The organism is Kocuria sp. CPCC 205231, from assembly GCF_040980965.1.
Lineage (GTDB): Bacteria > Actinomycetota > Actinomycetes > Actinomycetales > Micrococcaceae > Kocuria > Kocuria rosea.
Genome location: NZ_JAVKPP010000001.1, coordinates 223,533 through 280,074 on the forward strand (window position 1 = coordinate 223,533; position 56,542 = coordinate 280,074).

Here is a 56,542-nt window from a genome sequence, read left to right on the forward strand (position 1 = left end):
CGATGGCCGGACTCCTGTCGGGGGACAGGGGGGACTGGGGGAGATCGAGTGGGAAAGAGACTGCTGACCTGCGTGGTGGCGGCCGTGACGGCGGCGTCCGTCGCGCTGACCGTGCCGGCCGCGGCGGCCGTGACGCTGCGCCCGGACGGCACGGGCTCCGTCGGCCGGGAGGACGTCCTGCGGGCCGTGGGCTGGACCAACGACCGGCTGCAGACCTCCGCCGCGGAGCTGGACCTCGTCGCGGAGACGGTCACCGTGGCCACCGCGTCGTGGGAGTGCGTCCAGGAGCTCACCGGCGCCGTGGCCGTGCAGGAGCGGCGGACGACGACGACCGCCCGGGCGGACCTGGTCGCCACCGTGCAGCGGAGCTCGGTGACGGGTGCCGTCACGGGCTTCGAGCTGCAGGGCTTCGCCGAGGACGCCGTGTCCGTCTCCGTGGTCGAGGGCCCCGACCTCGACGCCTGCCCGGGGAACGGGGGCGGGGACCAGGACGGGGCGTGGTCCCGGGTGCCCCGGTCCACCGAACGGGCGCAGGCGCACGAGGGGCCTGCCCTGGAGGTCGTCCACGACGGGGTGGCGCACCCGGTGCCCACCGAGCGGGAGGAAGCGGCCTGAGGGGCGCGCTGCGCGGCACCGCATGTGTCGCCGCAGGTCGGACAGGGGGTCACAGATGGGTCACGCCGCTGGATCGGCCCCCCGTGCCTGCATTAGCGTTCGGAAAAACGATCCGGGAGCGCGTCCCCGGTGTCGGGGGACAGGGGATTGGGGAAGCACATGCACAAGGTCATCGTGGTACTGGCGGCTCTCGCGGCGGCGGGGGTGTCGATCGGGCTGGCGGCGCCGGCCTGGGCGGCCACGCAACTCCACGAGGACGGCACCGGCTTCGTGACCGCCGCCGACGCCCGGGCCGCGCTCGGCTGGGACGACGAGACGCTGCAGGCCAACGCGGCCTCGCTCGAGTTCGTGGCGGAGACCGAGTCGGTGACCGAGATCTCGTGGGAGTGCGTGAAGCCGGGGACCGCCGAGGTCCTGACGCGGCGGACGGACCTGGTGATCACCGAGACCCGGGGGATCGCGAGCACGCCGAGCACCCTGTGGTGGCGGACGGTCGTCGGCTTCCGGCTGGAGGGCTTCGACGGCCGGGGCGCCTCGAGCGCGGTTCCCGAGGGCCCCGCGCCCCACTCCTGCCCGGACCCCTCCTGGGTCCTGGTGTCGGAGAGCTCGCGGAGCGCAGAGCAGAAGGGCGAGCCGGTCCTGGCTGTCGTGCACGCCGGGGTGCAGCACCCGGTGCCGGTCGCGCTCCCGGTCCCGGTCGGCTGAGCGCGTTCAGCCGCGCGCCGCGACCAGCCGCTCGACGACGTCCCGGGCCGCCGCCACGATCCCGTCCACCTGTTCCGGGGTGACCTCGGCGGACAGCGTGAACCGGACCGCGGTGGTGGCGACCTCGGCGGGGAAGCCCATGGCGGTCAGCACGTGGGAGGGCTCGGTGTCCCCGGCCGCGCAGGCCGAGCCCGAGGAGACGAGCAGCCCGCGGGCCTCCAGATCCACCAGGACCGTCTCGCCGTTGACGCCGGGGAAGCAGAACGAGGCGTTGCCGGGCAGCCGCGCCGCCGGCCGCTCCCGGGGGTCCGGACCGGTCAGCACGGCCGACGGGACCGCGGACAGGATCCCGGTGATCAGCCGGTTCCGCAGCTCGGCCAGGCGCACCGACTTCGCCGCCCGCTCCTCGGCGGACAGCCGCAGGGCCGTGGCGAGGCCGACGGCGCCGGCCACGTTCGAGGTCCCGGAGCGCCGGCCGCGCTCGTGCCCGCCGCCGCTCAGCAGCGGGCGCAGGGGGGTCCCGCGGCGCAGGAACAGCACCCCCACGCCCTTGGGCCCCCCGATCTTGTGCCCGGCGAGGCTCAGCGCCGCCACGTCGAGCGCCTGTACGTCCAGTTCCAGCGACCCGGCCGTCTGGACCGCATCCGTATGGAACGGGACGTCCCGCGCCCGAGCCACCGCAGCCAGGTCGGCGATCGCCTGGACCGTACCCGTCTCGTTGTTCGCATGCATCACGGATACCACTGCGGTGCCCGGACGAACAGCCCTCTCCAGGGCGGCGGGGTCCACGAACCCCTCGGCGGACACGCCCAGCTCTGTGACGTCGAAGCCGTCCCAGCGGGCCAGGTCCCGGGCGGAGTCGAGCACGGCGTGGTGCTCGACGGCGCTCGTCACCACGTGCGTGCGCGCGGGGTCCCGGTCCCGGCGGCCCAGGGCGATGCCCTTGACGGCCAGGTTGTCGGCCTCCGTCCCGCCGGACGTGAACACGACCTCGGCGGGCCGGCAGTTCAGCACCTGCGCGACCGTCCCGCGGGCCCGGTCCAGCCCGGCCAGCGCCCGCCGGCCCGCCTCGTGGTGGCTCGAGGCGTTGCCGAACTCCTGCGTGAGATAGGGCCACATGGCCTCCAGGACCTCCCGCCGGACGGGGGTGGTGGCGGCCGAGTCGAGGTACAGCACCGTCATCCCGTCCCGGTGCCGTGGCCGCTGCCGAGCCCGATGTCGAGGCCCAGGTCCAGGTTGCGGGCGGAGTGGGTGAGTGCGCCCACCGAGATGACGTCCACCCCGGTGGCCGCGATGTCCCCGACGGTCTCCAGGCTCACGCCGCCGGAGGCCTCGACGGTCGCCCGGCCGTCGATGATCGCCACGCCGCTCACGAGGTCGTCCAGCGAGAAGTTGTCGAGCAGGATCGTGTCCGCGCCGCCGGCCAGGACCGCCTCGATCTGGTCGAGCCGGTCGACCTCCACCTCGAGGTGCACTGTGTGGGGGAGACGACGGCGCAGCTGCCGCAGGGCGCCGGTCAGGTCGGTGCCGTCGGCCGTGAGCAGGGCCAGGTGGTTGTCCTTGGCCATCACGGCGTCCGAGAGGGAGTGCCGGTGGTTGTGCCCGCCCCCGCTGAGCACGGCGTGCTTCTCGAGCGCCCGCAGCCCCGGGGTGGTCTTGCGGGTGTCGGCCACCCGGGTGCGGGTGATCGTGCCGGACGGGAGGTTCGCGGCCTGCTCCACGCGGGCGACCGTCTCCTCGACGGCGGCGACGTAGCGGGCGGTCAGGGTGGCGATCCCGCACATCCGCTGGGTCAGGTTCAGGGCCACGCGCTCGCCGGTCAGCACGGCCCGGGCGGGACCGGTCACCACGGCCAGGGTGTCCCCGGCCTCGAAGCGGTCGCCCTCGGCGGAGACCAGCTCGACGGCCACCGCGGGGTCCGCGGCGGCGAACGTCGCGGCGAAGACCTGCCCGCCGGAGAAGACACCGGCCTCGCGCGCCACGAGCTCGGCCCGGGCGGTGGTGCCGGCGGGGATGAGGTGCTCGGAGGTGATGTCGCCCCAGGGCGCGTCCTCGGCGAGCCCCCGCTCCACGACCTCGGTGATGGCGGCTCGGGTCAGCATGCGGGGATCCTCTCCGGTGGGTCGAACATGTCGATGGAAGTATGTGCACAGGTCAGCGCCGCTTCGACGACCCCATCCGGGGCCGGCTCCAGCCGCCAGAACGTGCGCCGCGCGCGGGCGGGATCGGGCGCCGGGAAGTCCTCCCGGAAGTGGGCGCCCCGGGACTCGGTGCGGTGCAGGGCCGCGGCGGTCACGGCACGGCCCACGGTCAGCAGGTTCCGGTCCTCGACCGCACGGCGGGAGAGACCGGCGGGTGGGCGGAAGCCGGCCAGCCGCCGGGCCAGCGCCTCGAGCCGCGAACGGTCGCGCAGGACGCCGGCGCCCGCCCACATGGCGTCCTGGAACTGCCCGCGGTCGAACGGCACGGTGTCCCCGTCGACCTGCGCAGCCTCTCCGTCGACCGGGTCGGTGTCCTTGTCGAACGGCACGGCGTCCCTGTCGAACGGCGCCGTGCTCCGGGACCGGGCGGCCGCGGTCCCGGACCGACCGGCCGCCGGCAGGATCTCGGTGCGGCCGGGCAGGACGAGGCGCACCGGGGCGTCGTCGGCCGCTCGGCAGGTCCCCGGCGCGTCCGTGCGCAGCGCGTCCGCCTGCAGTGCCTCGGCCACGCGAGCCCCGAAGACGGCGCCCTCCAGCAGCGAGTTGGAGGCCAGCCGGTTGGCGCCGTGCACGCCCGTGGCCGCGCACTCGCCCACGGCGTAGAGCCCCGGGACGGTGGTGCGGCCGAGGCCGTCGGTGGCCACGCCGCCCATCAGGTAGTGGGCCGCCGGGGTGACCGGGACCGGTTCGCGGGACCAGTCGAGGCCGTGGGCCCGCAGGGCGGCGTCGATCGTGGGGAAGCGCCGGGCGAGGAACTCGGCGGTCGTGCCGCCCCCGTGCGGGCCGGGGCCGGACGGGCTCAGCGCGGTGCAGTCGAGCAGGACCGGCAGGCCGTCCTGGGCCAGGGACCGGCGGACGTTCTCGCGGGCCACCACGTCGCGGGGGGCGAGCTCCGCGCGCGGGTGCACGTCCTCGAGGTAGCGCCGGCCCGTGCTGTCCCGCAGCACCGCGCCCTCGCCGCGGACGGCCTCGGAGACCAGGAAGCAGCCCGGGGCGGCGAGGGCGGTCGGGTGGAACTGCACGAACTCCAGGTCCGCCACGGCGGCGCCCGCCCGCAGGGCCGCGGCGATGCCGTCACCGGTGGCCACGGCCGGATTGGTGGTGTGGGGGTAGAGCTGTCCGGCCCCGCCGGTCGCGAGCACCACGGCGTCCGCGGCCAGTTCGTGGAGCCGGTCCCCGGGACCCGCCAGGACGAGGGCCCCGGCCGCGCGGCCGCCTGGGCCGAGCACGAGGTCGACCAGCATGGTGTGCCGCAGGACCGTCAGTCGCCCCGCGGCCTCGGCCGCCAGCGCGGCGGCGAGGAGGGCGCGCTGGATCTCGCGGCCGGTCGCGTCGCCGCCGGCGTGCAGGATCCGGGGCACGGAGTGGGCGCCCTCGAGACCCTCGAGCCAGGGGGAGTCCGGTCCGGCCGCGCGGTCGAGGGCCACACCGCGCGCCACGAGCTCGTCGATGGCGGCCGCCGAGTCGCGCACGAGCACGCGCACGGCGTCGTCGTCGCACGTCCCCGCCCCCGCGGCGAGGGTGTCCTGGACGTGCAGCTCCTCGGAGTCGCGGGGCTGGCCGGCCGGGAGCGCGGCCGTCATGGCCGCGATCCCGCCCTGCGCGCGGGCCGTGCCGGTCTCGTCCAGGGCGTCCTTGCTCAGCAGCGTCACGTCGAGACCGTGGCCCGCGGCGCGCAGGGCCGCGGTGAGGCCGGCGATGCCGCTGCCCACCACGAGCACGCGCGGTGCCGGGTGCGTGCTCACCGCGGCAGCGCCGCCAGCATCCGCTCGAGCGCCACCTCGGCGTCCCGGGCGGTCGCGGCGTCCACGGAGATCCGGTTGATCACGCGCCCGGCCACGAGCTCCTCGAGCACCCACGCGAGGTAGCCGGGGTGGATCCGGTACATCGTGGAGCACGGGCAGATCACCGGGTCCAGGCAGAAGATCGTGTGCTCGGGGTGCTGGTCGGCGAGCCGGTTGACCATGTTGATCTCGGTGCCGATCGCGAAGGTGCTGCCGGGCCCGGCGGCGTCGATTGCCTTGCGGATGTAGTCGGTGGAGCCGTTCTCGTCGGCGGCGTCGACCACGGGCATGGGGCACTCGGGGTGCACGATCACCCGCACGCCGGGGTGCTCGGCGCGGGCCTTGTCGATCTGGGCCACGGTGAAGCGGCGGTGCACGGAGCAGAAGCCGTGCCAGAGGATCACCTCGGCATCCTGCAGGTCCTGCGCGGTGTTCCCGCCGAGGTCCTTGTGGGGGTTCCACATCGGCATCCGCTCGAGCGGGATCCCCATGGCCTTGGCGGTGTTGCGGCCCAGGTGCTGGTCCGGGAAGAACAGCACCCGCCGACCGCGCTCGAAGGCCCACTCCAGGACGGTCGCGGCGTTGGAGGAGGTGCACACGATGCCGCCGTGCCGGCCGCAGAACGCCTTGAGCGCCGCGGAGGAGTTCATGTACGTCACGGGGACCACGGTCTGCCGGCCGTCGTCGTCGGTCTCCCCGAGGACGTCCATGAGCTGCTCCCAGGCCTCCTCGACGGAGTCCTCGTCGGCCATGTCCGCCATGGAGCAGCCGGCGGCGAGGTTGGGCAGGATCACGGACTGGTGCTCGCCGGAGAGGATGTCGGCGGTCTCGGCCATGAAGTGCACGCCGCAGAACACGATCGCCTCGGCCTCCGGCCTGCTCCTGGCGGCGCGGGCCAGCTGGAACGAGTCGCCGAGGAAGTCGGCGTGCTTGACGATCTCGTCCCGCTGGTAGAAGTGCCCGAGCACCACCACGCGCTCGCCGAGGGTCTGCTTGGCGGCGGTGATCCGCCGGTCGAGCTCCTCGGCGGAGGCGTGCTGGTACTCCTCGGGGATCACGGGCTGGGCGGGGGCGCCGGCGGGCACCACGTCGTCCTCGGAGGCCCCGGGGCCGTAGCCGGCGGAGACGGCGGGTGCGAAGTCCCAGGGGTTCGCGGAGAGGTCGGTGCTGCAGGTGCTCGGGGCCGGGGCGGTTCCCGGCAGGCCGGCCGGCTTCCCGGTCAGCAGGTCGATGCGGGTGGCGACGGAGGTCATGTCTGCTCCTGGGTGCTGCGGCCGGCCGGGGTGCGGTCGGCGAGGTCGAGGTCGTGGTTGTAGCGGTAGAGCCGGGGCGGGCGATGACGCGTGCCCTCCAGGCGGGTGCCGGTGTCGAGGACGGCGCCGGACGCGAGCACCTGGCGCCGGAAGTTGGCCGGGTCCAGGGGGGTGCCGAGGATCGCCTCGTGCACCTCACGCAGGGCGGCGAGGGTAAAGGTCTCGCCGAGGAAGGAGTGGGCCACGCGGCTGTAGGTGATCTTGTTGCGCAGCCGGTAGAGGGCGTAGTCCACGATGTCGCTGTGGTCGAACGCCAGCGGCGGCAGCTCGGTGGTGCGCATCCACGTGACGTTGAGGTCGGCGTGGAGGTCGGAGGTCTGGTCGGTGCGGATCGAGGCCCAGTAGACGATCGAGACGACGCGCTCCTCGGCGTTCGCCGAGCGGGTCAGGCCGCCGAAGGCGTAGAGCTGCTCGAGGTAGCCGGGCTGCAGACCGGTGGTGAGCTGCAGGGACCGGGCGGCGGAGGCCTCGAGGTCCTCGTGCGGCTGGAGCGGTCCGCCGGGCAGGGCCCACATCCCCCGGAAGGGGTCGCGGATGCGGCGGACGAGGGGCAGCCAGAGTTCCTTGCCGCCGTCGGGGCCGGTGTCGCGGGCGGCGAAGATGACGGTCGACACCGCCAGTTCCACGTTCTGCGCGGTCATCGTCACCTCCCTCACGTCCAGTGCCTTCTGGTTGCAGCGACTATAACACTGTTCGAGTCGGAGTGACATTAACGAAGCCGTGACCATGGTGCCGCTGACCAGGCCCCATGAAAACGCGGGTTTCGGCGTGTCCACAGGGGTTGCTCCCGCACAGTGGGGGGCGCTTACCATCTGACCCATCCAGCCGGCCCGTCCGGCCGTGGCAGAGCGAAGCGGGGAACTTCATGGTGCGATCCAGCCCAGTCGGCACGGTGGTCGGGGGCGTCGTCCTGGCGGCACTGCTCCTCACGGGATGCGGTCCCGACGACGACGGCGCCGCGGCGTCCCCCTCCAGCACCGCCTCATCGGCTGCGGCGAGCTCATCGGAGCCTGGTCCGGACGCCACTCCCGCCGACTACGTGCCGGCCTCGCTCGACGGGCCCGCGCAGAACGTGCCGAAGCCCGTCATACCGGACCTGGCGAAGGAGGAGTCCCGGGACGGGGCGCAGGCCTTCCTCGACTACTGGTCCGACGCGAAGTGGTACGCCTATCAAACGGGAGATACATCCTATGCACGCGACATCATCAATGATAATTGCGAAGTCTGCTTAGACGAATTGGATGAAATCGAAAAACTTTACGAGTCCAACGCTTGGGCGGTTGATGGGCGCGAAACCATCAAAATGCGCGAAGATGGATTCGTGCAAGCATCAGATGGAATTTATAAGCCGGTAGTTGCGTCAGTATATGACGGGATTAAAATAGTTGACTCCGGAGAAATCGTCCATGAAGAGCCTTCAAAAAATGACTCGGAAGACGTTTTCTTGATCTATATGGACTATGCAGAAGGAGCCTGGACTTATATTACTGCTGCGCCGTTGCCCGGTTCGGAGTCAAAGTGAAACTTTGGCCGATATTTACGATTTCGATAGTGGTGCATTCGCTAGTTCTAACCGTCTCAAGTCCAGTGTTGGCAGATTCCCAAGTCGATGACTTTGACCCATCAAAGCTGGGTGGAGGGCTCGAAATGGAGAGGAGGATGAGTGGTCGAGATGGCTCATCGGCATATGCGAAAGGAAATGAAATACGCTTGAGAGCTGAGCGTGAGGGTGTGGCCATTTCTGTGCCTGGGTCTTTAGATACGCAACCAGAGTTGAAAGCAACCGCCCCGGTTGACTACGACCCGGACGAGGACCCCGCTTTTCAGAAGGCCCTCCGCCAGTACCTGAGCGACCAGGGCGTCGACCGGCCGTTCAACCCGGACACGATCGCGCAGTCGAAGCAGCAGACGTTCGGTCTGCAGAACCCGTGCACCAACCGGAGGGGCGACATCCTCGACGAATGCCTGGCGGAGCGGGACTGCACCACGGCCGACGGTGGGGAGGGCGTCTACATGAACGTCGTCGTCCGGCAGGGGGAGGGACCGAGCACGCCGTGGGGGGAGCCGATGTGCGTGGCGGTCGCCGAGGCGGAGGGCGGCGAGGAGGTCGTGGAGCTGCCGACCTTCACCCTGCAGGACTTCAGGACGCTCGCCGTCGCGCCCGCGGCCAGTGCCGTCCAGCCCGCGCCCGACACGCTGCGGGGCATGCACACCAACGTCTGGGCGGAGGCCCGGCCCCAGCAGTTCAGCACCGAGCTGGGTGGTTTCCCGGTCGAGGTGCGCGCCATGCCGGTCCAGTACGCATGGGACTACGGCGACGGGACCGCGCTCGGGCCGACCGAGCTCAGCGGCGCCCCGCTCGCGGAGGGGGCGTGGGACGTGGAGACCGACACCAGTCACGTCTACACGGAGACGGGTGACTACGCCGTCTCGCTCACCACCTGGTTCTCCGGCGAGTACTCCGTGGCGGGTGGACCATGGCTGCCCGTGGCGGGGCTCAACGACGTCGCGAGCGCGCCGGTGCCGATCAGCGTCTGGCGCTCCACGGTGCGCAACTACGCGGACGACTGCCTCGAGAACCCGCAGGGCACCGGCTGCTGATTTCCGCGCCGGCCGGTACGCCGTCGGATCCTGGTGGGATGATCGCTGCACATGGTTCTCCGGCTCCCGGAGCACCCGGTCAGCGGTCCCGCCGGTGCTCGTGCGCCGGGCGAGGAAAGGGGCGGAACAGTGACGATCTCCGGTCCGTGGGTGCTCCACTTCAGCTGGGGCTGCACCGACGACTACGGCAGGGTGGGCCTCGTGTTCGACCCGGACGGCACCTTCTCGGGCGGGGGGTTCTCCGGCGCCTGGCGGCAGCAGGACGGCACCCTGCTGCTCCGCTTCGCCGACGGTCCCGCGCAGTACGGCGGCACGGTCACCGGCACCGCGGGAGCAGGAGCGATGTCCTCCTTCGACGGCTCGCCGGGCGGCTGCTGGTACCTGGCCAGGCAGGGATCCGCCGGCGGGCCGGGATCCGCGGACAGCAGCGCCGGGCAGCCGGCGGACGTCGCCGGGCGGAGGCTGGACTCCGCGGGGACGGCGCCCGGTGCGCCGGACGGCCCGGGGACGGCGCCCGGTGAGCTGGACGCCGCGGGCAACCGGATCTGATGCGGAGAGGTGGGGAAGCGATGACCACGGACCACGGACACGGGCACCGGCACGGAGCGTTCTGCGGGGTCATCCCGCCGTACGTGCACGAGCAGATGGCGGTGCACGGGGACGAGCAGACCCGCAGGAACGCCCTGGCCGCACTGGCCGTGGACACCACGGTCCGGGCGGAACGGCTGATCGCGGACCTCACTGCGCGGTCCGTCGCGGCGCAGGCGACCGCCCACAGGGAGCGGAAGATCCACTCGGCCGGCAACACCGCGGAGCTCCCGGGGACGCTCGTGCGCTCGGAGGGAGCCCCCGCCAGCGGGGACCCCGCCGTGGACGAGGCGTACGACGGGCTGGGCTCCACGTTCGACCTCCTGCAGGAGGTCTTCGGGCGCAACTCCCTCGACGACGCCGGCATGCCCCTGCTCGGCACGGTGCACTACCAGGAGAAGTACAACAACGCGGCGTGGGACGGCCGGCAGATGATCTTCGGGGACGGCGACGGCCAGTACTTCAACCGCTTCACCGCCGCCGTGGACGTCATCGGGCACGAGCTCGCGCACGGCATCACCACGCACGAGTCCGACCTGCTGTACATGTACCAGTCCGGGGCGCTCAACGAGCACTTCTCCGACGTCATCGGGGCCATGGTCAAGCAGTACGTGGCCGTTCCCCGCCAGACGGCGGCGGACGCCGACTGGATCATCGGTGCAGGCCTGTTCACGAGCGCCGTCAACGGGGTGGGCCTCCGCTCGATGAAGGCACCCGGCACCGCGTTCGACGACGACGTGCTCGGCAAGGACCCGCAGCCGGACCACATGTCCCGCTTCGTGCACACCCTGGACGACAACGGCGGGGTGCACATCAACTCCGGCATCCCGAACCGGGCGTTCTGCCTCGCGGCGACCGGACTGGGCGGCCACAGCTGGGACAGGGCCGGCCGGATCTGGTACGCCGCGATGCGTGATCCCGAGCTGCGGCGCCTGCGGTGGGTCGCGCAGTTCAAGGACTTCGCGGGCCTCACGATCGAGCACGCCGCCGCCCTGTTCGGACCCGCGGAGCAGGCCGTGGTGGCGGACGCCTGGCAGCAGGTGGGGGTTGCGCCCGAGGCGACCCGGTCCGTGGGCGCCCTCGCGGACGAGTGGGTGCTCCAGTACAGCTGGGGCTGCACGGACTCCTCCTCGCGGGTGCATCTGACCTTCCACGACAACGGCTCGTTCACCGGAGAGCTGTCCGGCCAGTGGCACCAGCAGGACGGCACCCTGCTCCTGTCCTTCGACGCCGGTGCGGCCCGGTACGCCGGCACCCTGGTGGGCGACGTCGCCACGGGCGCCATGACCACGTTCGACGGAGCGGACGGGTGCTGGCGCCTGACCCGGAAGGGCGCCGCGGGTATAGTCGGGAACTGATTCCTCACCGGCCCCGCCGGTCCCCGCGCGGGCCCGGTCTTGGCCATCCGCGTCCGACGGAGGGACGGTGCCGTCCATGGCGAGAGTCAGCTACCGCCTCGAGGGAGGCCTCGCGTACTTCCCCGGCCTGGCCGTGGAGCGGAGCTTCGAGACCGAGTCCCTGCCCCGGGCGCAGCAGGACGCGCTCCTCGACCTCTTCGAGACCGTCCTGGCGCACCGGCTGGGATCGACCGCCCCGACGACCCGTCAGGGAGCGGCCGACCAGCAGTCCTACGTGATCGAGGTCCAGGAGAGCTCCGGCGTCCGGCGCCTCGTGGTGAGCGAGTTCGACCAGGACCCGGCGGCGCAGGAGCTCGTGGCGCGGCTGCGCGACTTCGCCGACCGGTGCGAGCCCGGCGGGGGTCAGTGAGGCGGACCCGGAGCGGCACCCGCAGGACGGCACGGCACGGATCGCCGGACCGCCCGGAGGTCATCCGGGGACATTCCCGTCGCCGACATGCGCCTGGGGTGCGGCGTTAGCCCCCGCAAAGACATCGCCCCTTATCAGAGGGGTCTTGCGTGGCTACAATCGGCCGGACTTCACCGCCGCGCCCACCGCCAGGAGTCCCAGATGTCCCACCGATCGCGTGCTCGTTCCGTCACCCTGCTCACGGCGGCCGCTCTGGTCGTGTCGGGGGGCCCGGCCCTCGCGGTCGGGCCTCCGCGGGTGCTGCAGCAGCCCGGTGCTCCTCCCGTGGTGCCTGCCGCCGAGCAGGTGGCGGCCACGGCCGAGACCTACCCGGAGGCGGACACGAACGTCTACACCGTCTCGGTCACCCGCAACGGAGTTCCCGAGGAGCGCGACAGCTTCGCCCCGGACGTGCAGGAGGTGGTCGACGCCGCGCTGGACGACCTGAAGTCCCTGGGCTCCCCTCCCGAGGCTCCTCTGCTCGTCCTCAACCCCTTCGGCACCAACACCACCGGCGTGCACGCCCAGTTCGAGACCGAGGGCAGCGGCACCCTGACGTACACCGTCAGCTCTCCCGGCACCGAGGACTTCACGCGCGTCGCCAAGGACCACGACCCGAGCGCCGCGTCGTTCGAGGGGCAGCTCATCGGGGTGGTCCCGGGCGCCGAGAACACCGTGACCACCACCTGGCAGCCCGACGACGGCGGGCCCACGGAGTTCTCGTTCACCATGACCGCTCCGCCGAGCGCGTCGGGCGACCGCACGACCCTCGACCGGACCGTGGTGGGGAACGCCGAGGAGCTCACCGACGGGCTGTTCGCGGTCATGGGGCTGAGGCGCCACATCGACTACACCCTGCTCTACGACAACGCGGGGGTGCTGCGCGCCGAGTTCGACCTCGACGGCTACCGCACGGACCGGCTGGAGTTCTACGGCGACACCATGGTGACCACCGTCGGGACGGACAAGGTCGCCCGGATCGACGGCCTGGGCCGGGTCGTGGCCACGCACGTCCTGGCGGGCTTCGAGATGCACCACGACTTCGACGTCACCGACGACGGCAAGCTCGTGATCCTGGCGACGGAGACCGCCAAGGGCAGTGTGGAGGACGTCCTGGTGTCCCTGGACCTCGAGACCGGGACCTACGAGAAGACGGTCGACTTCACGGAGCTCCTCGCCGATTACAAGTCCCGCACCCAGCCCTACGGCCCGGGGTTCTACGGTCCGGGCGAGGTGGACGACTGGCTGCACCTGAACTCGGTCGACTGGTCCCCGGACGGCGACTCCGTGATCGTCAGCGCGCGCGAGAACTCCGCGATCCTGAAGGTCGACGACGTCCACGGGAACCCCACGGCCGACTACATCATCGGCCAGCGCGAGGTCTGGGCCGGCACCGGGGCCGAGGACCTGCTCCTCGAGAAGACGGGGGACTTCCCCGACACCGGTGGGCAGCACTCGGTGGTGCGCCACGACGACGCGGCGCTGGCGGACGGCCAGTACTACCTCACGATGTTCGACAACTCGTTCTGGAGCATGAGAAGCCGTCCGGACTACACGGCCCCTGTGCCCGTCGGGACTTCCCCGGTGCCCACGGCGGACCCCTCCCTCCGCTCGGAGTACCGGAAGTACCTCGTCGACGAGAACGCCGGGACCTACAGCGAGGTCGAGACCGTCCCCGTGCCCTACTCCGCGATCGTCAGCAACGTGCAGGACCTCGGCGGTCCGCTGGTGGTCAACAGCGGCCAGGCCCTGACGTTCGCCGAGTACGACGCTCAGCGCCAGGTCATCGCCCGCTTCGACTACGCCCTCGCGGGGACGACCGAGGACGACTTCGCCTACCGGGTGCTGAAGTACGGGTTCGACGACTTCTGGTTCGCCGCGCCCTGAGCCGGCGCGCTCGCGCCGGCGGGCACGGACGGCACCACCGGCACCACCGAGCCACCGCCCAGGAAGCCTGCTTCAGCTCGTGTTCAGCAGGAGGTGGTTGGCTGAGCAGCGCGAGGGGGCATCCCCGGGACACAGGGAGAAGCTGACGGTCCCGGTCGAGGGTTGGAGAGCCGCGACCGGGACCCGTCCCGGAGGCCGGACCCCGTGCGCGTCCGAGGAGTTCGCGCGCGGGGCCCGGACCCTCCGCGACGCCTCATTCCTGCCCCATGGACTCCGCCCACTCGGCGACCCGGGCACTGCTCTGCTCCTCGGAGAGGTCCTCGACCCGGGTCATGACCGACCAGCGGACGCCGAACGGGTCACGGATGCTGCCGTAGCGGTCGCCGGAGACGAACGTGCTGACGGGTTCGCGCACGGTGGCGCCGGCGGCGACGGCACGCGCCACCACGTCATCGACGTCCGGGACGTAGAGGCCCAGCGAATAGCAGTCGTCGTCGCCCGCGGGCGGGGCCACGAGGTGGAAGTCGGGGTTCACCTCGCCCAGCTGGAGCCGTCCGTCGCCGAGATCGATGGTCGCGTGCACGACGACGGGGGTCCCGTCCGGCCCGGGCATGTCGGTGCGGTCGACGAGGGCGGCCCCGAAGGTGCGGGTGTAGAAGTCGAGCGCCGCGGCCGCGTCGACCACCGCGATGAACGGGGTCAGGGACGTGAACCCCCGGGGCGTCCCGTCGGTGGTGTGTGCTCCGGTGACCCCACGGAGGTTCTGCTCTGTGCTCATGCTCCGAGCCTAGGCAGCCGGTGCCGGCCGGTCTTGAAGATTCCCGCCACCCTCGGGTGGTTACGCTCGTGCCATGAGCGAGCCGCCCACCACGCGGGGCCACCTCACCCCGGGACCGCACGCCACGGTCGTGCGCCTGCCCGCGCCCGACGACGTCGCCCACCTCGTCCGGCAGCTGTGGATCCCCGAGTGGGACCTGCCGGCGGGGGAGCGGGCCGAGCAGCTGGTGCTGGGCTATCCGGCGAGCAACGTGGTGGTCGAACCGGACGGGGTGGCGCTGCACGGGCCCACGAGCCGTGCGTCCACCCGGGGGCTCACCGGCCGGGGCTGGGCGGTCGGCGCGCTGCTGCGCCCGGCGGGGGTCCTGCTGTTCACGGAGCACCCGGCGGACCTGCTCGACGGGTCCGCGCCCGTCAGTGCGCCCGGGCTGCGCTCCGCCGTCGCGGAGGCCATGGCGGGGGTCGGCCCGGCCGGGCGGCGGGCGCGTCCGGCGGATCCGCTCGGCGGAACGGAGTCCGGCAGCGCGCCCGGGCTGCGCGCTGCCGCCGCAGGGGCTGTCGCTGGTGCCGATCCGGCCGGCCGGCATCTGCGGGCGGCGTCCCTGCTCGCGGACCACGTCCGGACGCTGGCGGCGGGGGTGCCCCCGGCCGTGGCGCGGGACGGCGCCCTGGCCAATCGCATGGTCGACCTCCTCGAGGCGGGGACCGTCGCGCGGAGCCCGGCCGACCTGGCCCGGCAGCTGCACGTGTCCGAGCGCTCGCTGCAGCGGCTCGCGGCCCGGTTCGTGGGGATGCCGCCCCAGCTGCTGCTCCGTCGTCGTCGGCTCCAGGAGGCGGCCGAGCGGATGCGCGCGGACCCGGCCGCGGACCTCGGGGCGCTCGCCGCGGAGCTGGGCTTCGCGGACCAGTCCCACCTCACCCGGGAGTTCCGGTCGGTGCTGGGTGCCACTCCGCGCGGCTACGGCCGCGCCCGGTCCGGCCGGGAGGGCGGATGAGGAGTCCGGGGACCCGGGGCGTGGGTCAGGCGACCGTGCCGGGGCGGCCGTTCTTCGCCACCACGCGCTCGCCGGCGCGCTGCCAGGCCGTCATGCCACCGCGGAGGCTGGCCGCCTGGTAGCCGGCCGTGGCCAGCCGGCGGGCGGCGTTCGCCGAGCGGGCGCCGGATCGGCAGACCGTCACGACCGGCCGGTCCTTGGACAGCTCGCGCTGCCGGGTGCCGAGGGCGTCCAGCGGGATGTGCCGGGCGGCCGGGGCGTGACCCGCGCGGTACTCCTGGGTGGTGCGGACGTCGACGAGCACGGCCCCGCCGTCCAGGAGCTCCCGGGCGCGTGCCACGTCCACGGTCTCGTAGGTGCTGCCGAAGAGTCGGCCGAGAAAACCCATGGCTCAGTTCTCCTTCGCGGTGGTCGAGAGGTTCGTGCCGCACCGGGCGGGACACGTAGGCCTATTATACCCCAGGGGGTATACCTCCCACCAGCTGTGAGGAACGAGACAGCCGGAGTGCAAATAACTCCGGGGGATCTCCTGTTGACACGGAAAGAACCAGTTCCCTGATGAAAGGCCTCCCCGTGCCGCACTCCACCCTGACCACCCCCGTCACCCTCGGCTCCCTCGAGCTGCCGAACCGCCTGGTCATGGCGCCGCTCACCCGGATGCGCTCCGGCCGGGACGGCGTCCCCGGCGAGCTCAACGTGGAGCACTACACCCAGCGCGCCTCGATGGGCCTCATCGTCACCGAGGGCACGTACCCCGACGTGGTGGGGCAGGGCTTCGCCTACCAGCCCGGCATCGAGACGCCCGAGCAGGTCGAGGGCTGGCGCCGGGTGGCCGAGAGCGTGCACGCCGCCGACGGCCGCCTGTTCATGCAGGTCATGCACGCCGGGCGCGTCACGCACCCGGACATCAACGGCGGCTCCCAGCCGGTGGCCCCGAGTGCTCTCGCGATCGAGGGGAAGACGCACACCTACCAGGGCAAGGCCGACTACCCCGTGCCGCACGCGCTGACCGCCGAGGAGCTGCCGGGCGTGGTGGAGTCCTTCGTCCGGGCCTCTCGCAACGCGATCGAGGCGGGCCTGGACGGTGTGGAGATCCACGGCGCGAACGGCTACCTGCTGCACGAGTTCCTCGCGCCGGGCGCCAACCAGCGCACCGACGAGTACGGCGGCTCCCCCGAGAACCGCGCCCGCTTCGTGGTCGAGCTGGTCCGGGCCGTGGCCGAGGCCGTCGGTGCGGAGAAGGTCGGTCTGCGGATCTCGCCCGAGCACAACATCCAGGACGCCTGGGAGACGGACCACGAGGACGTCCGGGCCACGTACGCCGCTCTCGTCGACGGCATCGGGGACCTCGGCCTCGCCTACCTCTCCGTGCTGCACAAGGAGCCGGCGGGGGAGTTCGTCCAGGGGCTGCGCACCCGCTTCGGCGGCGCCTTCCTGGCCAACAGCGGCTTCAGCGACGTCCCGACCACCCGGGAGGAGAGCGTGCAGCTGATCGAGGAGGGGGTGGCGGACGGCGTCGTCGTCGGGCGCCCGGCGATCGCGAACCCGGACCTGGCGCGGCGCTGGGCGGAGGGTCTGCCGGAGAACGTGCCGGACCCGCGGACCTTCTACACGCAGAGCGCCGAGGGCTACACGGACTACCCGTTCGCGCAGGCCTGAGCCACTCCCCGCGTCCCGCCCGGCCCTGCCGGGCGGGACGCGGGGACCCTCGACGGTGGTCCGGATCACGTCTTAGCGTGTCGGAACCGGTTGGGACCATGAACCATGGCCGCCACCGCCGTTCCGCCGCGAAGCCTGGAGGACGCCCTCCGGGAGGAGACGGACCTGGCCGAGATCGGCGAGGAGTTCTCCGCCGGCGTGCGGGCGCTGGTCGAGGAGTCCCGCGCGGAGGCCCGGGCCGCGGGGCGCCAGTACCGGCTGCTCCACCGGCTCTGGCAGCTGCAGGAGGAGGCCCGGGAGCAGCGCTGGATGGTGGAGGCGCTCTGGATGCGCCCCGAGGCGGACCGGCTGGGCCCGCACTCCCTCGAGCCCGCTGAGCAGACGGTGCGGGACGTGGCCGATGAGGTCGGTCCGGCCCTCCGGCTCCCCGCGGGCACCGCGCTGCGCCGTGTCGAGGACGCCGTGCTGCTCGCGGAGTCCCTGCCCGAGGTCCTCGAGGCGCTTGAGCAGGGCCAGGTGGGCTTCCGGCAGGCGGGAGTGCTCGTCGAGCTGTGGCGCGAGCTGGTGTGGGACGCCGCCGGTCTCCCGCCGGAGCGGCGGGCGCCGGTCCAGGCCGTCCAGCGGATCGTCGACGAGCTGCTCCTCCGGGCCCCCGGCAGCACCGTGGCCCAGCTGCGCGCCCTCGCCCGCCGACGCCGCGCAGGTCTGCTGCGGGAGACCGAGGAGCAGCGCCACCGGCTGGCGCTGCGGGACCGGCGCGTGTGGGTCGAACCCCGGGAGGACGGCATGGCACAGCTGTGCGCCCTCCTGGACGCGGCCACCGCGCACGCCATCCAGGACCGCCTCGACACGCTGGTCGACCGGGCGGTCACCGCGGTCCCGCCCGAGGTCCTCCCCTCGCAGGTCCTGGCCACGGCATCGCCCGCGTCGTCCGCCGCGGGCGCCCCGGACGGCGGACCGTCGGATCCCGCCGTCGGGGCTCCGGAGCGCCGCACGGTGCTCCAGCTGCGCGCCGACGTGCTGGCGGACCTCCTGCTCGACGGCGAGCCCGCTGACCTGCCCGACCGTCTTCGCGGCATCCGCGGGCACGTGACGGTCACCGTGCCCGCTCTCGCGCTCCTCGAGAACGCCGGGACGCTGCCCCCCGGTTCCATCGAGGGCCTGCCGCGCACTCCCCGCTGTGCGGAGCTGGAGGGCTACGGGCCCATCCCGGTCGGTCTGGCGGAGCGGATCGCGGCGCGCGCGCCCTCCTGGTCACGGATCCTCACCCATCCCGTCACGGGGACCGTCCTGGACCGGGACCGCAGCACCTATGCCGTGCCCGCCGATCTCAAGCACCGGCTGCGAGCCAGGGACGGCACGTGCCGCTTCCCGGGCTGTCGACGCCGGGCGTCGCGGTGCGACCTCGACCACACCGTCGCCTGGGCGGACGGCGGTCGGACCTCGGCGGACAACCTCGCACACCTGTGCCGGCACCACCACCTGCTCAAGCACCGGGACGGTCCGCTCGGCCGGTGGCGGGTGGAGCACGTGGCCCCCGAGCGCCTCGTCCCCGAGCTGCTGGAGCCAGGGTGCCTGGAGTCCGGCCACCCGCGGCTCTGGCCGGCAGGGCCTGCCCCCAAGGACTCCGGGGACGAGAGCCTGCTGCACGACCACGGGGTGCTGGAGTGGACCTCGCCTGCAGGGCAGATCCATCGGACCTATCCGCAGGAGCACCACCATCCGGTCCCGGAGCGCGCACCGTACTTCCTCGCAGTCCCCGCGCCGCACGGTGCCCCGCGCTCCGCTTCTCGGCCTGGTCCGGCCGACGACCCACCGCCGTTCTGACATCCTGGAGGCGGGGCCCGGCCCCTGGACCCTGGACCCCGGTGAGACGGAGGAGCTGCCCGTGACCACCCCGTCGCCCAGCGAGGTGCGCTCGGTGCTGCTCGACCTGGTCCGCCGCCGCGGGGCCGGGAAGACCGTGTGTCCTTCCGAGGCCGCCCGCGCTCTGGCCGCCGAGGGCTGGCGGGACCTGATGGAGGACGTGCGTCAGGAGGCGTACCGGATGGCCGACGACGGGCTCGTGGACATCACCCAGCAGGGCCGCGTGGTCGACGGCCGGACAGCCCGCGGGCCGATCCGCGTCCGACTCCGCTGAGCCGGGCGCGCGCCCCCGGGTAGCGTGGGGGTCATGACGTCCCCACCCATCAGCGCCCTCCTCGGGTCCGCGGCCCGGGCGCCGTTCGTCCTGCTCAAGCAGTTCCGGCCCCAGCGGCCCATCCACTCGGAGGGCGTCGGGCTCGAGGGCGTCCTGATCCGCACGGGCGGCGGCACCAGTGGCATCCACTGGATCGACGACGCCGGGGAGGATCCCGTGCGGGCCCGTTTCTCCCGCTCGATCGGCTTCCCGCAGGGGTGGCCGGACATCCTGGGCCTCGCCCTGCGCTGCCCCGTCCCGCCCTCCGGGCAGATGGAGGGCCGCAGCGACGGCCGGGCCGACATCCTCCTCGCGACCGCCGGCGGGGGGCGGTTCTCCCGCTTCGTCCCGACCTTCCACCGGCACGTGCCGGACAGCGCGTTCGCCTCCTTCATGCCCTACCGGGGTCTCGGCGGTCCGGTGCTGGTCGCCGCCCACCCCGAGCCGCGCACGGAGCGCCTGCCGGCCCGCCCCGACCTCTTCCGGGCGTCGGTCGCCGCCGAGCCCTGGGTTCTCGGTCTGCACTGGGCCACACCGCTCGGGCCGTGGCAGCGCTTCGGGACGGTCGAGCTCGGTCCCGGCGCGCCGTTCGGGGACGACGAACGGTTCGACCCCCTGCTCAACGTCCCCACGGGCGCCGAGAACTACGGGTGGACCTACCGGCTGCGGGAACCGTCCTACACCCTGGCCCGCGCCCCGCGGAGGCCGCTGGGCCGGGCGTAGAATCGGCCCATGGCACTGAGACTGAGCCCGGCGCCCACCACCGCGACCGTCCGGCGTCACGCCGTGGTGGAGTCGCCCATCGGCCCGCTGGCTCTCGTCGAGGAGGCGGGGGCGCTCGTGGCGCTCTCCGTCGAGGGCGCACGCCAGGGACCGGTCCCCACCTCCTTCGGGGCGCGCGACGACAGCCTCCTCCCGCACGTCCGCGAGCAGCTGGGCGAGTACTTCGCGGGACGGCTGCAGGAGTTCGACGCCGACGTCGTCCTCCACGGGACGCCGTTCCAGGTGCGCGTGTGGAACGCCCTCGCGCAGATCCCGTACGGCACGACCGGCACCTACGGGCAGGTGGCCCGCGCCGTCGGGGCACCCCGGGCGGCCCAGGCGGTCGGGGCGGCCAACGGCCGCAACCCCGTCAGCCTGCTGGTCCCGTGCCACCGGATCATCGGCGCCAACGGGCGGCTGACCGGCTACGCCGGCGGCATGGAACGCAAGGAGTACCTGCTGCGCCTCGAGGGCGCGCTGCTCTGAATCCGCACCGCTGACGCGCCACCAGGAGGACCCATGACCCGCCTCGACGACCTCGCCACCGCCAATCTCACCAAGGCGCGTGCCTCCGGCGCCGGGCGCAGAGCGGAGCTCGTGGTCCACGACGGCGTGCTGCGGCAGACGATGATGGCGCTGTGCGCCGGCAAGGAGCTCGCCGAGCACGTCTCCCCGCCCGCCGCCACCCTCCAGCTGCTGCGCGGCCGGGTCCGGGTGCTCAAGCGCGGCCAGCTCGCCGAGGAGCTCACGGCAGGGGAGCTGCTGTCCCTCACCGACTCCCGCCACTCGGTGGAGGCGCTGGAGGACTCGGTGTTCCTGCTGACCACCGTCTCCCGGCCGTCGGACGGCTACGACCCCCGGGTGGCGTGACCCGCGGGCTCCGGCTCAGAACGCGTAGCGGACGTCGCAGTACGGCAGCTTCTCGTGGAGCAGGTCCAGGAACTGCTCCAGGTACCGCTGCTTGTCCCGGAACCGGTACCGCACGTTGAGGGCCCCGTTCTGGGAGCGCTTGGTCTCCTGGAGGTCCGGGCGCCACAGCACCTCCTCGGCCTTGGGGTGCCACTGCGTGTTGACCTCGTGGAGCTGGGCGTTGTGGGTCAGGAAGATGACCTCCGAGGCCAGCTGGTCCTTGGCCGCCGCGCTGAGACCGTCGTCGAGCTGCTCGAAGAGCTCGGCCCAGTCCTCCAGCCACGTGTCCGTGACGATCACCGGCGAGAAGTTCACGTGCACCTCGTAGCCGGCCGCCACGAAGTCGTCGATGGCGGCGATCCGCTCCGGCACCGGCGTGGTCCGGATGTCCGTGAGCTTGGCCAGGTGCGCCGGCATCAGCGAGAACCGCACCCGGGTCCGTCCCTGCGGGTCCCAGTCCAGCAGCTCCCGGTTGACGTACTTCGTGGCGAAGGACGCCTTGGCCGTGGGGTGGCGGCGGAACAGGTCCACGAGGTCCTGCACGTTGTCGCTGAGCAGGGCGTCCACCGAGCAGTCGCTGTTCTCCCCGAGGTCGTAGACCCACGCGTCCGGGTCGCACTGGTTGGGCTCCGGCTTGGTGCCCTGCCGGCCGATGTGCCGGTCCAGGTAGCCGGTGATCTGCTCGATGTTGGCGAAGACCGTCACCGGGTTGCTGTAGCCCTTCCGGCGCGGGACGTAGCAGTAGGCGCACGCCATGGCGCACCCGTTGGCCGTGGACGGCGCGATGAAGTCCGCCGACCGGCCGTTGGGCCGCGCCGCCAGCGACTTCTTGACCCCCAGCACCAGGGCCTCGCGCTTGATCCGCACCCACCGCCGCGCGTTGGTCTCGTCCCCGTGCAGCTCCGGGATCTGCCAGTGGCTCGGGACCTCCACCAGGGTGGCGTCCGGCCACCGTTCGAGGACCTGCCGCCCCCGGGGCAGCTCGGCGGCGGCCGGTTCGTAGTAGATGCGGGTGATGTCGACCATGGACGGTTCCGGGGGCATGCGGACGAGTCTAGGAACCGCCACCGACAGCGGGCTCGCGGAGTCCTCCCCGGGAATGGACAGTGGACTTCACACCTGATGGCCGACAGGATGGCACCAAAGTGCGACCGCAACGACCACTCCGGCAGCAGCGACCACGAGGGAGTTCCTCCATGAGATCCGTATGGCTCGACACGTACGAGGTGCCGTCCACCGCGACGGACCGGTTCGTCCCCGGCGCGCACTACGACACGGTGGTCGCAGGTGCCGGGCTGACCGGGCTGACCACCGCGGTGCTGCTGGCGCGTGCGGGCCAGCGGGTCGCCGTGCTCGAGGCGCGTTCCGTCGGGGCCGTCACCACGGGCAACACCACGGCGAAGCTGTCCCTGCTGCAGGGCACCACGCTCTCCCAGATCCACCGGCACCAGTCGGACGAGGTGCTGCGTGCCTACGCGGACGGGAACCGCGAGGGGATGGACTGGCTGGTCCGGTTCCTCGAGGAGCGCGGGGTCCCGTTCCAGCGCCGCGACGCCTACACCTACGCCACGACCTCGAAGGGCGCCTCCGCGCTGCGCAAGGAGCTCGAGGCCGCCCGCATCGCCGGGCTGCACATGAACTGGACCCGGGACACCGGCCTCCCCTACAAGGTCTCCGGGGCCATCACGATGCCGGACCAGGTCCAGTTCCACCCGATGGAGGTGCTCGGCGCCCTCGTCGCCGAGCTGAAGGAGCACGGCGGCACGCTCGTGGAAGGGGTCCGGGTCACCGGGGCCGGTGTCCGCTCACCCCTCTCGGTGCAGACCTCGCACGGCCCGGTGCGGGCCGACCGGCTCGTGCTCGCCACGGGCACCCCGGTCCTGGACCGCGGCGGGTACTTCGCGAAGCTCTCCCCGAACCGCTCCTACGCCCTGACCTACCGGGTCCCCGGGGCGCCGGGGTCCGTCCCGGAGGGCATGTACATCACCGCGGACAGCCCGACCCGCACGCTGCGCACCGTGCCGGTCGGCGGGGAGGAGCTGCTCCTGGTGGGCGGCAACGACCACGTGGTGGGACGGTCCGCCTCCCCGCAGGCGGCCGTGGACGACCTCGAGTCCTGGACGCAGCGCTGGTTCCCGGGGGCCGAGCGCACGCACGTGTGGGCGGCCCAGGACTACGAGTCGGTCAACCTCATCCCCTTCATCGGCACCCTGCCCCGCGGCGGCGGCAACATCTATCTCGCCACCGGCTACAACAAGTGGGGGATGAGCAACGCCGTCGCCGCCGCGATCGCGCTGAACGCCGAGATCCTCGGCGGCAGCGTGCCGTGGGCCGAGACGCTGGGCCGGCGCGTGACCTCGCCGTCGGACATCCTGACCGCCCTGCGCGTCAACGCGGGGGTGGGCCTCAACGCGCCCAAGGACTGGCTCAGGGCCGAGCTCAAGGAGCTGCCGGCCGGGGCGCCCGCGGAGGGGCAGGGCGTCGTCGGACGCGAGCACGGCCGCCCCGTGGCCGTGTCCACCGTCGACGGCACCACCTGCAAGGTCTCCGGCGTCTGCACGCACCTCGGCGGCGTGCTGCGCTGGAACGACGCCGAACGCTCGTGGGACTGCCCCCTGCACGGCTCCCGCTTCGCCGCCGACGGCTCCCTGCTCGAGGGCCCTGCCGTGAAGGACCTGCCTCGGGCCAGGCGCTGAGCCCGGTCCCGGACACGGCGGCGGCCCCCACCCGCAGAGGGGTGGGGGCCGCCGCGGCGTCCGGGGACGCGCTGTCCCGGGGACCTACTTCTTGGAGGAGGTCTCCTCGAGCTTCAGCGCGACGCCGATCGCGAAGAAGGTCGGCGTCCACTCGCCCACGAACAGGCCCCAGCGGTCGGCCTGGGGCTTGGACTTGCTCTTGCCGAGGCTGGCCGCCCAGGAGAGGACGGACAGGCCGATGGAGGCGAAGCCCGCCGCGTAGGCGTGCTCGCTGCGGACACCAAGGTTCTGGATCGTGCTGATCATGGACGTACCTCTTTCCTGTGGTGGTCACCGTGAACGGTGAACTCCTCGAGCGGTGTCCGCCCAGTCTCACACGAAACGGAGCAATACGAAAGCAGGCTGACTATAAAGTTGGCCAGGTGCGTCGCCGGCCGATGTGGGCGGATGTGGGGTCGTCCGAACGGCCATTAACGGATGCAAAAAACTGTTTCCTCATGCAAACTGATCCATACCCGACCCGGTGGTGACCACCGCGGCGGGGTGGACGTCGAACCGGTCGGGGGGCCGGTGGCGTCATCGACCCGGAGCGAAGGAGCTTCCGGGCCGGGCCGATCATTCCTGGGGGGAAACATGTTGCCATCCGTCGTGGGTGCTCTGCTGAGCACCGTCGTCCTCGTCTACGTCCTGTCGAACGCCGCCTACACGCGGCACAAGCGGTTCATCGCCGGGGCCAGGTCGCTGCGCCAGGCCATCGTCGCCGTGTACGCGGTGCTGCTGGTGCTCAACCTGTGGTGCGCCACGATCATGCCCGTGACCCTGGTCTGCGACGCGATCGCGGTGGCCACCCTGGTCGCCACCGGGGTCTTCGGCTTCGTCATCGCCGAGCGGCGGATCCCCGCCACCACCGTGGTCGAGCGCCGGAAGGTGCTGGCCGTGGGGGCGCACCCGGACGACCTCGAGCTCGCCTGCGGGGCAACCCTGGCCAAGCTGGTCGACACCGGCCACGAGGTCCGCGGCCTGGTGATGAGCTCCGGCGAGGTCGGAGGCAACGCCGGGCTGCGACCGGCCGAGGCCCAGCGCGGCGCCTCGTTCCTGGGGCTGACGGGTCTGCGGGTGCACGAGTTCCCGGACACGAAGCTCGAGACGGTCACCAACGACATGGTCCGGGCCATCGAGGCCGCGATCCGGGAGTTCGAGCCGGACGTGATCTTCACCCACTCGGCCCACGACCAGCACCAGGACCACTACGCGGTGCACCAGGCCACCCTGCGCGCCGCCCGGGCCCACCACTCGATCCTGTGCTTCGAGTCCCCGTCGGTGACCCGCGACTTCGACCCGTCCGTGTTCGTGGACATCGACGGCTACGTCGACGTCAAGGTCGAGGCCGTGCTCTCCCACCGGGACCAGGCCGGCAAGCCCTACATGACCCCCGGGCGGGTGCGCGGGATGGCCGCCTTCCGCGGGGCGCAGGCGAAGAACACCAACGCGGAGGCCTTCGAGCCGGTCCGCCTGCTCGGCTCCGCGATCGGCGACCTCTAGCCCCCGGGGCGCCGGGCGGCCGGGCGCCCCGGGGCGTTCCCGCGGACGCCCGGCGCCCGGCCGCGGTCCGGCCGGTGCCGCCGCTCAGACGGGCCCGGAGCTGCCGGCCGGGTACTCGAGCAGCGGGACCCGGCCGTCCTCGAAGGCGGCCAGCACCTCGTCGACGATGCGCCACCCCTGCTCCGCCGCGTCCCCGCGGACGCCGAAGGTGTGGTCGCCCTCGAGGACGCCCCGCAGCACGCTGCCGTAGGCGGTCAGGCCCGGCCTGGCCATCCCGGACGAGAGCGTCACCCGGGTCATGCCCCGGGAGTCGAAGGGCCCGCCCACGTTCAGCTCCAGGGTCAGCTGCTCCTCCTCGAGGCCCATGCGCAGGACGTCCGGCGCGACGTCCCCCGAGCGGGGCAGCTGCTCGTAGTCGTGCGGCGGGCGGCGGAACGTGATGGCGATCTCCTGGCGGGGGTTGCCGATCGCCTTGCCCGAGCGCAGGGTGACGGGCACGCCGTTCCAGCGCCACGTGTCGACCTCGAGGACCACCTGCGCGAACGTCTCCGTCCCGCGCTCCGGGTCCACGCCGTCCTCGGCCGTGTAGTCGGGCAGCTCACGGCCGTCCACGCTGCCGGCGGTGTAGCGGCCCCGGGTCGCGGCGCCCGCCGCGTCGCCCTGCCAGAGCTTCGTGGCCCGCAGGACGTGGCTGGTCAGCGTGGGGATCTCCACCTGGTCGAAGGAGGAGGGCGGTTCCATCATGACGAGGGCCATGACCTGCAGCAGGTGGGACTGGATCATGTCCCGCAGCGCTCCCGTGGCCTCGTAGAAGCCCGCGCGGCCCTCCAGGCCCAGGGTCTCGTCGAAGACGATCTCCACGGACTCCACGTGCTCCCGGCTCATGAGCGGCTCCAGCAGCCGGTTGGCGAAGCGCAGCCCCACGAAGTTGAGCACCGCCGGCATGCCCAGGAAGTGGTCCACCCGGAAGGTCCGCTCCTCGGGGACGAGCCGGCCCACGAGCCGGTTCAGCTCCCGCGCGGTCCGCGTGTCGGAGCCGATCGGCTTCTCGAGGGCCAGCACCAGGTCCTCCGGCAGGTCCAGCCCGGCCATGACCTCGCACGCCTGCGCGGTCACCGCGGGAGGCAGGGCGAAGTACAGGCAGACGGGGCCCTCGACGTCGTCGAGCAGCCGCTCGAGGTCCCCGGCGTCGGTGACGTCGCCCGCCACGTAGCGGGCGGTCTCCCGGGTGTGCGCGGCGGCGGGCCCGCTCGCGCCGACGGAGTCGAAGGCCTCGGCCACGACCTGTGCCCAGTCCTCCGCGGGTTCCCGCGAGGAGCCGACCACGTCGATGCGCAGCTCCGGGGCCGAGCTCAGGAGCGTGCCCAGGCCCGGCAGGAGCAGGCGGGACGTGAGGTCGCCGGTGGCGCCGAAGATGATCAGGGTCCTGATGCTTGTCATGCCAGCACGGTACCCCGGGCCAGGGGGGCGCACACCCGCGCGCCCCCCTGGCCTGCGCCGACCGGACGCCCGGCCGCGGCTGGTTGAATGGGCGGATGAACGACGACGCGAACCGGCCCCGGTCCACCCCTCTGGAGGACTACGCGCTCCTGTCCGACCTGCACACCGGGCCGCTCGTGTCCCGGGACGGCAGCGTCGACTGGCTGTGCTTCCCCCGCTTCGACTCCCCGTCGGTCTTCGCGGCCCTGCTGGGCACGCCCGAGGACGGACGCTGGAAGCTCTCCGCCGTCGACGGCGTGGTCACGTCGCGCCGCTACCTGCCCCGCACCTTCGTGCTGGAGACGACGTGGCGCACCCCCACCGGGACCGTCGTGGTGACCGACTTCCTGCCCCCGGCGGCCGCCGGCGACGACCACCCCGACCACGCCGACCTCGTGCGGCGGGTCGAGTGCGTCTCGGGGACGGTCGAGGTGGAGCACGACCTGAGGATCCGCTTCGACTACGGGCGCGCCGTGCCCTGGACGCGGCGAGTCGACATCGACGGCAACGGCACCTGCGGGCAGCTCTCCATCGCCGGCCCCGACGCCCTGCTCCTGACCGGGCCGATGCTGCACCCCGAGGACTTCCCCCGCGTCGAGCCGCTCGAGGACGCCGCCCCGGACGCGGCCCCAGCCGCCGCCCCGGAGCAGCCCGGGGACCTCGACGAGGACGAGGGTGCCGTGGCCGACCGGCTCGGCGGGCGCTTCGGGCTCTCGGCCGGGGAGTCCCTCGACTGGGTGCTGACCTGGCACGAGTCCCACCACGGGCTGCCCACCCCCGTGGACCCCGCCGACGCCCTCGACCGCGCGGTGTCCTTCTGGACCGAGTGGTCCTCCCACGTGGGCACCCACAAGCGCCACGAGCAGGCCGTCCTGCGCTCGCTGCTCGTGCTGCGGGCCCTCACCCACCGCGGGACCGGCGGGATCGTCGCGGCCCCCACCACCTCCCTGCCCGAGGAGTTCGGGGGCAGCCGCAACTGGGACTACCGCTACACGTGGCTCCGGGACGCGGCACTGACCATCGAGGTGCTCGTCGCCCACGACTTCACCGACGGCGCGCTGCTCTGGCGCAACTGGCTGCTGCGGGCCGTGGCCGGGGATCCCGACCAGGTCCAGATCATGTACGGCCTGGCGGGGGAGCGCCGGCTGCCCGAGAGCGAGCTGGGCCACCTCGGCGGGTACGAGGGCTCGGCTCCGGTGCGGATCGGCAACGGCGCCGTGGGCCAGTTCCAGTCGGACGTCGTCGGGGAGGTCATGCTCGCGCTCGCCGCCCTCCGGGACGCCGGCGTGGAGGAGGACCGGTGGTCCTGGGGGTTGCAGAAGAACCTGCTGCGCTTCTGCGAGCGCAACTTCGACCGGGCCGGCCACGGGATCTGGGAGATGCGCGGGTCCGCCGCGTTCTTCGTGCACGGGCGCGCCATGATGTGGGCGGCCTTCGACCAGGGCGTGCGCGCCGTCGAGGAGCACGGGTTCTCCGGGCCGGTGGAGCGGTGGCGTGAGCTGCGGGACCGGCTGTGCGCCGAGATCCTGGAGCACGGCTTCGACACGGAGCTGAACACGTTCACGCAGACCTACGACAACACCGAGGTGGACGCCTCGCTGCTGCAGCTGCCGCACACGGGCTTCGTGGCCTACGACGACCCGCGGATGCTCGGCACCGTGGCCCGGATCGAGCGGGACCTGCGGGGGGCGCACGGGCTGGTGCACCGCTACCGGACCGCCTCCGGCCTGGACGGTCTGGAGGGCGACGAGTACCCCTTCCTCATCTGCACGTTCTGGCTCGTGGAGCAGTACGCGCGCAGCGGCCGGGTGGAGGACGCCGGTGAGCTCCTGGAGCAGCTCGCGGGCTACGCCAACGACCTCGGCCTCTACGCCGAGGAGTTCGACCCCGTCAGCGGGCGGCTCGCCGGGAACTTCCCCCAGGCGTTCAGCCACCTCGGGTTCATCCGCGCCGTCGACGCCGTGGTGCGGGCACGGGCCGGCGTGGACCTCACGGATCGGCTCCAGACGTAGGCGGGACGCGGCGAGGCACCGGCCGGACGCCGGCATGACGCCGGCAGGGTCTCCCCGCGGAGCACGGGCACGGAGCAGGACGCATCGACCAGGACGGACAGCATGAGCACCTTCGACCGGGCGGCCGATCTGCCGCACGACCTCACCGACGAGCTCCTCGACGGCCTCGGGGTGGAACGGGCCACCCCGCTGGGCGGCGGCGACACCGCGGCGGCCTTCCGCCTGGAGACGGCGCGGGGGCCCCTGTTCGCGAAGACCATGGCGGACCCGCCCGCCGGGATGATGGCGGCGGAGGTCGCGGGACTGCACGCCCTGCGGGAGCACGTGCCGGAGCTCCTCGGGGTGCCGGAGGTCGTGCGGTGGACGGACGACGGCATCGTCCTCGAGTGGATCGACGAGGCCCCGGGCCGGCGCCCGTCCGGGACCGAGGCGGAGTGCGGGCGCGGGCTCGCGGCGCTGCACCGGGTGCGGGGGAAGGCCTTCGGCGGGCTCGACCCGGAGCTGCCCGGGCGGATCGGGTCCTTCGCGGTGGACCTGTCCCCGACCCAGGACTGGGCCGCGTTCCTGCTCGACCGGCGGATCCGCCCGCTCCTGCGGGACGCGCTCGGGACCGGCCGGATCGCCCCGCACGCCGCGGACCTGCTCGAGGAGCTCGCCCCGCGGGCCGAGGAGCTCGCGGGGCCGCCGGAGCCCCCCACCCTGGTGCACGGCGACCTGTGGGCCGGGAACCGGCTCGTGGACGTCCGGGGCCGGAACTGGCTGATCGACCCGTCGGCGCACTGGGGCCACCGCGAGGTCGACATCGCGATGATGCTGCTGTTCGGCGGCTTCGGCGAGGAGTGCCTGGCCGCCTACGACGCCGAGCACCCGCTCGCGCCCGGCTGGCAGGAGCGGGTGCCGTGGTACCAGCTGCCGCCGCTGCTGGTGCACGCCGTCCGGTTCGGCGGCGGCTACGGGGACGCGGCCGTGCGGGCGCTCGGGCAGCTGCGCGGCTGACCGGCCGCGCCGGGAAGCGGCGGCGGGAGCAGGGTCCTCAGCGCTGCTCGCCCACCGCCCGGTCCTCCACGGCCCGACCGGCCCGGCGCCGCTCGGCCCGGCGCCGCTCTGCCTCGTGCTGGTCGGCATGCTGTGCGCCGGTGCCGGCACCGGCACGGCGGCGGACGTACGCCGTGGCCAGCACCACCAGGACCGCCGCCGCGGCCGCGCCCCAGGCCAGGAGCACGGACCGCGGCTCGTCCGTGGCCCGGCCGACCGCGATCCAGCACAGCCCCCACGCGGAGGCGGCGGCCACGGCCCAGCGCCCGCCGACCCGCCGCTGGATGGCGGCGACCACCGCCGCGAGCACGAGCACGACGACGACGCCGATCCACTCGGCGCCCCGGCCCTCCTGCGACACGCCCGAGGACACGAGGGCGGCCGCCACGTTGGCCGCCGTCGCGACGGACACCCAGCCCAGGTACAGCCCGAAGGTGCCGTCGACCACGATCAGGTCGAGCGGGCCGCGCCGGCCGGGGACCTCGGTCAGGCGCACCACCAGCAGGCCCAGGACCAGGACCAGGGCGACGATCACCCCGACGCTGGCCCAGATCCAGCCCTGCTGGGTGACCAGCAGCCAGCCGGCGTTGAGGAGCATGGACGCCGCCGCGAGCCGGCCGGTGGCGCGGGCCCGGGGGTCCGTCGTCCGCGAGGGCAGCCACTGCCAGACGGTGTAGGCGAACAGTCCCAGGTAGATGACCGACCAGATCGAGAACGCCGTGCCGGCCGGGGCGAGCAGGGTGGCGTCCGCGGAGAGGCTGCCGCCGGACGACTCCTCGACCCGGGTGCCGAAGACGCCGATGCCGACGAGCGTGCCCAGCAGGCACGCGATCTCGCTGACGGTGACCAGGACCTGGCGGACGCGGTCCGCGCGGGTCGGCCGGAGGTCGGTGCGGCCGGTGCTGACAGGGGAGGCGGTCACGGCGGGGCCTTTCTCGAGTGGCGCGGTTCGGGAGTCGCGGGTCGGGACTCCCGGGGTGGCATGCAGGGGTCGGAGTGCACGGGTCGGAGTGCACGGGTCCTCGACCGCCACGGTAGGCCCTGGACCTGACCGCCACCAGGGGCGGGACGGGGCCCGGGGCATCCGCTCCCGGCCGGCGCCCGGGCCGTTCCCCTAGAGTGGCCGGATGGAACCCGAGCAGACGTCCCGGCCCGTCGTGGGCCTTCTCGGCGCCACCGGCATCACCGGGCGCGTGGCGCTGGCCCATCTCCTGGCGCGGGCGCCCGAGGCGGGGGTGGACGTCGTCGTCGGCGCCCGGGACCCCGAGCGCGTGCGAGCGCTGTGCGCCGACCGGGGCCTCCCCGTCCCCGAGGTCCTGCACGCCGACGTCGCCGAGCCCGGCTCGCTGCGCGCGTTCGTCCGGCGGGTCGACGTGCTGGTGAACCTCGCCGGGCCCTACACGCGGCTGGCGCCCCCGGTGCTCGCCGCGTGCGTGGCGGAGGGCACCCACTACCTGGACCTGACGGGCGAGTCGCAGCTCGCCCACCGCACCGACCGGGACCTGCACGAGGCCGCACGGGCCGCCGGGATCGCGATCGTGCACACCGCGGGCTTCGAGGCCCTGCCCGCCGACGTCCTCGTCGACGCCGCCCGCCGGCACGCCGCCGCGCGGGGCGAGACGCTGCGCTCCGCGGACCTCGTCACCTCCGTGCGCACGCCGCCGGGGACCGGGTTCTCGGACTCGGTCTCGGGCGGGACCGTGCAGAGCCTCGTCGAGGTGCTGCGGGACCCGGACCCCGCCCGCACCGGGGACGTCGCCGCCCGACTCCCGGACCCCGCGCCGGGCAGCGGGACCGCCGCGGACCCCGACGCCGTCCGCGCGACCAGCCCGCTCCGCCTGCGCGCCCGGACCGCCCGCGGCCGGGTGCTCGCGGCCATGAGCCCGCTCGCGGCGATCAATCCCCCGGTGGTGCACCGCACCCAGGCCCTCAGCCCCGTCCCGGGGGCCGCCGCGCACCCCCTGGCCTTCCGCGAGGCCATGGACGTCGGCCGCGCGGGCGGGCTCCGCGGGGCCGGGCGCTGCGCCGCCGCCGCGGCGGTGGCCGTCTTCCAGGCGCTCGCCGGCCTCGCCGCCGGCCTGCCGCACCCGGTGCGCGCGCGGCTCGCCGACGTCCTGGCGGGGGTCCTGCCCCAGGTCGGGACGGGCCCGGCCGGCGACGTGCTCACCGGCTGGTCCTGGACCACCCGCGGCGTGTTCACCACCCACGAGGGCAGCAGCTTCCCCGCGGTGCTGGAGGCGCAGGGCAACCCCGGCTACGGCACCACCCCGTGGCTGACCACGGAGCTCGCCCTGCGCATGGCGGTGCGCGGCGTCCCCGCCGCCGCCCTCGGCTCGAGCACGCCCGCCCTGGCCCTGGACGGCGACCTCGACGCCCTGCTGCCGGCCCGGGTGCGCATCACGGTGGGCTGAGCAGGTCGAGCTGAACTCGATGAGCTGAACCGGGCGAGCTGGACCCGGTGGGTTGCGCGGGTCGGGCTGAACAGGCGAGCTGAACTCGGTGGGTCTAGCGGGTCGGACTGAACAGGGCGAGCCGAACTCGTGGGCCCGGCGCGGCCGGCCGGGCACTGCCGGTGAGCGCCGGGGGCCGGGAACGCGCCGGCCCCCGTCCTTCGCGAGGAACGGGGGCCGGCGGCACGTCCGCGGTGGGCGGGGCTACGGCTTGAGCACCACCTTGATGCAGCCGTCCTCCTTCTTCTGGAACTTCTCGTACATCTCGGGCGCCTGCGCCAGCGGCACCTGGTGGGTCGCCAGGTCGAGCACGCCCAGCGGGTCCGAGGGGTCGTCCACGAGCGGCAGGAGCTCGTCGATCCAGAACTTCACGTTGCACTGGCCCATGCGCATCTGGACCTGCTTGTCGAACAGCGTGAGCATCGGCATGGGGTCCTTCATGCCGCCGTACACGCCGCTGAGCGAGATCGTCCCGCCGCGCCGGACGGCGTCGATGGCGGTGTACAGCGCGTCGAGCTTGTCCACCCCGGCCGTCTCCATCGCCTTGCGGCCCAGCGGGGACGGCAGCAGTCCCACCGCCTTGTGCGCCACGCCGGCCACGTGGGAGCCGTGCGCCTCCATCCCGACCGCGTCCACCACGGAGTCCGGACCGCGGCCGTCGGTGAGGTCCTTCAGTCGCTCGGCCACGTCGCCCGAGGAGTCCAGCGTCTCGATGCCGTGGCGCTCGGCCATCGCCCGGCGCTCGGCGACCGGGTCCACCGCGAGCACGCGGTAGCCCAGGTGCCGGCCGATCCGGGCGGACATCTGGCCGATCGGCCCCAGGCCCAGCACGGCCAGGGAGCCGCCCTCCGGGGGAGCGGCGTACTTCACGGCCTGCCACGCGGTGGGCACCACGTCGGAGAGGTACAGGTACCGCTCGTCCTCACCGGTCTCGGGGACCTTGATGGGCCCGTAGTCGGCGTGCGGCACCCGGAGGTACTCGGCCTGGCCGCCCGGCACCGAGCCGTAGAGCCGCGAGTAGCCGAGGAACGCCGCGCCGCTGTTGTACTCGCGGACCTGCGTGGTCTCGCACTGCGACTGCAGCCCCTGGTTGCACATGAAGCAGTGCCCGCAGGAGACGTTGAACGGGATGACCACACGGTCCCCGGCCTTGATGTGGGTGACGGCCGAGCCGACCTCCTCGACGATGCCCATCGGCTCGTGGCCGATGATGTCGCCCTTGTCCATGAACGGGCCCAGCACCTCGTACAGGTGCAGGTCCGACCCGCAGATCCCGGACGAGGTGATCCGGACGATCGCGTCCGTGGGCTCCTGGATCTGCGGATCCGGGACCTCCTCGACGCTCACGGAGCGCTTTCCCTGCCATGTCAGAGCCTTCATCGATCCTCCTTCTCAGGGCCGTCCCCTCCGGGCCGGATGGACAGCCTGCTGATCTGTTCGGTCGGCCCCAGCCTACTCGGCGCTCTCCCGGCCCGCATAGTGGCCGGTCCCGGACCCCGGTGCGGACCCCGGTCCGGGCTGCGAGGCAGCCTCTGATCCGGCCGCGGCCTCGCCCCGGAGGAAGTACGCCCCGACGGAGCCGGCGAGGGTGGCGAAGACGGCCACCGAGTAGAGCGCCAGCACCACCTCCAGCACGCGGGGGAAGCCTCCCTGCGCCCCGAGCTCCCGGCCCGTGACGGTGGACATCGCCGCGTCGGACAGCGCCGGGCCGTATCCCGCGTAGTGGCCGAGGACGTACAGCAGCTGGCTCGAGACCAGCACGACGACGCCGGTGACCGCCGCGAGCCAGCCGATCCTGCTGGACAGCAGCTTCCCCGCCGAGCGGGAGCCGCGCACCCCGGCCGAGAGCACGCTCCCCGCCCGCGTCAGGCGGGTGAGCCGGAGCAGCCGGGCGGCCTGCAGCGCACGGACGAAGCGCAGGAAGGGCAGCAGCAGGAACAGCACCTGCCACCAGTTGCGCTTCCAGAACCGGGCGGAGAACCCGGCGACGTAGGCCCGGAGCAGGAACTCGCCGACGAACACGGCCCAGAAGAGCCAGCCGACCACGTTGAGGAGGGCCACGAGCCCGGGGTCCTCGGCGAGCAGCTGCCCGAGCACCACGAACAGGAACAGCACGCCCAGCACGCCCATCGGCCGGTCGAGCCGGCGCGCGAGCCCCTCCGCGAGGCCTAGCTGCTCGGCCTCGTCGACCGGCCGCCGGTGCTCGTGCCGGGTGCCGTCGTTCCTCGCCACTGCTGTCCTCTCGGTCGCGCCGGTCTGCTCCTGGCCCACGGTAGGGCACGGGCGCGCGGACCCTGCCCGGGGCGCGGGCGCAGGCCCGTCCGTCCGTCCGTCCGCGGGGGAGTGCGGAGGGTCAGTCCGTTCGCGTCACGGTCGCGTCGACGAGGATGAGCTCCTCGCCGCGGTCGACGTAGAGCTGCGCCGTCTCCTCGTCGGCGACCGCCTGCAGCGCCTCGTAGTCGTCGACCGTGAAGACGTCCCGCTCCTCCACCGTGCCGGTGGCCTCGACCTCGTCGCCCACGGACAGCCCCTCCGGCAGCTGGTCTGCGAGCACGAGCGTGTCCTCCGCGCCGATGGCGATCACCTGATGGGCCAGGACCTCCTGCACCTCGCCGGTGAGCGTCATGGCCTCGCCCACGAGCTCCTCGGTGGGCACGCCCGACTGGTCGGCGCGGGTCAGCTCGGTCTCCTCGGCGCAGCCGGCGGCGGTGCCGGCCAGGAGGAGCGCGGCCGCCGCGGAGGCTGCGGTCCGGGGGAAGCGGTGCATGGTGGTCTCCTCGTCGTCGTGCTGTGCTCGGTGCCGTTCCGGCAGGACGGGGACGACCGTACGCGGGAGGATCACCGTGCGGCCACCCCCGAGGGCCCTCCCGCAGGGTTCTCGCCGCGGATCGTGACCCGGCCGTGATCCTTCGCCCCCTCCATTTCCCGCGGTCGGCGTTCCGGGCGGGCCGCGTCCGGTGTGGCACGTTGCACAAAGTGCAATGTTGCACGGAGTGCATGGTTGCACCTAGTGTCAGCACTCGTGACGAACCTGCCCGCCGAGCCCGCCCGGCACCACCCCCCGGAGGACCGGCGGGAGGCCGTGAAGTACCACAACCGCCGCGCCATCATCGACGCCGCCGCGGCCCTGGCCGCGGAGCGCGGACTGGGGCGCTTCACCGTCAACGACCTCGCCGATCGGGCCGGGGTCTCGCGGCGCACCATCTTCAACCACTTCGCCTCCGCGGACGACGCGGTCTACGCGCGCTTCAGCGAGCTGCTCGGCGTGTTCGTCGACAACTTCGCGCGCGTCGTGGAGGCCACCCCGCCGCCCGCGAACCCCAGCCCCGGCGCCGTCCTCGAGCAGCTGGCCGACGTCATCGAGCGGACCGAGCTCGTCCCCGCCATGTGCCACATCGCCCACCTGATGGGCGCGAGCGGGGACAGCCCCATCACCGCGATGTGGGCGCACGAGGTGTTCCAGACCCTCACCGCCCGGCTGGCCGCCGAGATCACCGACCGGGTCCCCGGCGCACCCTCCTTCACCGTGGACCTGCTCGCAAGCCTGCTGCTCCACGCCCTGGCCGTGTCCTTCGAGCGGTGGGCCGAGGAGACCGGCGCGGTGGACACCCCGGACAGCCGCGAGACCTGGCGCCGGCTGCTGCGCACCGCCGTGGAGCGCCTGCGCCACGGCTTCGCCGACTGACCCGACCGACAGAGCACGACCCCCAGAGCACGACCCACGGAACACGACCGACAGAGAAGAGACATGGCACATCTGCTGTACCGACTCGGGCGCTTCGCCGCCCGTCGCGCCTGGGCCGTGGTCGCGGCCTGGGCGGTGGTCCTGCTCCTCGCCGGCGGCGCCTTCGCCGCCTTCGGCGGGCAGCTGACCAACGCGATCACCGTTCCCGGCACCGAGACCCAGCGGCTGGCCGACCGCCTGCAGAGCGAGCTGCCCGACGCCGGCCACGGCACCGGCCGGATCGTGTTCCAGACCGAGGACGGCGACCCGTTCACCGCGGACCAGCGCGAGCAGATCGGGAAGGCGCTCACCGAGGCGGAGGAGTCCCCGGGCGTCGACGGCGTCCTGGACCCGTTCGCCGCCCAGGACGAGCGCGAGGCGCAGGAGCAGCAGCTCGCGGACGGGCGCGAACAGGCCGCCGACGGCCGCGCGCAGCTCGACGCCGCCGAGGACACGCTCGACGAGAACCAGGAGAAGCTCGACACCGCCCGGGAGCAGGCCGAGCGGGCCGACGCCCCCGACCAGGTCCTCGACGAGCTCGACGAGCGCCAGGAGGCCCTCGACGACGGCCGCGCGGAGCTCGAGCGCAACCGGGAGCAGCTCGCGGACGGCCTGCCCGAGCTCGACCGCGGCGAGCGGATGATGGCCCTGGCCGAGGAGACCCGCACGGTCTCCGCGGACGGCACCACCGCGATGGCCGTGGTGACCTTCACCGCCGAGCAGCAGGCGGTCACCGCCGAGGAGAAGGAGTCCCTCCAGGCCGCCGTGGACGGCACGGAGATCGAGGGCGTGCAGGTCGACTACTCCCTGGAGATCGCCCAGGACATCTCCCAGCTCGTCGGCCCCGCCGAGGTGATCGGCGTGGTCATCGCCGGGATCGTGCTGCTCGTCATGCTCGGCACCCTCGTGGCCGCCGGCCTGCCCATCCTGATGGCACTCACCGGCGTGTCCGTCGGCGCCCTCGGCGTGCTGTCCTTCTCCGGGGTGCTGGACATGATGTCGGTGACCCCGATGCTGGGCGTCATGCTCGGACTGGCCGTGGGCATCGACTACTCGCTGTTCATCCTCAACCGGCACCGCCAGCAGCTGCTGGCCGGCACGGAGCTGCACGAGTCCATCGGCCTGGCCACCGGGACCTCCGGCAACGCGGTGGTCTTCGCCGGGCTGACCGTGATCATCGCCCTGGCCGCGCTCAACGTCACCGGCATCCCGTTCCTGGGCGTCATGGGCACCGCGGCGGCGGTCTGCGTGGCCGTGGCCGTGCTGGTCGCCGTGACCCTCACCCCGGCGCTGCTGTCCCTGGTGGGGGAGCGGCTGCTCTCCGCCCGCGCCCGGACCCGCGCGGCCCGCCGGCCCGCCCACCTCGGGGAACCCCGCCCCGGGGTGGCCACCCGCCACCCGGTGCTGACCCTCGTGGCCGGTGTGCTCGCGCTCGTCGTCGTCGCGCTCCCCGCGGCCTCGATGCGCCTGGGCCTGCCGGACGCCTCCTCCGAGCCCGAGGACTCCACCCAGTACCGCACCTACCAGGTCCTCGACGAGAAGTTCGGCGCCGGCGCCAACGGCCCGCTGCTCGTGGTCGCCGACCTGCCGGAGGGCACGGACGAGTCCGGGGCCGCCGATCTGCAGCTCGCCGTGGGCGAGGAGCTCATGGCGGAGGACGACGTCGTCTCGGTGGTCCCGGCGGGGCTGTCGGAGGACCACCGGACCGCCGCGTTCCAGGTCGTGCCCGTGGACGGCCCGGCCGCCGAGTCCACCGAGCGGCTCGTCAACGACCTGCGCGCCCTGTCCCCCGCCCTGGAGGACGAGCTCGGAGTGAGCATCGGCGTCACCGGCCAGACCGGCGGCAACATCGACGTCTCCCAGCTGCTGGCCGACGCGCTGCCGCTGTACCTCACCGTGGTGATCGGGCTGTCCCTGGTGCTGCTGGTGCTCGTCTTCCGCTCGATCCTCGTGCCGGTCGTGGCGACCGCCGGGTTCATGCTCTCCCTCTTCGCCGCGTTCGGCGCGGTGGTGGCGATCTACCAGTGGGGCTGGCTGGGCGGTCTGCTCGGCGTGCACGCGCCGGGCCCGGTCCTGAGCTTCCTGCCCACCATCCTCGTGGGCGTGCTGTTCGGCCTGGCCATGGACTACCAGCTGTTCCTCGTCTCCGGGATGCGGGAGGCGTTCGTGCACGGCCGCTCGGCGCGGGCCGCCGTGCAGGAGGGGCTCCAGGCCGGCCGGGCCGTGGTCACCGCCGCCGCGATCATCATGATCTCGGTGTTCGCCGGCTTCATGTTCTCCCACATGGCGATGATCCGGCCCCTGGGCTTCGGGCTCGCCTTCGGCGTGCTCGTCGACGCCTTCGTGGTGCGCATGACGCTGATCCCCGCGGTCATGCACCTGCTCGGCGACCGGGCCTGGTGGCTGCCCCGCTGGCTCGACCGGATCCTGCCGAACGTGGACGTGGAGGGCGACTCCCTGCGCCGCGACCGCACCCCCGCCCCCGAGGACCCGGCCGCCGCGGCCGACCCGAGCGGCTGGGGCGACGCGGCGCCGGGCCCGGACGCCGAGCGCGAGCTGGTCGGCGCCGGCCGGCGCGACTGACGCGGAGGTCCCCGGCGAGGACGGCGCGCCCCGTCACCCGCAGCGGGTGACGGGGCGCGCCGTCGTCGGTCCGGTCCGCTGCGGTCAGGAGATGCCGTTCTCCTGCAGCCACATCTCCAGCAGGCCCAGCTGCCACAGCACGTTCGAGCGCAGCGGCGTGTGGTGCTGGTTCGGGTCGGCCAGCAGGGTCTCCACGACCTCCGAGTTGTAGAGCCCGCGCCGCACCGCCGCCGGGTCGGTCAGGGCGGCCTCGACCCGGTCCAGGGTCCCGCCCTCGAGGGTGCGGATCGCCGGGACCGGGAAGTAGCCCTTCTTCCGGTCGATCACCTCGTCCGGGACGATGCCGCGCGCCGCGCGCTTGAGCACGCCCTTGCCGCCGTCGGCGAGCTTGAGCTCCGGCGGGATGCGCCCGGCGAACTCCACGAGCTCGTGGTCGAGGAACGGCACCCGCGCCTCGAGGCCCCACGACATGGTCATGTTGTCCACGCGCTTCACGGGGTCGTCCACGAGCATCACCGTGGAGTCGGTGCGCAGGGCGGCGTCCACGGCCGTCTCCGCGCCGGGGCGGCCGAAGTGGCGCTCGATGAACGCGGTCGGCGCGTCGTGGGTCGCCATCCACTCGGGGGAGAGGACCTTCGCGAGCCGGGACCACGGCCGGTCGAAGAACGACTGGGAGTAGGTCTTCCGGGCGTCGTCGCGCGCGACGTCGGCCAGCGGCGGGTACCAGTGGTAGCCGCCGAGCACCTCGTCGGCGCCCTGCCCCGACTGCACCACCTTGACGTGCTTCGAGACCTCCTCGCTGAGCAGGTAGAAGGCCACGCAGTCGTGGCTGATCATGGGCTCGCTCATCGCGGCGACGGTCCGGTCGATCGCCGGGACCAGGCGGGCGTCGTCGATCGCGATCTGGTGGTGGTCGGTGCCGAAGCGGCGGGCCACGAGGGACGAGAACTCGAACTCGTCCCCGGACTCCTCGCCCCGGGACTCGAAGCCGATGCTGAACGTCTGCAGGTCCTCCTGCCCGCTCTCCGCGAGCAGGGCGACGACGAGGCTCGAGTCGATGCCGCCGGAGAGCAGCACGCCCACGGGGACGTCCGCCACCATGCGCCGCTTCACCGCGGTGCGCAGCTTCTCGACGAGCCCGTCCTGCCAGTCCTGCTCGGACCAGCCCGAGCGGTCCTCGTCGCGGGTGAACTGGGGGTTCCAGTACTCGTGGTCCGAGGCCGAGCCGTCGGGCTCGACCGTGCGCACGGTCGCCGGCGGCATCTTCCGCACGCCCTTGAGGATCGTGCGCGGGGCCGGGACCACCGAGTGGAAGGTGAGGTAGTAGGACAGGGCCGTGCGGTCGATCGAGGTGTCGACGTCCCCGGCCGCCAGCAGCGCCTGCACCGTGGACGCGAACCGCAGGCGCGCCCCCGTGTGGTCGACGTAGAGCGGCTTGATGCCCAGCCGGTCGCGGGCCAGGACGGTGCGCCCGCTCGTGTGCTCGGTGATGGCGAAGGCGAACATGCCGTGGAAGTGGTAGACGCACTCCCGGCCCCAGCGGTGGTAGGCCTTCAGGGCGACCTCGGTGTCCGAGGTGGAGAAGAACTCGTAGCCCATCCCGCGCAGCTCCTCGCGCAGCTGCCGGTAGTTGTAGATCATCCCGTTGAACACGATCGACAGCCCCAGCCGGGAGTCGACCATCGGCTGCCCGCCCGAGGGGCTCAGGTCGACGATCTTCAGCCGGCAGTGGCCCATGGCCACCGGCCCCTGGGCCCAGGCGCCCTGCCCGTCCGGGCCGCGGCCGGCCTGGGCGCACGTCATGCGGTGGATCGTGCCCGGGTCCGCGCCGGCGCCGTCGAACCGGACCTCACCGGCGATGCCGCACATCAGCGCTCACCTCCGCTCCGGGGCCGGGACGGGATCGGAAGAGAAGGTCCGTGGAGGGAGAGCATCCTCCAATGCTACGGGGGCACGCCGCCGGGCGCCCTTCCGGGGACCGGAGCCCGGCGTACGGTGCCTGTATGACCACCGACCCCACCGACCCCTGCCGGCTCTCCGCGCGGGAGCTCGCCGCGGCCGTCCGGGCCCGCACGGTCTCCGCGCGGGAGGTGCTCGACGCCCACTTCGCCCGGATCGACGCCGTGAACCCCGCCGTGAACGCCGTGGTCACGCAGGTCCGCGAGCAGGCGTACGCGGCCGCCGCCCGCGCCGACGAGCTCACCGCCGCCACACCCGCCGCCGAGCTGCCGCCCCTGCACGGGGTGCCGATGACGCACAAGGACACCCACGCCACCGCCGGGATCCGCACCACGTCCGGCTCCCCGGTGTTCGCCGAGCACGTCCCGGGGCACGACGACCTGATCGTCGCCCGGTTCACGGCGGCCGGGGTGATCAGCACCGGGAAGAACAACGTGCCCGAGTTCGCCGCGGGCTCCCACAGCTTCAACGAGGTCTTCGGGACCACGCACAACCCCTGGGCGCTCGACCGCAGCGCGGGCGGGTCCAGCGGCGGGGCGGCCGCGGCGATCGCGTCCCGGATCCAGCCCCTGGGCGACGGCTCCGACATGGGCGGGTCCCTGCGCAACCCGGCTGCGTTCTGCGGCATCGCCGGCTTCCGACCCTCCGCCGGGGTCGTGCCCTCGGCCCCGGCCGGCAACGCCTGGGAGTGGCTGGGCCGCTCCGGTCCGCTGGCCCGCAGCGTGGACGACCTCGCCCTGGCCATGTCCGTGCTGGCCGGCCCCGACCCGCGGATCCCCCTGGACTGCCCGGCACCGCGGACCGGGTTCCGGGCGCTCGCGGCGGAGGACCCACCCGACCCGGGGGCCCGCCCCCTGGCCGGCGTGCGGATCGGGCTGAGCGCGGACTTCGGCCTCGGCGTCCCGGTGGAGCCGGAGATCGTCGAAGTGCTGGTCGCCCAAGCGCGGGTGTTCGAGGAGCTCGGTGCCGTGGTCGAGGAGGCCGTCCCGGACCTGCGCGACGCCGACGAGGTGTTCGACGTGACCCGGTCCTTCGACATGGCCGTGAATCTGCGCGAGGTGGTCGCGGAGCACCGCGAGCTCGTGAAGCCGGAGATCGTGTGGAACGTCGAGAAGGGACTGGCGCTGACCGCCGAGCAGCTCATGGACGCCGCCCTGGCGCGCACGCGCCTGCACGAGGCGGTGCGCGCGTTCTTCGGCCGCTGGGACGTGCTGCTGACCCCCACCTCCCAGGTGCTGCCGTTCCCGTCGGCGGAGCGCTGGCCCCGCACGGTCGCGGGTATGCCGATGCAGACATATGTCGAGTGGATGCGCTCGGCGAGCCTGATCTCGGCCACCGGCTGCCCGGCCGTCTCGGTGCCGGGCGGCTTCAGCCCCGGCGGGCTGCCCGTGGGGCTGCAGCTCGTCGCCGCGCACGGGCGCGACGTCGAGCTGCTCCGGACCGCCCGCGCCTACGACCACGCCACCCGGCACGCGGACGCCGCGCCGCGCCTCTGAGGTGCGGCGCGACGCCGGCACGCCGGACTGTGACCTCGGGGCGTGACGCCGGGCCGCGGCGTCGGAGCACGATGCTCCGGACGGGATGTCAGGCGGCGGCGCTCCGGGCGGGGGAGCCGGGTCGTGCCGAACGGCCGCACGTGCTCAGGCCGCCGCCTCCAGTTCGAGCAGCGCCGTCTTGGCCTCCAGGCCGCCGACGTACCCGCCCAGGCCGCCGTCCCCGCGCAGCACGCGGTGGCACGGGACCACCACGGGCAGCGGGTTCGTGGCGCAGGCCGTGCCCACCGCCCGCACGGCCTGCGGGCGCCCGACCGACCGGGCCACCGCGCCGTAGCTCTCCGTGCGGCCGTAGCCGATCTCGGGCAGGTGCTCCTGGACCAGGCGCCGGAACCCGTGCGAGAGCGACCGGTCCAGCGGGAGGTCGAAGCGGGTGCGCGTCCCGGCGAAGTACTCCTCGAGCTGCCGGACGGCCGGTGCCAGGCGGGCCGGGGCCCGCAGCACCCGCGGGCTGATCCGGCGGGCCAGGTCCTGCAAGACCGCCTCGTGGTCCTCCCGCGCGTAGGCCACCCGCACCAGCCCCTCCTCCGTGGCGGCCAGCAGCAGCACGCCCACCGGGGTGCTGACGGTCGTGAACGCGACGTCGAGCAACCCCGCCCGGGCGGCCCCCTCCTCCAGGCGCCGGTGCAGACCGCGCAGCACGGTCTCCGGCACGGGGTCGGCGCGGAGGCTCCGCAGGGGGGAGCGCGGGGTCGAGCCGAGGGTGTTCGTGGTCATCGGTCCTCTCCTGTCCGGTCGAGCTGGGTGTGGTGCCCCGTGCGGTTCCCGGCGCGGTTCCCCGGGAGAGCCTTGGCGTGGTTCCCGGCGCGGGTTCCCGTGCCGTTCGCGGGGGCGGTCGTGATGAGGGCCTTGCGGAGGGCGGCCACGCCGTCCGAGGCGGCCCGGCGGGCGGCCTCCGGGGTGCCGCCGAGCAGCTCGGCGATCTGCCGGTAGGGCAGTCCGCCCAGATAGCGGTAGGCCACGGCGTGCCGCTGCTTGGGCGGCAGGGCGGCCACCGCCGCCCACAGCGGGGAGTCGTGCTCGTGCGGGGCGTCCCGGTGGGCCGGTGGCTCCGGGAGGGTGGCCACGGGCACCGCCGCCCGGCACCGGGCCCGGACGACGTCGACCGCCTTGCGGTGGGCGATCGTCACCAGCCACGCCTGCACGTTCGCCGTGGCCGGCAGGTCCGGGTACGCCCGCAGCGCGGCCAGGAACGTCTCCGACCACGCGTCCTCGGCGTCCGCGGACGTGCTCAGCACGGCCCGGCAGACCCGCCACACCACGGGGCCGTGCCGAGTCACCAGTGTCTCGAAAGGCTCTTTCGTCTCCATCACCCCGTAGACGGACGGACCGGCCGGAATGTGAGGTCGGCGCCGGGACCTTCCTCCCATCCTGCCGGACCGGGTGCCGAGAGAGCCGTTCACTGCCCCGGCAGCACGTCGTCCGGGTGGATGTGCCGCAGCGCCCCGCCCCGGGACTCTTGGGGCGGGGCGCTGCGGCACGCGGTGGGGCCGGGGGCTACACGTCCCGGCGGGCGCGGTTGACGATCTTGGACCGGACGGTCAGCGCCAGCACGATGAGGAGCAGGCTGTAGATCACCAGCGGGATGGGACCGGTCACGAAGACCGAGTAGTCGCCGTTGGAGGAGAGCAGGGCGTCGCGCATGCTGGTCTCGGCCAGCGGGCCCAGCACCATGCCGATCATCAGGGGAGCCAGGGGCACGCCGTGGCGGCGCATCGTGAAGCCGACCAGGGCGATGCCCAGCAGCAGCAGCAGGTCGAACACCGACCCGGAGGTCGCGTAGACGCCGAGACCGCAGAACACCGTGATCCCGGCGTAGAGGTAGGGCTTGGGGATCAGCAGCAGCTTGGCCCAGTACTGGGCGAACGGCAGGTTGATGATCAGCAGCACGATCATCGCGATGAAGAAGCTGGCCAGCAGCGCCCACACCAGCTCCGGCGCGCGGTCGAACAGCAGCGGGCCCGGCTGGAGACCGTACTGCTGGAAGGCCGCGAGCATGATCGCCGCGGTCGCCGAGACCGGCAGGCCCAGGGCCAGCAGCGCGCCCATCGCGGTGCCTGTGGTGGCGTTGCCGGCGGCCTCGGGTGCGGCCAGACCGCGAATGGCGCCCCGGCCGAACATGGGGTTCGGGCGGCGGCGGTCGAGGCGGCGCTCGACGTCGTAGGAGATGAAGGTGGGGATCTCCGCGCCGCCGGCGGGGATGACACCGAAGGGCAGGCCGATGGCGGTGCCGCGGGCCCAGGCCGGGGCGGCCTCCTTGAGCTCGGCGCGGGACAGGAACGGGCGGCCTCCCGCGGAGATCTGCATCGAGGCGGGGTCGCGGCGGATCCGGGAGGCCACGAAGAACACCTCGCCGAGGGCCAGGATGGCCACGGTGACGGTGACCAGGGAGATGCCGTCGAACATCTGCGGGACCCCGAAGCTGAAGCGCTCGGTGCCGGAGATGGAGTCGATGCCCACGGTCGCGAAGCCCAGGCCCAGGACCAGGGCAGCCAGGCCCTTGACCGCGGAGTCGGAGACCACCGAGGAGGTGGCGATGAAGGCGAAGATCGCCAGGGCGAAGAATTCGGCCGGTCCGAAGTTCGCGGAGAAGTCCGCCAGCGCCGGGGCGAGGAAGACGACCAGGCAGGCCGCGACCATGCCGCCGATGAAGGCGCCGATCGCCGCGGTGGCCAGCGCCTGCGGGGCCCGGCCGTCCTTGGCCATCTTGTGGCCCTCGAAGGTGGAGGCGATCGCAGACGCCTGCCCCGGGGTGTTCATCAGGATGGCCATGGTGGAGTCGCCGAACATGCCGCCGAAGTAGACGCCGGCGAACATGATGAAGGCCGCGGTGGGGTCCAGCGCGAAGGTCATGGGCAGCAGCAGTGCCACCGCCATGGAGGAGCCCAGGCCCGGGAGCACGCCCACGGCGGTGCCCAGGAGGCAGCCGATGAGCACCCACAGCAGGTTCATGGGGGTCAGTGCCCCGGCGAAGCCGCCGGCGAGCAGTTCGAGTGCTTCCATGATCAGAAACCGCCTCCCAGGATGCCGGACGGGAGGTTCAGGCCCAGGCCGACGGAGAATGCCAGGTAGATCGCACTGGACAGGACCAGGGCGAGCGAGATGTCGAACAGGGGCCGGCGGCTGCCGATGCCGTGGGCCACGGCCCAGAACAGCACGGCGGCGGCCAGGATCCAGCCGAGGAACTCGATGGTCAGGGCGAAGACCAGGAACCCGGCCACGGACCAGATCACCGCGGACCAGTCCGAGTGCGTCCGGTACGTGCTCTCCGAGAGCTCCTCGGGGTGCTCGGGGGAGCGCAGGTAGTGCAGCACCAGCAGGGCGGCCAGGAGATAGCCCGCCACCATGAGGATGCCGGGGAAGAACTTGGGGCCAGGGAAGTCGGTGCCCTCGGGCACCTCCATGGTGAGGATGCCGATCAGCAGGTACGTGCTGAAGGCTGCCAGGAGCAGCGGCACGACCAGCCCGCTGCGCCCGTGCATCCGTCCTCCGCGAGGCGGCACGTCACGGCCGGCGGGGACGCCGCCGTGGCCGTCGTCCGCGACCTCGGCGGACGGGGTCGTGGGAAACGATGTGCTCACAGGTCCAACTCCTCGATGAGGGCCTCGATCTCGGCCCGGTCTTCCGCGATGAACTTCTCGAACTCCGGCCCGGTCAGGTAGACGTCCTGCCACTGGTTGCGCTCGAGGGCCTCGCGCCACTCCGGGGTCTCCACGGTCTCCGCGATGATCGCCTCCAGCTCGGCGAACTCCTCGTCGGTGATGCCGGGAGGCGCCACCATGCCGCGCCAGTTCGTCAGCTCGACGTCGTAGCCCTGCTCCTTGAAGGTTGGGGCGTCGAAGCCCTCGAGCCGCTCGGGCGCGGCGATCCCGAGGATCTTCAGGCGCCCGGCCTCGACCTGGTCGGCGAACTCGGTGAAGCCCGAGGTGGCCGCCTTGGCGGTGCCGGAGGAGATCGTCTGGATCGCCTCGCCGCCGGAGGTCTTGGGGATGTAGGTGAGGTCCGCGGGGTCGATCCCGGCCTGCAGGGCCAGGTCCGCGATGATGAGGTGGTCGATCGACCCTGCGGAGCCGCCCGTGAACGGGAAGGCCTTCGGGTCCTTCTTCCAGTCGGCGATCAGCTCGTCGAGGGTGTCGTACGGCGAATCGGCCGGCACCACGAGCGCGTCGTACTCCTCCGCCATGCGGGCGATCGGCCGGACGTCGTCGAGACCCACCGGGGAGTCGTTGAGCGCGACGCCGCCCAGCATGACCGTTCCGGTGGACATGATGGTGCTCGCCTGGCCCTCCATGGTGGTGAGCTGGCCCAGGCCGATCGTTCCGCCCGCGCCCGGGATGTTGACCACCTGGGCGTTGTTGACGATGTTGTTGGTGCGCATCGCCTGCTGCTGCTCGCGCACGAACGTGTCCCAGCCGCCGCCGGCGCCGGCCGGGGCGATCAGGGTCATGTTCGCGCGCAGGTCCGACCCGCCGCTCGCGGCCTGGATCGAGGTGAACGAGGCCAGGCCGATCACGGCGGCGGCGACGACGCCGTAGACCGTCATGGCGACCGGGTGCCGGCGTCGCGTGCCCTGCTGGGCCTGATCTGGTGGTGAACTCACGGGGATCCACTTTCCTGGGTCGGAGGGTGCGGGTGCATGGCTCGGTCCGAGCCTCTCCCGACGACGATAAGTGACCCGGGTCACGCGCCGGCCGTTGATCCATCTTTCGTGCGTACTGATCGTTGTGCTGGTTCTGCGCATTCTGCTCACGCCGGAAGAGACGTCCCTCACACGTTCGGCCGTAGGGTGGACCTCGTTTTGTACGCCCCTTTCCCACCACCCGATTTCCCCACCCCACCGCGGAGGCTCCCATGACCGTCGTCGTTGCCCGAACCAGCACCCCCGAGGGCGAGGCCGCGCTCGCGGCCGCGGTCGAGGAGGCCGGACGCCGCCAGGAGGACCTGCTGGTCTTCAACCTCGAGGGCGCCCAGCTCGACCCCGAGGGGAGCGAGCTGAACGGCGTGCCCGTCACCTTCCGCACCCCCGACACCCGCAACCGCGACGCCGTGGGCGAGCTCCTCGACGCCGCGGAGCAGGTCAACGCCTCCGCCGTGGTGATCGGCGTGAAGCACCGCAGCCCCGTGGGCAAGCTGCTGCTCGGCAGCGCCGCCCAGCAGGTGCTCCTCGAGGCCAACGCCCCGGTGATCGCGGTCAAGCCCCGGCGCTCCTGAGGCATGGCCTCGACCGCTCCGAGGGCCCGGTCCGGAGCATGGCTGTGGTTCCTCGTGGCCGGGGCCCTGCTCACGCAGACCGCCCTGAACCTGGTGCGCCCGGTCACCACCTACAAGCTGCTGTCCCTGGACGCCGACTCCGTGACGGTCGGCCTGGTCACGGCCGCCTACGCCGTGGTCCCGCTCGTCACGGCCATGTGGCTGGGCCGGATGACCGACCGGGTGCGGGACCTGCGGACCATGGTGGTCGTCGGCGCCCTGGTCCTGGCCCTCGGCGCGGGGGCGCTGGCCCTGGCGCCCAGCGTGGCGCTCGTCGCCGTGGCGAGCGCCCTGCTGGGCATGGGGCACCTGGTGTTCACCATCGCCGGGCAGTCGGCGGTCGCCCGCTTCTCCCCGCCGGACCAGCTGGACAAGGGCTTCGGCTGGTTCACCGCCGCCTTCTCCGCCGGGCAGCTGGTGGGCCCGCTGCTGGTCGGAGTGCTCCTGGGCACGGGCAGCGACGTCGCCTCGCCCGAGCGGGTCGCCGACATCACCCTGTCCCTGTGGATCGGGGCCGGGCTCTCGGTCCTCGTGGTGCCCGTCATGCTCCTGCGCCGGCCGGCGTCCGGGGCCGCCGGGGCGCCCGCCCGGAACGACGACGCCGCTGCCGCGGCGCAGGCGGCTCCCGCCACCGGTGAGCTCGAGGTGGTCCCGGGCACGGCGCCGCGGGCATCGATGCTGCGGATCCTCGAGGTCCCCGGCATCCCGTCCCACATGCTGGCGTCCCTGGCCCTGCTCGCGATGCTCGACATCCTCACGGCCTTCCTGCCGCTGGTGGGGGAGCGGGCCGGGGTCTCCCCGGCGTGGATCGGCGTCCTGCTGGCCGTGCGCGGCGGCGCCTCGATCGTCTCGCGCGTCCTGCTGCCGTGGCTCGCGCACCGGATGTCCCGCCGGGCGCTGCTGCTGGTCAGCCTCTACGGCGCCGGCATCACCCTGGCCGTCCCGCCGGCCGTCATCACGGTGCCGTGGCTCGCCGCGGTGCTCCTGTTCGTGGGCGGCTTCTGCCTGGGCCTGGGCCAGCCGATCACCATGACCCTGGTCTCCACCGCCGTGCCCACCTCGTGGCGGGGCTCGGCGCTCGCCGTGCGGCTGGTCGGGAACCGGGCGGGGCAGGTCGCCATGCCCCTGCTGGCCGGCCTGGTGGCCGCGCCGCTCGGCCCGGCCGGGGCGATCTGGTCCACGTGCGCGGTGCTGCTGGTCAGCGGGCTGGAGAAGACCGTGCGGCGGTAGCCGGGGCCGGGACCACTTCGACAGCCCCGGCACAGGGACGCCACAACGGCGGCACAATCCCGGCTGGTCAGCTGGAGGACGAGAAGGACCGAGAGGTCCGGGCCGGCGGGCGGGAGCTCGTCGGCACGTCCGACAGAAGGAACCCGCCGCCATGGTCAACGTCCACCACCCTGCACCCGGTGCACGGTCAGCAGATGAGGACCCGGTCCTGCCGCTGGTCCGCAGGCGCCGGCTCGTGGGGGTCGACGCCGCCCGGGGCCTCGCCCTGGTCGGGATGATGTCGATCCACATCCTGCCCGCCTGGAACCCCGAGACCTACGGGCCCACGCTGCAGTGGGAGCTGTTCGCGGGCCGCGCCGCGGCCCTCTTCGCGCTCCTGGCCGGGGTGGGCCTGGCCTTCTCCTCCGGCGGGCGCACCCCGCACCGGGGCCGGACGATGACCGCGGACCGCGTGGGGCTGCTCGTCCGGGCCGTGCTGATCACCGGGCTGGGGCTGCTGATCAACCAGGTCATGCCGGCGGACCCGCCCGCCTACGACATCCTCGTCTACTACGGCATGTTCTTCCTGCTGGCGATCCCCTTCCTGCACCTGCCGGCGCGGACGCTGTTCGGTCTCGCCGCCGCGGCCGCAGTGGTGGGGCCGGTGCTGATGCAGGCGCTCCGGGGAGCGCTGCCCGCGCTGGAGGTGTACAACCCGACCTTCGCCGACGTGCTCGCCGAGCCGGGGACCGTCCTGGCCCAGGTGCTGTTCACCGGCACCTATCCCGCGGTCCCGTACCTGGCCTACCTGCTCGCCGGGATGGCCATCGGCCGGCTGAACCTGCGGGCCGTGCGCGTCCAGGGCCGGCTGCTGGTGGCGGGGCTCGCCCTGGCCGTGGGGGCGTGGCTGGTGTACTGGGTGCTGGTCCTCCAGGCCGGGGGCTACGACCAGCTCATGAGCTCCACCCCGTGGCTGAGCGAGGACCTGATCGACGAGATCATCGTCTGGGGGCCGGACCCGGTCCTGCCCGACACCTCCTGGTGGTGGCTGCTGATCCCCGGCCCGCACACCAACACCCCGGTGGCGATCCTCCAGGACCTCGGCTCCGGCGCCGCCGTGCTGGGTCTTCTCCTCCTCGTGGCCCGGCGGGCCGGTGGCTGGCTGCTGCCGCTGAGCGCGATGGGGTCGATGACCCTGACGCTCTACTCGGCGCACCTGCTGGCCCTCGCCGCCATGCTCCACTACGAGGTGCCGCTCCTGTGGTTCCTCATCCACGCGGCGGTCGCGGCGCTGTTCGCAGTCGCCTGGCAGCGCGCCTTCGGCCGGGGCCCGCTGGAGCGGCTCCTGGCCCGGGCCGCCGGCGCCGCCCGCGTCCTGGCCCTGGGCGCCGGTCCCCGCGCGGCGGCGGGCCGGTGACGTCGTCGTCCGGCCGCGGAGACGGGCCGCGGGCTCAGGTGGTGGCCAGCTCCGCGGGCCGGGCGGGGACCTGCTGCAGCCGGGCCACGCGCTGCACGGACCAGCACAGCAGGACGACGAGCAGCACGTTGCGGGTGGTCAGCACGGCCGCCATCGCCGGGTGCGCGTGGATGAGCGGGGTGTAGAACAGCGGATAGATCACGAACGTGGTGACCGCGATGCCCATCAGCAGCGCCGCCGGCGTCCGCCACCGCTGCCAGTCGTGCACCAGCCCGGCCACGACGACGGGGGCGAGCCAGATCATGAACTGCGGGGACCCCACCTTGTTGAACACGATGAAGACCGCGGTCATCATCAGCGCCCCCTCGTAGAAGAGCTCCTCCCGCTCGGCCCCGCGCTTCAGCGCACGGACCAGCAGGACGGCTCCTGCGAGGACGGCGAGCACGAGCAGCGGCTGCATCAGGAACGCGACGATCTCGGTGCCGGGCCCGTAGACCTCGGTGGAGTTGATGGCCACGTTGTCGGCCATCCGCGATCCGGCCACGTCGAAGACGCTCGCCCACACCCACGGGGTGGAGAAGGTGGCCTCCAGCTGCATGCCGCGCTCTCCCTGGTTGACCAGGAAGTCCGCGATGTGCGGCAGGCCGCCCGTCAGGTACGTGCCCAGCACCACCACGGCGGTGACCCCCACCCCGGCGGCCACCACCTGGACGCGCTGCCGGCAGGCGATGAACAGGGCGAGCAGGACGGCGGCCGGCCACACCTTGATCCACGTGGCGACGCTCAGGAGCACGGAGCCGAGCACGGGCCGCTCGGACGCGTACAGGAGTCCGATCAGCACGATCGGGGCCGCGATGCCCTCCACCCGGGCGAAGCTCAGGTAGCCCAGGAACACGGTGAAGAACAGCCACCACCAGGCCGGGGCGATGCCCTGCCGGGCCCGCCGGCCCCGCGTGAGGCAGACCAGGGCGACGGCGTTGAGCACGGTGACGATCAGCGTCCAGACCAGCAGGTAGGGGCCGTGGCCGGCGATCCCCGCCAGGTGGATCGGGATCTGCGCCAGCACCGGGTACACCCACGGGCTGATCCCGTCCCCGGCATCGGCCGGGTCGTACCCGGCCATGGCCCACTGGCGGTACTGCTCGGTGTCGCTGAAGGCATCGCCGTGGATGACGAAGGACATCATCCAGCCCAGGAAGTACAGGTGGACGACGGCGAAGCCCCACCACACGCCGGCCGGGCGGGCGAACCAGGCCACGGCGCGGGCGGGCAGGACGGCGTCGCGGACGCGGGTCAGCCGGTCGAAGAAGGGGGCGGAGATCTCAGGCCTCCTTCGCGGCGGGCGCCGGCGCGGCGGGGGCGGGTGCCGTAGCGGGCGCGCTGGCGGGGCGCCGGGAGCCCAGCTGGTACAGGCGGCGCACCGACCACCACAGGAGCACCACCAGCAGGGCGTTGCGCAGGGTCAGCACGAGGGCCATCCACGGGTCGTTGTGACTCAGCTCGTAGTAGAACATCGGGTAGACGAGGAACGTGGCCACGGCGATGGCGATCAGCATGACCGCCGGCACCCGCCACGCCTTCCAGTGGTGGGTCAGCCCCACGGCCACGGCCGGCGCCAGCCACACCATGAACTGCGGGGAGCCGACCTTGTTGAACACGATGAAGGCGGTGACCATGGTCAGCGACCCCGCCAGCAGCAGCTCGGTCCGGTCGGTCTCGCCGGACCGCTCGCCGTTGCGCAGGCCCCGGGCGATCAGGAGGGTCACCGCGGCGGCGGCCACCAGCAGCAGCGGCTGCATGAGCACGGCCATCGTGGCCGTGCCGGGGCCGTCGACCTGCATGGAGTTGATCTCCGTGTTCATGTACATCCGGGACCCGCCCACCCCCAGCACGGACGACCACAGCCACGGGGTGGTGAACGTGGCCTCCAGCTGCATGCCCCGGTCCCCCTGCTGGGTGAGGAAGTCGAAGAGCCTCGGCAGCGCACCCATGGCGGCGGCGACCCCGGCCGCGGCCGCGCTGACCAGCAGGCCCGCGACGACGACCGCCACCCGCCGGCGCACCACGGTGACGAGTGCGAGCACGACCGCCGCCGGCCAGACCTTCATCCAGGTGGCGACACTGAGCAGGACCGAGGCGGCCACCGGGTGCGCCACGCCGTAGACCAGGGCGACGAGCACCAGGGGGGCCGTGAGCCCGTCGACGCGGGCGAAGCCCAGCCACCCCATGAGGAAGACGAAGGCCAGCCACCACCACGCGGCGGGGACGGCGTGCCGGGCGCGTCCCCAGTCCGTCAGCTTCCCCACGGCCCAGCCGTTGAGCACGGTGATCATCAGGACCCACAGGAAGAAGAACGGCCCCGGGCCGGCCGCGCCGGCCAGCGCGACGGGCACCAGCGCCAGCACCGGATAGACCCAGGGGGTGGGCTCCCCGTTCAGGTTCTGCTCGTCGAAGCCGGCCTCGGCCCACGCGCGGTAGATGTAGGTGTCGCTGAAGGCGGCGCCGGACAGGGACAGGGACAGGGCGAATCCCAGGAACACGAGGTGCACCAGGACGAAGCCGGCGAGCAGTCCGCGCGGGGATCTCGACCAGGCGTGCCACCGCGGGGTCGCGAGGCGGTTCCGGAACCGGGTGAGCATGCTGAAGGTCGTGTCCGTGGACATGGGTCAATCCTCGTCAAGGGGGTGGGGTCGCAGGACCACAGGGCGCTGCCCCACCATGCTACGTGGCCGGGCGCGGACCGACCGGAACCGGGCGTCATGATCCGTGCGCAGCGACCCCGGGCCGGAGGGCGCGGCGGCGTCCCGGGACGCCGGGGCGATGAGGTGGCATCATGGCTGGAACACGCTCCTGGAGAGCGCTCAGCACACCTGTCCGCCCGGCAGCGACACACATAGGGGATCAGCGCACGTCATGACGGCAGGGGGTTCGCATCCGGAGGGGCCGCGGAGCCGCGGGGGCCGGGCCGTCAGCACCGTCCCCTTCCGCCAGGACACGCCCGGCGCCCACCCGGACCCGCGAGCGCACGTCGCCGTCCTGCAGGGGTTCGTCGGCTCCCTGATGATGCTCGTCGGCTCGGTCGGCACCGGGTGGATCGCCAACGGCTCGCCCATGGTCCGCCACCCCCTCGTCATCGCGCTGCGGGTCGAGGGATGGGGCGTCTACGCCTGCACCGTGCTGCTGACCGTCGGCGCCATGCTGCTGGTGCGCTCCTGGCTCCGGCTCGGGCAGCGGCTCCAGGGCGGGCCGGCGGGCGCCCAGCGCTCCGTGGTGCTGGCCGTGTGCGCCTGGTCGCTGCCGCTGTTCTTCGCCGTGCCGATCTTCTCCCGGGACGTGTACGCCTACGTCGGCCAGGGCCGTCTGATGCTGGCCGGGCAGAACCCGTACACGACCGGCATCTCCGCCCTGGAGAACTGGTTCATGCTGGGCACGGACCCGACCTGGGCCGAGGCCCGGACGCCCTACGGGCCGTACTTCCTGTGGCTGGCGCGCGCGGTCGTGGCCCTCACGGGCGCGCAGCCGGATCTCTCCGTCCTGCTCTTCCGGATCCTGGCCTGCGCGGGTGTCCTCCTCTGCGTCGTGTACGTGCCCCGGCTCGCGCGGCTGCACGGGGTCGACCCGGCCCGTGCGCTGTGGATCGCGGTGGCCAACCCGCTGTTCCTCATCAGCTTCGTGGCCAGCGCGCACAACGACGCGCTGATGCTCGGACTGGCCGTGGCGGGAACGTACTTCGCGGCCACGGGCCGCCCGGTGACCGGGGTCCTCCTGGTGACCGCCTCGATCGGGATCAAGCCGATCACCATCCTCCTGCTGCCGTTCATCGGCCTCCTGTGGGCGGGGCCGAGAGCGTCCTGGCGGCGGAAGTTCGCCCTGTGGGCGGCCACGGCGGCGATCAGCTTCGGGGTGCTGCTGCTGAGCGGGCTCCCCTACCAGCTGGGCACCGGGTGGGTCTGGGCGCTGGTCGACCCCACCCCGGGGTACACCGGGTACTCGCCCTCCGGCTTCCTGGGCCAGCAGGTCCGCGACCTCGCGAACGCGGTGGGCCTGCCGGGCGCGGCCATGGCCTCCGTGCTGCGCGACGTCCTGCAGTACGCCGCCATCGGCCTGGTCCTGCTCCTGATGTTCCGCGGCGACGACCACCGGGTGGTCCGCAGGCTCGGCCTGGCGTTCGCCGCCGTGGTGCTGCTCTCCCCGATCATCCAGCCCTGGTACATCCTGTGGTTCCTCCCCTTCCTCGCCGCGACCGGGATCAGGGACAACTGGCAGATCCGCTCCCTGTACATCGTGATCACCTTCTTCGTGATCTTCGGCGCCCAGGACCAGCTCTCCGTGTGGCCCTTCATCGAGCTGACGGTGGACGCCTCGACGATCGCGTTCGTCACCGCCCTGGTGTTCACCGCCTACCTGATGCTCCTGGATCCCCACACCCGGCACCTGCTCGTCCACGGCGGCCCGGCGGGCTGGCTCGGCCGCCGACGACGCCGTCGTCGTCGGAGCTGAGGCGCCCGCGGCCGTCGGTCACCGGGGCGCGGCGGGCACCGCTGCGCCGGTGCCCAGCGGGAGCCGGACGGTGAAGAGCGTGCGGCCCGGGCGGGACTCCACGTCCACCGTGCCGCCGTGCGCCTGCACCACCGAGCGGACGATGGACAGGCCCAGGCCGGTGCTGCCCTCCCGGGTCTGCCGGGAGGTGTCCAGGCGGCTGAAGCGCTCGAAGAGCCTGGCCTGGAACTCCCGCGGGATGCCCGGGCCGGCGTCGAGCACGGAGGCCTCCGCCCAGCCGTCCCGGGTGGCCCGCACGGCGGCGGTCACCGCGGTGCCGGGCGGGGTGTGCTTGCGGGCGTTGGAGAGCAGGTTGGCCAGCACCTGGTGGAGCTGGGCGACGTCCGCCCGCACGGGCACCGGCTCCGCCGGCACGTCCAGGGCCCAGTCGTGGTCGGGGCCCGCGGCCGAGGCGTCGGTGAGGGCCTCGAGCACGAGCTCGCCGAGGTCGGCGTCCCGCAGCTCCGGGGGGCGGCCCTCGTCCAGGCGGGCGAGCAGCAGCAGGTCCTCGACCAGGGCGGTCATCCGCAGCGTCTGCTGCTCCACCCGGGCCAGCGAGGCGCGGCCGGTGCCGGTCAGCGGCTCGGTGAGCTGCAGCATGTCCGTGTAGCCGCGCACGGCCGCCAGGGGGGTGCGCAGCTCGTGGGAGGCGTCCGCCACGAACTCGCGCAGCCGGGTCTCGGAGTGCTGGCGCGCGGCCAGGGCCGAGTCCACGTTCTCGAGCAGGGAGTTCAGGGCGCGGCCCACCTCCCCGACCTCTGTCCCGGGACGAGCCAGCCCGGCGGGCACGTGCTGGTCGGCCAGGGAGACCTCGCCCGAGGCCAGCGGCAGGCGGGCGACGCGGGACGCCGCCGCCGAGACCTGTTCCAGCGGCCGCAGGGCACGGCGCACGACGACGGTCCCGGCCACCGCCGTGGTCACCAGCGCGAGCAGGCTGCCCGCGGTCATGGTGGTGACGAGCTCCGCCACGGTGTCGTCGACCGACGCGGTGGGCAGCCCGGTCACCAGCACCTGGCTGCCGCTGCGCCCGTCCCGGGCGACCGACTCGACCCGGTACTCGCCCACGGACAGGTCCACGTCGGAGAGCCGCCCCTGCTCCGTGCCCGTGGAGCGCCGAGGGTCCCCGAAGCCGCGCTCGTCCGGGCTCTCGGCCGCGAAGGCGCCCGCTTCCCGCAGGGCGGTGACGTCCTCCTCGGGCAGCGGCGCGGGCTCCCCGGACTCGGTGCGGTAGGACGCCGTGACCACCTCGTCCTCCCGCAGCACGGCCACCAGGACGCCCACCGGCTGGCCGGGGGCGTCGAGGGGGTCCCGCTCCGGGGCGGGGTCCCCCCGGGTGAAGGTCAGCGCCCGCCCGGTGGCCTGGCGCAGCGACCCGTCGAGCCGCTCGACGAGGTCCTGGCGGGTGAGCTCCACGATCGTGGCGCCCAGCACGAGGAGGACCACCGCCAGGAGGACGAGCACGCCGGCGATGAGCCGGGTGGCCAGGCGCAGGCGGCGCGGGGGGAGCGGGCCGTGCGGCATCAGGACGCGGGCTTGATGACGTACCCGGCGCCGCGCACGGTGTGGATCATGGGGGAGCGGCCCGCGTCGATCCGCTTGCGGAGGTAGGAGATGTAGAGCTCCACGATGTTGGCCTGGCCCGAGAAGTCGTAGTGCCACACGTTGTCCAGGATCTGGGCCTTGGACAGGACACGGCGCGGGTTCTCCATCAGGTAGCGCAGCAGCTCGAACTGCGTGGTGGTCAGCTCGACCGGCTCCCCGGCGCGGGTGACCTCGCGGCTGTCGATGTTGAGCACCAGGTCCCCGACCACCAGGGTGGCGCTGTCCTGGGCGGCGACCCCGGAGCGCTGCACGAGCCGGTGCAGCCGGATGAGCACCTCCTCGATCGAGAACGGCTTGGTCACGTAGTCGTCCCCGCCGGAGGCGAGCCCCTCGATCCGGTCCTGGACCGTGTCCTTGGCCGTGAGGAACAGCACCGGCACCGCGGGATAGGACTGGCGGATCCGGGCCAGGACCTCCAGCCCGTCCAGGCCGGGCAGCATCCGGTCCAGGACCAGCACGTCGGGGGCGAAGTCCCGCGCCTGCTGGACGGCGTCGAACCCCTCGTGGGAGATCCGGGCGTCCCACCCGCACATGCCCGTGCCCATGGCCACGAGATCGGCCAGCGCCGGCTCGTCGTCCACCACCAGCACCCGGATCGGCGAGCCGTCAGGGTGGGTCAGGCGAGGCAGGACCTCGGTGAGGACGGAGAAGCTGGAGGAGTAGGACATGGGAGCTCCCGGTGCCGGGCGGACGTGACACTGCCACTGTTGC

The 56,542-nt window shown here is 73.2% G+C and carries 51 protein-coding genes; 27 read left to right on the forward strand and 24 right to left on the reverse strand.

The window, feature by feature from the left end; translation table 11 throughout:
• Nucleotides 1–48: 48 nt before the first annotated feature.
• Nucleotides 49–615, forward strand: coding sequence for a hypothetical protein (locus RF640_RS01125; protein ID WP_126346754.1), 567 nt, complete (start codon nucleotides 49–51; stop codon nucleotides 613–615).
• Between the two features lie 159 nt (nucleotides 616–774).
• Complete coding sequence (locus RF640_RS01130; RefSeq protein WP_017831755.1) at nucleotides 775–1,320, forward strand: hypothetical protein; 546 nt, start codon at nucleotides 775–777, stop codon at nucleotides 1,318–1,320.
• Nucleotides 1,321–1,326: 6 nt separating this feature from the next.
• Here the strand turns inward: RF640_RS01130 and RF640_RS01135 are convergent, their stop codons facing one another.
• From RF640_RS01135 to RF640_RS01155, 5 genes are read right to left on the reverse strand one after another with little or no spacing between them, the layout of a single operon-like run.
• Entirely contained in the window at nucleotides 1,327–2,496 is a 1,170-nt protein-coding gene (locus tag RF640_RS01135) for a cysteine desulfurase family protein (protein ID WP_109221662.1), read from the reverse strand.
• A 2-nt stretch (nucleotides 2,497–2,498) separates the two neighbouring features.
• A complete protein-coding gene (nadC, locus tag RF640_RS01140; RefSeq protein ID WP_035924268.1) occupies nucleotides 2,499–3,422 on the reverse strand; it encodes a carboxylating nicotinate-nucleotide diphosphorylase in 924 nt (307 codons plus the stop codon).
• Entirely contained in the window at nucleotides 3,416–5,266 is a 1,851-nt protein-coding gene (locus RF640_RS01145) for an L-aspartate oxidase (protein ID WP_368826217.1), read from the reverse strand. The genes nadC and RF640_RS01145 overlap by 7 nt, the downstream gene beginning before the upstream one ends.
• Entirely contained in the window at nucleotides 5,263–6,558 is a 1,296-nt protein-coding gene (gene nadA, locus RF640_RS01150; RefSeq protein WP_251356269.1) for a quinolinate synthase NadA, read from the reverse strand. The genes RF640_RS01145 and nadA overlap by 4 nt, the downstream gene beginning before the upstream one ends.
• Entirely contained in the window at nucleotides 6,555–7,259 is a 705-nt protein-coding gene (locus RF640_RS01155) for an NUDIX domain-containing protein (RefSeq protein ID WP_368811810.1), read from the reverse strand. Before RF640_RS01155 ends, nadA begins: the two co-directional genes overlap by 4 nt.
• A 224-nt stretch (nucleotides 7,260–7,483) precedes the next feature.
• On the opposite strand from RF640_RS01155, the gene RF640_RS01160 reads away from it, so the two are divergent.
• The 6 genes from RF640_RS01160 (at nucleotide 7,484) to RF640_RS01185 (ending at nucleotide 13,500) form a co-directional block, all read left to right on the forward strand.
• The gene (locus RF640_RS01160; RefSeq protein ID WP_368826219.1) at nucleotides 7,484–8,140 is read left to right on the forward strand and encodes a DUF6318 family protein; all 657 of its coding nucleotides are present in this window, start codon (nucleotides 7,484–7,486) and stop codon (nucleotides 8,138–8,140) included.
• A gap of 251 nt (nucleotides 8,141–8,391) precedes the next feature.
• Nucleotides 8,392–9,219 (forward strand): hypothetical protein, encoded by an 828-nt coding sequence (locus RF640_RS01165; RefSeq protein ID WP_368826221.1) that lies wholly within the window; start codon nucleotides 8,392–8,394, stop codon nucleotides 9,217–9,219.
• A gap of 129 nt (nucleotides 9,220–9,348) precedes the next feature.
• Nucleotides 9,349–9,768: a hypothetical protein gene (locus tag RF640_RS01170; protein ID WP_017831762.1), complete on the forward strand. Its 420-nt coding sequence runs from the start codon at nucleotides 9,349–9,351 to the stop codon at nucleotides 9,766–9,768.
• 20 nt (nucleotides 9,769–9,788) lie between these two features.
• On the forward strand, nucleotides 9,789–11,165 hold the full coding sequence (locus tag RF640_RS01175) for a M4 family metallopeptidase (protein WP_368826223.1): 1,377 nt from the start codon (nucleotides 9,789–9,791) through the stop codon (nucleotides 11,163–11,165).
• Nucleotides 11,166–11,241: 76 nt separating this feature from the next.
• The gene (locus tag RF640_RS01180) at nucleotides 11,242–11,574 is read left to right on the forward strand and encodes a protealysin inhibitor emfourin (protein ID WP_368826225.1); all 333 of its coding nucleotides are present in this window, start codon (nucleotides 11,242–11,244) and stop codon (nucleotides 11,572–11,574) included.
• A 201-nt stretch (nucleotides 11,575–11,775) separates the two neighbouring features.
• A complete protein-coding gene (locus RF640_RS01185) occupies nucleotides 11,776–13,500 on the forward strand; it encodes an aryl-sulfate sulfotransferase (RefSeq protein WP_368826227.1) in 1,725 nt (574 codons plus the stop codon).
• A gap of 253 nt (nucleotides 13,501–13,753) precedes the next feature.
• Here RF640_RS01185 and RF640_RS01190 read toward each other — a convergent pair whose 3' ends face one another.
• Nucleotides 13,754–14,278: a glyoxalase/bleomycin resistance/extradiol dioxygenase family protein gene (locus RF640_RS01190; protein ID WP_017831766.1), complete on the reverse strand. Its 525-nt coding sequence runs from the start codon at nucleotides 14,276–14,278 to the stop codon at nucleotides 13,754–13,756.
• Nucleotides 14,279–14,351: 73 nt separating this feature from the next.
• Here RF640_RS01190 and RF640_RS01195 point away from each other — a divergent pair, with 73 nt between their 5' ends.
• The gene (locus RF640_RS01195; RefSeq protein WP_035924253.1) at nucleotides 14,352–15,272 is read left to right on the forward strand and encodes a helix-turn-helix domain-containing protein; all 921 of its coding nucleotides are present in this window, start codon (nucleotides 14,352–14,354) and stop codon (nucleotides 15,270–15,272) included.
• A gap of 25 nt (nucleotides 15,273–15,297) precedes the next feature.
• Here RF640_RS01195 and RF640_RS01200 read toward each other — a convergent pair whose 3' ends face one another.
• A complete protein-coding gene (locus RF640_RS01200) occupies nucleotides 15,298–15,660 on the reverse strand; it encodes a rhodanese-like domain-containing protein (protein WP_035924252.1) in 363 nt (120 codons plus the stop codon).
• A gap of 170 nt (nucleotides 15,661–15,830) precedes the next feature.
• Between RF640_RS01200 and RF640_RS01205 the strand changes: the two genes are divergently transcribed.
• From RF640_RS01205 to RF640_RS01230, 6 genes are all read left to right on the forward strand, one after another.
• On the forward strand, nucleotides 15,831–16,931 hold the full coding sequence (locus RF640_RS01205) for an alkene reductase (protein WP_035924250.1): 1,101 nt from the start codon (nucleotides 15,831–15,833) through the stop codon (nucleotides 16,929–16,931).
• A 105-nt stretch (nucleotides 16,932–17,036) separates the two neighbouring features.
• A complete protein-coding gene (locus RF640_RS01210; RefSeq protein ID WP_115163256.1) occupies nucleotides 17,037–18,758 on the forward strand; it encodes an HNH endonuclease signature motif containing protein in 1,722 nt (573 codons plus the stop codon).
• A gap of 61 nt (nucleotides 18,759–18,819) precedes the next feature.
• A complete protein-coding gene (locus tag RF640_RS01215) occupies nucleotides 18,820–19,071 on the forward strand; it encodes a DUF3253 domain-containing protein (RefSeq protein ID WP_115163255.1) in 252 nt (83 codons plus the stop codon).
• Between the two features lie 33 nt (nucleotides 19,072–19,104).
• On the forward strand, nucleotides 19,105–19,833 hold the full coding sequence (locus RF640_RS01220; protein WP_244915825.1) for a hypothetical protein: 729 nt from the start codon (nucleotides 19,105–19,107) through the stop codon (nucleotides 19,831–19,833).
• Between the two features lie 9 nt (nucleotides 19,834–19,842).
• On the forward strand, nucleotides 19,843–20,358 hold the full coding sequence (locus RF640_RS01225; RefSeq protein WP_109221616.1) for a methylated-DNA--[protein]-cysteine S-methyltransferase: 516 nt from the start codon (nucleotides 19,843–19,845) through the stop codon (nucleotides 20,356–20,358).
• A gap of 33 nt (nucleotides 20,359–20,391) precedes the next feature.
• Entirely contained in the window at nucleotides 20,392–20,742 is a 351-nt protein-coding gene (locus tag RF640_RS01230) for a cupin (protein ID WP_368826231.1), read from the forward strand.
• A 15-nt stretch (nucleotides 20,743–20,757) separates the two neighbouring features.
• On the opposite strand, the gene RF640_RS01235 is transcribed toward RF640_RS01230, so the two are convergent.
• Nucleotides 20,758–21,825 (reverse strand): spore photoproduct lyase family protein, encoded by a 1,068-nt coding sequence (locus tag RF640_RS01235; protein WP_031282142.1) that lies wholly within the window; start codon nucleotides 21,823–21,825, stop codon nucleotides 20,758–20,760.
• Nucleotides 21,826–21,977: 152 nt separating this feature from the next.
• Between RF640_RS01235 and RF640_RS01240 the strand changes: the two genes are divergently transcribed.
• Nucleotides 21,978–23,477, forward strand: a complete 1,500-nt coding sequence (locus tag RF640_RS01240; protein WP_368826233.1) for an FAD-dependent oxidoreductase — start codon at nucleotides 21,978–21,980, stop codon at nucleotides 23,475–23,477.
• Between the two features lie 84 nt (nucleotides 23,478–23,561).
• Here RF640_RS01240 and RF640_RS01245 read toward each other — a convergent pair whose 3' ends face one another.
• Complete coding sequence (locus RF640_RS01245; RefSeq protein ID WP_017831777.1) at nucleotides 23,562–23,783, reverse strand: hypothetical protein; 222 nt, start codon at nucleotides 23,781–23,783, stop codon at nucleotides 23,562–23,564.
• Nucleotides 23,784–24,125: 342 nt separating this feature from the next.
• Between RF640_RS01245 and RF640_RS01250 the strand changes: the two genes are divergently transcribed.
• Nucleotides 24,126–25,019 (forward strand): PIG-L deacetylase family protein, encoded by an 894-nt coding sequence (locus RF640_RS01250; protein WP_237740395.1) that lies wholly within the window; start codon nucleotides 24,126–24,128, stop codon nucleotides 25,017–25,019.
• Between the two features lie 84 nt (nucleotides 25,020–25,103).
• Here the strand turns inward: RF640_RS01250 and RF640_RS01255 are convergent, their stop codons facing one another.
• A complete protein-coding gene (locus RF640_RS01255) occupies nucleotides 25,104–26,459 on the reverse strand; it encodes a glucose-6-phosphate dehydrogenase (protein WP_251356262.1) in 1,356 nt (451 codons plus the stop codon).
• 95 nt (nucleotides 26,460–26,554) lie between these two features.
• On the opposite strand from RF640_RS01255, the gene RF640_RS01260 reads away from it, so the two are divergent.
• Together RF640_RS01260 and RF640_RS01265 are read left to right on the forward strand one after the other, a co-directional pair.
• The gene (locus tag RF640_RS01260) at nucleotides 26,555–28,510 is read left to right on the forward strand and encodes a glycoside hydrolase family 15 protein (RefSeq protein ID WP_017831780.1); all 1,956 of its coding nucleotides are present in this window, start codon (nucleotides 26,555–26,557) and stop codon (nucleotides 28,508–28,510) included.
• 102 nt (nucleotides 28,511–28,612) lie between these two features.
• Entirely contained in the window at nucleotides 28,613–29,506 is an 894-nt protein-coding gene (locus tag RF640_RS01265; protein WP_284563035.1) for a fructosamine kinase family protein, read from the forward strand.
• A 37-nt stretch (nucleotides 29,507–29,543) separates the two neighbouring features.
• Here RF640_RS01265 and RF640_RS01270 read toward each other — a convergent pair whose 3' ends face one another.
• A complete protein-coding gene (locus RF640_RS01270; protein WP_368826236.1) occupies nucleotides 29,544–30,467 on the reverse strand; it encodes a tryptophan-rich sensory protein in 924 nt (307 codons plus the stop codon).
• A 205-nt stretch (nucleotides 30,468–30,672) separates the two neighbouring features.
• On the opposite strand from RF640_RS01270, the gene RF640_RS01275 reads away from it, so the two are divergent.
• A complete protein-coding gene (locus RF640_RS01275; RefSeq protein WP_368826238.1) occupies nucleotides 30,673–31,956 on the forward strand; it encodes a saccharopine dehydrogenase NADP-binding domain-containing protein in 1,284 nt (427 codons plus the stop codon).
• 243 nt (nucleotides 31,957–32,199) lie between these two features.
• Here the strand turns inward: RF640_RS01275 and RF640_RS01280 are convergent, their stop codons facing one another.
• From RF640_RS01280 to RF640_RS01290, 3 genes are all read right to left on the reverse strand, one after another.
• Complete coding sequence (locus RF640_RS01280; RefSeq protein WP_058875064.1) at nucleotides 32,200–33,375, reverse strand: zinc-dependent alcohol dehydrogenase; 1,176 nt, start codon at nucleotides 33,373–33,375, stop codon at nucleotides 32,200–32,202.
• Between the two features lie 72 nt (nucleotides 33,376–33,447).
• The gene (locus RF640_RS01285; protein WP_217905338.1) at nucleotides 33,448–34,227 is read right to left on the reverse strand and encodes a hypothetical protein; all 780 of its coding nucleotides are present in this window, start codon (nucleotides 34,225–34,227) and stop codon (nucleotides 33,448–33,450) included.
• Nucleotides 34,228–34,348: 121 nt separating this feature from the next.
• On the reverse strand, nucleotides 34,349–34,837 hold the full coding sequence (locus tag RF640_RS01290) for a hypothetical protein (protein ID WP_368826240.1): 489 nt from the start codon (nucleotides 34,835–34,837) through the stop codon (nucleotides 34,349–34,351).
• Nucleotides 34,838–35,017: 180 nt separating this feature from the next.
• Here RF640_RS01290 and RF640_RS01295 point away from each other — a divergent pair, with 180 nt between their 5' ends.
• Both RF640_RS01295 and RF640_RS01300 read left to right on the forward strand, forming a co-directional pair.
• On the forward strand, nucleotides 35,018–35,680 hold the full coding sequence (locus tag RF640_RS01295; RefSeq protein WP_017831787.1) for a TetR/AcrR family transcriptional regulator: 663 nt from the start codon (nucleotides 35,018–35,020) through the stop codon (nucleotides 35,678–35,680).
• A gap of 63 nt (nucleotides 35,681–35,743) precedes the next feature.
• Entirely contained in the window at nucleotides 35,744–38,302 is a 2,559-nt protein-coding gene (locus RF640_RS01300; protein WP_176337132.1) for an MMPL family transporter, read from the forward strand.
• A gap of 84 nt (nucleotides 38,303–38,386) precedes the next feature.
• On the opposite strand, the gene RF640_RS01305 is transcribed toward RF640_RS01300, so the two are convergent.
• Entirely contained in the window at nucleotides 38,387–40,171 is a 1,785-nt protein-coding gene (locus tag RF640_RS01305) for an N-acetylglutaminylglutamine amidotransferase (RefSeq protein ID WP_035924228.1), read from the reverse strand.
• Between the two features lie 134 nt (nucleotides 40,172–40,305).
• On the opposite strand from RF640_RS01305, the gene RF640_RS01310 reads away from it, so the two are divergent.
• The gene (locus tag RF640_RS01310) at nucleotides 40,306–41,757 is read left to right on the forward strand and encodes an amidase (RefSeq protein ID WP_368826243.1); all 1,452 of its coding nucleotides are present in this window, start codon (nucleotides 40,306–40,308) and stop codon (nucleotides 41,755–41,757) included.
• 144 nt (nucleotides 41,758–41,901) lie between these two features.
• Here the strand turns inward: RF640_RS01310 and RF640_RS01315 are convergent, their stop codons facing one another.
• From RF640_RS01315 to RF640_RS01335, 5 genes are all read right to left on the reverse strand, one after another.
• Nucleotides 41,902–42,531 (reverse strand): methylated-DNA--[protein]-cysteine S-methyltransferase, encoded by a 630-nt coding sequence (locus tag RF640_RS01315; protein WP_368826245.1) that lies wholly within the window; start codon nucleotides 42,529–42,531, stop codon nucleotides 41,902–41,904.
• Nucleotides 42,528–43,094: a sigma-70 family RNA polymerase sigma factor gene (locus RF640_RS01320; protein ID WP_338151676.1), complete on the reverse strand. Its 567-nt coding sequence runs from the start codon at nucleotides 43,092–43,094 to the stop codon at nucleotides 42,528–42,530. The genes RF640_RS01315 and RF640_RS01320 overlap by 4 nt, the downstream gene beginning before the upstream one ends.
• 217 nt (nucleotides 43,095–43,311) lie before the next feature.
• Nucleotides 43,312–44,817, reverse strand: a complete 1,506-nt coding sequence (locus tag RF640_RS01325) for a tripartite tricarboxylate transporter permease (RefSeq protein WP_176337135.1) — start codon at nucleotides 44,815–44,817, stop codon at nucleotides 43,312–43,314.
• Nucleotides 44,818–44,819: 2 nt separating this feature from the next.
• Complete coding sequence (locus tag RF640_RS01330; protein WP_313960170.1) at nucleotides 44,820–45,395, reverse strand: tripartite tricarboxylate transporter TctB family protein; 576 nt, start codon at nucleotides 45,393–45,395, stop codon at nucleotides 44,820–44,822.
• Entirely contained in the window at nucleotides 45,392–46,414 is a 1,023-nt protein-coding gene (locus RF640_RS01335) for a tripartite tricarboxylate transporter substrate binding protein (RefSeq protein WP_241975646.1), read from the reverse strand. Before RF640_RS01335 ends, RF640_RS01330 begins: the two co-directional genes overlap by 4 nt.
• A 251-nt stretch (nucleotides 46,415–46,665) precedes the next feature.
• On the opposite strand from RF640_RS01335, the gene RF640_RS01340 reads away from it, so the two are divergent.
• From RF640_RS01340 to RF640_RS01350, 3 genes are all read left to right on the forward strand, one after another.
• Nucleotides 46,666–47,025 (forward strand): universal stress protein, encoded by a 360-nt coding sequence (locus RF640_RS01340; RefSeq protein ID WP_017831800.1) that lies wholly within the window; start codon nucleotides 46,666–46,668, stop codon nucleotides 47,023–47,025.
• Between the two features lie 3 nt (nucleotides 47,026–47,028).
• The gene (locus tag RF640_RS01345) at nucleotides 47,029–48,294 is read left to right on the forward strand and encodes an MFS transporter (protein WP_095649970.1); all 1,266 of its coding nucleotides are present in this window, start codon (nucleotides 47,029–47,031) and stop codon (nucleotides 48,292–48,294) included.
• 151 nt (nucleotides 48,295–48,445) lie between these two features.
• On the forward strand, nucleotides 48,446–49,690 hold the full coding sequence (locus RF640_RS01350; RefSeq protein ID WP_368826249.1) for a heparan-alpha-glucosaminide N-acetyltransferase domain-containing protein: 1,245 nt from the start codon (nucleotides 48,446–48,448) through the stop codon (nucleotides 49,688–49,690).
• A 34-nt stretch (nucleotides 49,691–49,724) separates the two neighbouring features.
• Here the strand turns inward: RF640_RS01350 and RF640_RS01355 are convergent, their stop codons facing one another.
• Both RF640_RS01355 and RF640_RS01360 read right to left on the reverse strand, forming a co-directional pair.
• Entirely contained in the window at nucleotides 49,725–50,948 is a 1,224-nt protein-coding gene (locus tag RF640_RS01355; protein WP_172604901.1) for a glycosyltransferase 87 family protein, read from the reverse strand.
• 64 nt (nucleotides 50,949–51,012) lie between these two features.
• Nucleotides 51,013–52,353 (reverse strand): glycosyltransferase 87 family protein, encoded by a 1,341-nt coding sequence (locus RF640_RS01360; protein ID WP_109269035.1) that lies wholly within the window; start codon nucleotides 52,351–52,353, stop codon nucleotides 51,013–51,015.
• Nucleotides 52,354–52,603: 250 nt separating this feature from the next.
• Here RF640_RS01360 and mptB point away from each other — a divergent pair, with 250 nt between their 5' ends.
• Nucleotides 52,604–54,190 (forward strand): polyprenol phosphomannose-dependent alpha 1,6 mannosyltransferase MptB, encoded by a 1,587-nt coding sequence (gene mptB, locus RF640_RS01365; RefSeq protein WP_035924208.1) that lies wholly within the window; start codon nucleotides 52,604–52,606, stop codon nucleotides 54,188–54,190.
• Between the two features lie 18 nt (nucleotides 54,191–54,208).
• On the opposite strand, the gene RF640_RS01370 is transcribed toward mptB, so the two are convergent.
• Together RF640_RS01370 and RF640_RS01375 are read right to left on the reverse strand one after the other, a co-directional pair.
• The gene (locus RF640_RS01370; protein ID WP_109243575.1) at nucleotides 54,209–55,750 is read right to left on the reverse strand and encodes a cell wall metabolism sensor histidine kinase WalK; all 1,542 of its coding nucleotides are present in this window, start codon (nucleotides 55,748–55,750) and stop codon (nucleotides 54,209–54,211) included.
• The gene (locus RF640_RS01375; RefSeq protein WP_284563056.1) at nucleotides 55,750–56,499 is read right to left on the reverse strand and encodes a response regulator transcription factor; all 750 of its coding nucleotides are present in this window, start codon (nucleotides 56,497–56,499) and stop codon (nucleotides 55,750–55,752) included. The genes RF640_RS01370 and RF640_RS01375 overlap by 1 nt, the downstream gene beginning before the upstream one ends.
• Nucleotides 56,500–56,542 lie beyond the last annotated feature (43 nt).

Coding starts and splice junctions, on each gene's coding strand:
- RF640_RS01130 (WP_017831755.1), top strand. CDS start 775: ATGCACAAGGTCATCGTGGTACTGGCGGCTCTCGCGGCGGCGGGGGTG.
- nadC (WP_035924268.1), bottom strand. CDS start 3,422: ATGCTGACCCGAGCCGCCATCACCGAGGTCGTGGAGCGGGGGCTCGCC.
- nadA (WP_251356269.1), bottom strand. CDS start 6,558: ATGACCTCCGTCGCCACCCGCATCGACCTGCTGACCGGGAAGCCGGCC.
- RF640_RS01155 (WP_368811810.1), bottom strand. CDS start 7,259: ATGACCGCGCAGAACGTGGAACTGGCGGTGTCGACCGTCATCTTCGCC.
- RF640_RS01160 (WP_368826219.1), top strand. CDS start 7,484: ATGGTGCGATCCAGCCCAGTCGGCACGGTGGTCGGGGGCGTCGTCCTG.
- RF640_RS01175 (WP_368826223.1), top strand. CDS start 9,789: ATGACCACGGACCACGGACACGGGCACCGGCACGGAGCGTTCTGCGGG.
- RF640_RS01180 (WP_368826225.1), top strand. CDS start 11,242: ATGGCGAGAGTCAGCTACCGCCTCGAGGGAGGCCTCGCGTACTTCCCC.
- RF640_RS01185 (WP_368826227.1), top strand. CDS start 11,776: ATGTCCCACCGATCGCGTGCTCGTTCCGTCACCCTGCTCACGGCGGCC.
- RF640_RS01190 (WP_017831766.1), bottom strand. CDS start 14,278: ATGAGCACAGAGCAGAACCTCCGTGGGGTCACCGGAGCACACACCACC.
- RF640_RS01195 (WP_035924253.1), top strand. CDS start 14,352: ATGAGCGAGCCGCCCACCACGCGGGGCCACCTCACCCCGGGACCGCAC.
- RF640_RS01200 (WP_035924252.1), bottom strand. CDS start 15,660: ATGGGTTTTCTCGGCCGACTCTTCGGCAGCACCTACGAGACCGTGGAC.
- RF640_RS01205 (WP_035924250.1), top strand. CDS start 15,831: ATGAAAGGCCTCCCCGTGCCGCACTCCACCCTGACCACCCCCGTCACC.
- RF640_RS01210 (WP_115163256.1), top strand. CDS start 17,037: ATGGCCGCCACCGCCGTTCCGCCGCGAAGCCTGGAGGACGCCCTCCGG.
- RF640_RS01220 (WP_244915825.1), top strand. CDS start 19,105: ATGACGTCCCCACCCATCAGCGCCCTCCTCGGGTCCGCGGCCCGGGCG.
- RF640_RS01225 (WP_109221616.1), top strand. CDS start 19,843: ATGGCACTGAGACTGAGCCCGGCGCCCACCACCGCGACCGTCCGGCGT.
- RF640_RS01230 (WP_368826231.1), top strand. CDS start 20,392: ATGACCCGCCTCGACGACCTCGCCACCGCCAATCTCACCAAGGCGCGT.
- RF640_RS01235 (WP_031282142.1), bottom strand. CDS start 21,825: ATGCCCCCGGAACCGTCCATGGTCGACATCACCCGCATCTACTACGAA.
- RF640_RS01240 (WP_368826233.1), top strand. CDS start 21,978: ATGAGATCCGTATGGCTCGACACGTACGAGGTGCCGTCCACCGCGACG.
- RF640_RS01245 (WP_017831777.1), bottom strand. CDS start 23,783: ATGATCAGCACGATCCAGAACCTTGGTGTCCGCAGCGAGCACGCCTAC.
- RF640_RS01255 (WP_251356262.1), bottom strand. CDS start 26,459: ATGACAAGCATCAGGACCCTGATCATCTTCGGCGCCACCGGCGACCTC.
- RF640_RS01260 (WP_017831780.1), top strand. CDS start 26,555: ATGAACGACGACGCGAACCGGCCCCGGTCCACCCCTCTGGAGGACTAC.
- RF640_RS01265 (WP_284563035.1), top strand. CDS start 28,613: ATGAGCACCTTCGACCGGGCGGCCGATCTGCCGCACGACCTCACCGAC.
- RF640_RS01275 (WP_368826238.1), top strand. CDS start 30,673: ATGGAACCCGAGCAGACGTCCCGGCCCGTCGTGGGCCTTCTCGGCGCC.
- RF640_RS01280 (WP_058875064.1), bottom strand. CDS start 33,375: ATGAAGGCTCTGACATGGCAGGGAAAGCGCTCCGTGAGCGTCGAGGAG.
- RF640_RS01300 (WP_176337132.1), top strand. CDS start 35,744: ATGGCACATCTGCTGTACCGACTCGGGCGCTTCGCCGCCCGTCGCGCC.
- RF640_RS01305 (WP_035924228.1), bottom strand. CDS start 40,171: ATGTGCGGCATCGCCGGTGAGGTCCGGTTCGACGGCGCCGGCGCGGAC.
- RF640_RS01310 (WP_368826243.1), top strand. CDS start 40,306: ATGACCACCGACCCCACCGACCCCTGCCGGCTCTCCGCGCGGGAGCTC.
- RF640_RS01315 (WP_368826245.1), bottom strand. CDS start 42,531: ATGACCACGAACACCCTCGGCTCGACCCCGCGCTCCCCCCTGCGGAGC.
- RF640_RS01325 (WP_176337135.1), bottom strand. CDS start 44,817: ATGGAAGCACTCGAACTGCTCGCCGGCGGCTTCGCCGGGGCACTGACC.
- RF640_RS01340 (WP_017831800.1), top strand. CDS start 46,666: ATGACCGTCGTCGTTGCCCGAACCAGCACCCCCGAGGGCGAGGCCGCG.
- RF640_RS01345 (WP_095649970.1), top strand. CDS start 47,029: ATGGCCTCGACCGCTCCGAGGGCCCGGTCCGGAGCATGGCTGTGGTTC.
- RF640_RS01350 (WP_368826249.1), top strand. CDS start 48,446: ATGGTCAACGTCCACCACCCTGCACCCGGTGCACGGTCAGCAGATGAG.
- RF640_RS01360 (WP_109269035.1), bottom strand. CDS start 52,353: ATGTCCACGGACACGACCTTCAGCATGCTCACCCGGTTCCGGAACCGC.
- mptB (WP_035924208.1), top strand. CDS start 52,604: ATGACGGCAGGGGGTTCGCATCCGGAGGGGCCGCGGAGCCGCGGGGGC.
- RF640_RS01370 (WP_109243575.1), bottom strand. CDS start 55,750: ATGCCGCACGGCCCGCTCCCCCCGCGCCGCCTGCGCCTGGCCACCCGG.
- RF640_RS01375 (WP_284563056.1), bottom strand. CDS start 56,499: ATGTCCTACTCCTCCAGCTTCTCCGTCCTCACCGAGGTCCTGCCTCGC.